At 47.7% G+C, this 57,671-nt stretch carries 56 protein-coding genes (2 of these 56 running past the window's edge); 43 read left to right on the top strand and 13 right to left on the bottom strand.

Going from position 1 to position 57,671, the window contains the following annotated elements; translation table 11 throughout:
• Both CS948_RS17075 and CS948_RS17070 read right to left on the bottom strand, forming a co-directional pair.
• A protein-coding gene (locus CS948_RS17075; protein ID WP_099293025.1) for a FecR family protein crosses the window boundary here: on the bottom strand, positions 1 to 689 show its 5' portion. The gene continues 379 nt to the left of window position 1, outside the view; 689 of the gene's 1,068 nt are visible here — the first part of the coding sequence; it begins with the start codon at positions 687 to 689; the stop codon falls past the left edge of the window.
• 85 nt (positions 690 to 774) lie between these two features.
• Positions 775 to 1,365, bottom strand: a complete 591-nt coding sequence (locus CS948_RS17070; protein WP_176555100.1) for an RNA polymerase sigma-70 factor — start codon at positions 1,363 to 1,365, stop codon at positions 775 to 777.
• Between the two features lie 504 nt (positions 1,366 to 1,869).
• Here CS948_RS17070 and ettA point away from each other — a divergent pair.
• From ettA to CS948_RS17030, 8 genes are all read left to right on the top strand, one after another.
• Positions 1,870 to 3,543, top strand: coding sequence for an energy-dependent translational throttle protein EttA (ettA, locus tag CS948_RS17065; RefSeq protein ID WP_099293021.1), 1,674 nt, complete (start codon positions 1,870 to 1,872; stop codon positions 3,541 to 3,543).
• Positions 3,544 to 3,555: 12 nt separating this feature from the next.
• Complete coding sequence (locus CS948_RS17060; RefSeq protein WP_141560976.1) at positions 3,556 to 4,374, top strand: hypothetical protein; 819 nt, start codon at positions 3,556 to 3,558, stop codon at positions 4,372 to 4,374.
• Positions 4,375 to 4,828: 454 nt separating this feature from the next.
• Positions 4,829 to 5,596, top strand: coding sequence for a polysaccharide biosynthesis/export family protein (locus CS948_RS17055; RefSeq protein WP_099293017.1), 768 nt, complete (start codon positions 4,829 to 4,831; stop codon positions 5,594 to 5,596).
• Positions 5,597 to 5,652: 56 nt separating this feature from the next.
• Positions 5,653 to 7,971: a tyrosine-protein kinase gene (locus CS948_RS17050; protein ID WP_099293015.1), complete on the top strand. Its 2,319-nt coding sequence runs from the start codon at positions 5,653 to 5,655 to the stop codon at positions 7,969 to 7,971.
• Positions 7,972 to 7,973: 2 nt separating this feature from the next.
• Positions 7,974 to 8,657 carry a tyrosine-protein phosphatase gene (locus CS948_RS17045; RefSeq protein ID WP_099293013.1) on the top strand — a complete coding sequence of 228 codons (684 nt, stop codon included), beginning with the start codon at positions 7,974 to 7,976 and terminating at the stop codon, positions 8,655 to 8,657.
• Between the two features lie 408 nt (positions 8,658 to 9,065).
• Positions 9,066 to 9,893 carry a leucine-rich repeat domain-containing protein gene (locus CS948_RS17040; protein WP_099293011.1) on the top strand — a complete coding sequence of 276 codons (828 nt, stop codon included), beginning with the start codon at positions 9,066 to 9,068 and terminating at the stop codon, positions 9,891 to 9,893.
• Between the two features lie 84 nt (positions 9,894 to 9,977).
• Complete coding sequence (locus CS948_RS17035; protein ID WP_099293009.1) at positions 9,978 to 10,166, top strand: hypothetical protein; 189 nt, start codon at positions 9,978 to 9,980, stop codon at positions 10,164 to 10,166.
• A 293-nt stretch (positions 10,167 to 10,459) separates the two neighbouring features.
• Positions 10,460 to 10,810, top strand: coding sequence for an RNA-binding protein (locus tag CS948_RS17030; RefSeq protein ID WP_099293007.1), 351 nt, complete (start codon positions 10,460 to 10,462; stop codon positions 10,808 to 10,810).
• 241 nt (positions 10,811 to 11,051) lie between these two features.
• Here CS948_RS17030 and pgl read toward each other — a convergent pair whose 3' ends face one another.
• Both pgl and CS948_RS17020 read right to left on the bottom strand, forming a co-directional pair.
• On the bottom strand, positions 11,052 to 11,753 hold the full coding sequence (gene pgl, locus CS948_RS17025) for a 6-phosphogluconolactonase (protein WP_099293005.1): 702 nt from the start codon (positions 11,751 to 11,753) through the stop codon (positions 11,052 to 11,054).
• A gap of 106 nt (positions 11,754 to 11,859) precedes the next feature.
• Positions 11,860 to 13,197 carry an MATE family efflux transporter gene (locus CS948_RS17020; RefSeq protein WP_099293003.1) on the bottom strand — a complete coding sequence of 446 codons (1,338 nt, stop codon included), beginning with the start codon at positions 13,195 to 13,197 and terminating at the stop codon, positions 11,860 to 11,862.
• 403 nt (positions 13,198 to 13,600) lie between these two features.
• Here CS948_RS17020 and CS948_RS17015 point away from each other — a divergent pair, with 403 nt between their 5' ends.
• From CS948_RS17015 to CS948_RS16920, 21 genes are all read left to right on the top strand, one after another.
• Positions 13,601 to 13,996: a hypothetical protein gene (locus CS948_RS17015; protein WP_099293001.1), complete on the top strand. Its 396-nt coding sequence runs from the start codon at positions 13,601 to 13,603 to the stop codon at positions 13,994 to 13,996.
• 189 nt (positions 13,997 to 14,185) lie between these two features.
• Positions 14,186 to 14,314: a hypothetical protein gene (locus tag CS948_RS21910; RefSeq protein WP_255302058.1), complete on the top strand. Its 129-nt coding sequence runs from the start codon at positions 14,186 to 14,188 to the stop codon at positions 14,312 to 14,314.
• A 19-nt stretch (positions 14,315 to 14,333) separates the two neighbouring features.
• On the top strand, positions 14,334 to 15,152 hold the full coding sequence (locus CS948_RS17010; RefSeq protein WP_099292999.1) for a MotA/TolQ/ExbB proton channel family protein: 819 nt from the start codon (positions 14,334 to 14,336) through the stop codon (positions 15,150 to 15,152).
• A 24-nt stretch (positions 15,153 to 15,176) separates the two neighbouring features.
• Positions 15,177 to 15,779: a biopolymer transporter ExbD gene (locus tag CS948_RS17005; RefSeq protein ID WP_099292997.1), complete on the top strand. Its 603-nt coding sequence runs from the start codon at positions 15,177 to 15,179 to the stop codon at positions 15,777 to 15,779.
• A gap of 35 nt (positions 15,780 to 15,814) precedes the next feature.
• Positions 15,815 to 16,486, top strand: a complete 672-nt coding sequence (locus tag CS948_RS17000) for a biopolymer transporter ExbD (protein WP_099292995.1) — start codon at positions 15,815 to 15,817, stop codon at positions 16,484 to 16,486.
• Positions 16,487 to 16,489: 3 nt separating this feature from the next.
• Positions 16,490 to 17,314, top strand: coding sequence for an energy transducer TonB (locus CS948_RS16995; RefSeq protein ID WP_099292993.1), 825 nt, complete (start codon positions 16,490 to 16,492; stop codon positions 17,312 to 17,314).
• A gap of 95 nt (positions 17,315 to 17,409) precedes the next feature.
• Positions 17,410 to 18,348, top strand: a complete 939-nt coding sequence (locus CS948_RS16990; protein WP_176555099.1) for a PstS family phosphate ABC transporter substrate-binding protein — start codon at positions 17,410 to 17,412, stop codon at positions 18,346 to 18,348.
• 17 nt (positions 18,349 to 18,365) lie between these two features.
• Positions 18,366 to 20,024: a tetratricopeptide repeat protein gene (locus CS948_RS16985; RefSeq protein WP_099292991.1), complete on the top strand. Its 1,659-nt coding sequence runs from the start codon at positions 18,366 to 18,368 to the stop codon at positions 20,022 to 20,024.
• Positions 20,025 to 20,184: 160 nt separating this feature from the next.
• Positions 20,185 to 20,577 carry a hypothetical protein gene (locus tag CS948_RS16980; protein ID WP_099292989.1) on the top strand — a complete coding sequence of 131 codons (393 nt, stop codon included), beginning with the start codon at positions 20,185 to 20,187 and terminating at the stop codon, positions 20,575 to 20,577.
• Between the two features lie 134 nt (positions 20,578 to 20,711).
• Positions 20,712 to 22,220 carry a F0F1 ATP synthase subunit beta gene (gene atpD / locus CS948_RS16975; RefSeq protein ID WP_099292987.1) on the top strand — a complete coding sequence of 503 codons (1,509 nt, stop codon included), beginning with the start codon at positions 20,712 to 20,714 and terminating at the stop codon, positions 22,218 to 22,220.
• A 151-nt stretch (positions 22,221 to 22,371) separates the two neighbouring features.
• A complete protein-coding gene (atpC, locus tag CS948_RS16970) occupies positions 22,372 to 22,605 on the top strand; it encodes an ATP synthase F1 subunit epsilon (protein WP_099292985.1) in 234 nt (77 codons plus the stop codon).
• Positions 22,606 to 22,612: 7 nt separating this feature from the next.
• The gene (atpB, locus tag CS948_RS16965) at positions 22,613 to 23,737 is read left to right on the top strand and encodes a F0F1 ATP synthase subunit A (protein WP_099292983.1); all 1,125 of its coding nucleotides are present in this window, start codon (positions 22,613 to 22,615) and stop codon (positions 23,735 to 23,737) included.
• A 40-nt stretch (positions 23,738 to 23,777) separates the two neighbouring features.
• A complete protein-coding gene (gene atpE, locus CS948_RS16960) occupies positions 23,778 to 24,035 on the top strand; it encodes an ATP synthase F0 subunit C (RefSeq protein WP_099292981.1) in 258 nt (85 codons plus the stop codon).
• Between the two features lie 9 nt (positions 24,036 to 24,044).
• Complete coding sequence (gene atpF / locus CS948_RS16955; protein ID WP_099292979.1) at positions 24,045 to 24,542, top strand: F0F1 ATP synthase subunit B; 498 nt, start codon at positions 24,045 to 24,047, stop codon at positions 24,540 to 24,542.
• Between the two features lie 11 nt (positions 24,543 to 24,553).
• Positions 24,554 to 25,105: an ATP synthase F1 subunit delta gene (atpH, locus tag CS948_RS16950; protein ID WP_099292977.1), complete on the top strand. Its 552-nt coding sequence runs from the start codon at positions 24,554 to 24,556 to the stop codon at positions 25,103 to 25,105.
• A gap of 101 nt (positions 25,106 to 25,206) precedes the next feature.
• Positions 25,207 to 26,784 carry a F0F1 ATP synthase subunit alpha gene (atpA, locus tag CS948_RS16945; RefSeq protein WP_099292975.1) on the top strand — a complete coding sequence of 526 codons (1,578 nt, stop codon included), beginning with the start codon at positions 25,207 to 25,209 and terminating at the stop codon, positions 26,782 to 26,784.
• A gap of 186 nt (positions 26,785 to 26,970) precedes the next feature.
• Complete coding sequence (gene atpG / locus CS948_RS16940; protein ID WP_099292973.1) at positions 26,971 to 27,843, top strand: ATP synthase F1 subunit gamma; 873 nt, start codon at positions 26,971 to 26,973, stop codon at positions 27,841 to 27,843.
• A 49-nt stretch (positions 27,844 to 27,892) separates the two neighbouring features.
• Positions 27,893 to 29,758, top strand: a complete 1,866-nt coding sequence (locus CS948_RS16935; protein ID WP_099292971.1) for an SLC13 family permease — start codon at positions 27,893 to 27,895, stop codon at positions 29,756 to 29,758.
• An 82-nt stretch (positions 29,759 to 29,840) separates the two neighbouring features.
• Complete coding sequence (locus CS948_RS16930) at positions 29,841 to 30,752, top strand: transporter (protein WP_099292969.1); 912 nt, start codon at positions 29,841 to 29,843, stop codon at positions 30,750 to 30,752.
• Positions 30,753 to 30,837: 85 nt separating this feature from the next.
• Entirely contained in the window at positions 30,838 to 31,317 is a 480-nt protein-coding gene (locus CS948_RS16925; protein ID WP_099292967.1) for a putative signal transducing protein, read from the top strand.
• A complete protein-coding gene (locus CS948_RS16920; protein WP_099292965.1) occupies positions 31,289 to 31,558 on the top strand; it encodes a hypothetical protein in 270 nt (89 codons plus the stop codon). The genes CS948_RS16925 and CS948_RS16920 overlap by 29 nt, the downstream gene beginning before the upstream one ends.
• Before the next feature lie 11 nt (positions 31,559 to 31,569).
• Here the strand turns inward: CS948_RS16920 and CS948_RS16915 are convergent, their stop codons facing one another.
• The 3 genes from CS948_RS16915 to CS948_RS16905 form a co-directional block, all read right to left on the bottom strand.
• Complete coding sequence (locus CS948_RS16915; protein ID WP_099292963.1) at positions 31,570 to 32,508, bottom strand: DMT family transporter; 939 nt, start codon at positions 32,506 to 32,508, stop codon at positions 31,570 to 31,572.
• A 65-nt stretch (positions 32,509 to 32,573) separates the two neighbouring features.
• A complete protein-coding gene (locus CS948_RS16910; RefSeq protein WP_099292961.1) occupies positions 32,574 to 33,836 on the bottom strand; it encodes a sensor histidine kinase KdpD in 1,263 nt (420 codons plus the stop codon).
• Positions 33,837 to 34,037: 201 nt separating this feature from the next.
• Positions 34,038 to 34,304, bottom strand: coding sequence for a GNAT family N-acetyltransferase (locus CS948_RS16905; protein WP_099292959.1), 267 nt, complete (start codon positions 34,302 to 34,304; stop codon positions 34,038 to 34,040).
• A 193-nt stretch (positions 34,305 to 34,497) separates the two neighbouring features.
• Between CS948_RS16905 and CS948_RS16900 the strand changes: the two genes are divergently transcribed.
• The gene (locus tag CS948_RS16900; RefSeq protein WP_099292957.1) at positions 34,498 to 36,762 is read left to right on the top strand and encodes a cation:proton antiporter; all 2,265 of its coding nucleotides are present in this window, start codon (positions 34,498 to 34,500) and stop codon (positions 36,760 to 36,762) included.
• Here CS948_RS16900 and CS948_RS16895 read toward each other — a convergent pair.
• On the bottom strand, positions 36,759 to 37,919 hold the full coding sequence (locus CS948_RS16895; protein WP_099294641.1) for a DUF6051 family protein: 1,161 nt from the start codon (positions 37,917 to 37,919) through the stop codon (positions 36,759 to 36,761). The two genes, CS948_RS16900 and CS948_RS16895, sit on opposite strands and share 4 nt — an antisense overlap.
• Before the next feature lie 181 nt (positions 37,920 to 38,100).
• Here CS948_RS16895 and CS948_RS16890 point away from each other — a divergent pair, with 181 nt between their 5' ends.
• Both CS948_RS16890 and CS948_RS16885 read left to right on the top strand, forming a co-directional pair.
• Positions 38,101 to 38,949 (top strand): LytTR family DNA-binding domain-containing protein, encoded by an 849-nt coding sequence (locus tag CS948_RS16890; protein ID WP_099292955.1) that lies wholly within the window; start codon positions 38,101 to 38,103, stop codon positions 38,947 to 38,949.
• 126 nt (positions 38,950 to 39,075) lie between these two features.
• A complete protein-coding gene (locus CS948_RS16885) occupies positions 39,076 to 39,714 on the top strand; it encodes a vancomycin high temperature exclusion protein (protein WP_099294640.1) in 639 nt (212 codons plus the stop codon).
• A 318-nt stretch (positions 39,715 to 40,032) separates the two neighbouring features.
• Here the strand turns inward: CS948_RS16885 and CS948_RS16880 are convergent, their stop codons facing one another.
• Positions 40,033 to 41,598, bottom strand: a complete 1,566-nt coding sequence (locus CS948_RS16880) for an ATP-binding protein (RefSeq protein ID WP_099292953.1) — start codon at positions 41,596 to 41,598, stop codon at positions 40,033 to 40,035.
• 478 nt (positions 41,599 to 42,076) lie between these two features.
• On the opposite strand from CS948_RS16880, the gene CS948_RS16875 reads away from it, so the two are divergent.
• Together CS948_RS16875 and CS948_RS21490 are read left to right on the top strand one after the other, a co-directional pair.
• Positions 42,077 to 42,256, top strand: a complete 180-nt coding sequence (locus CS948_RS16875) for a hypothetical protein (RefSeq protein WP_099292951.1) — start codon at positions 42,077 to 42,079, stop codon at positions 42,254 to 42,256.
• Between the two features lie 323 nt (positions 42,257 to 42,579).
• Entirely contained in the window at positions 42,580 to 42,804 is a 225-nt protein-coding gene (locus CS948_RS21490) for a hypothetical protein (RefSeq protein WP_141560975.1), read from the top strand.
• A 17-nt stretch (positions 42,805 to 42,821) separates the two neighbouring features.
• On the opposite strand, the gene CS948_RS16865 is transcribed toward CS948_RS21490, so the two are convergent.
• Positions 42,822 to 44,192, bottom strand: a complete 1,371-nt coding sequence (locus tag CS948_RS16865; RefSeq protein ID WP_099292948.1) for a hypothetical protein — start codon at positions 44,190 to 44,192, stop codon at positions 42,822 to 42,824.
• Positions 44,193 to 44,205: 13 nt separating this feature from the next.
• On the bottom strand, positions 44,206 to 45,324 hold the full coding sequence (locus CS948_RS16860) for a DUF3575 domain-containing protein (protein ID WP_099292946.1): 1,119 nt from the start codon (positions 45,322 to 45,324) through the stop codon (positions 44,206 to 44,208).
• Between the two features lie 248 nt (positions 45,325 to 45,572).
• Between CS948_RS16860 and CS948_RS16855 the strand changes: the two genes are divergently transcribed.
• From CS948_RS16855 to CS948_RS21905, 6 genes are all read left to right on the top strand, one after another.
• The gene (locus CS948_RS16855; protein WP_255302057.1) at positions 45,573 to 46,718 is read left to right on the top strand and encodes an AraC family transcriptional regulator; all 1,146 of its coding nucleotides are present in this window, start codon (positions 45,573 to 45,575) and stop codon (positions 46,716 to 46,718) included.
• A 44-nt stretch (positions 46,719 to 46,762) separates the two neighbouring features.
• On the top strand, positions 46,763 to 47,818 hold the full coding sequence (locus CS948_RS16850) for an AraC family transcriptional regulator (RefSeq protein ID WP_255302056.1): 1,056 nt from the start codon (positions 46,763 to 46,765) through the stop codon (positions 47,816 to 47,818).
• Positions 47,819 to 48,515: 697 nt separating this feature from the next.
• Positions 48,516 to 48,683 carry a hypothetical protein gene (locus tag CS948_RS21740; protein WP_176555097.1) on the top strand — a complete coding sequence of 56 codons (168 nt, stop codon included), beginning with the start codon at positions 48,516 to 48,518 and terminating at the stop codon, positions 48,681 to 48,683.
• A gap of 3 nt (positions 48,684 to 48,686) precedes the next feature.
• Positions 48,687 to 49,427: a hypothetical protein gene (locus CS948_RS16845; protein ID WP_099292944.1), complete on the top strand. Its 741-nt coding sequence runs from the start codon at positions 48,687 to 48,689 to the stop codon at positions 49,425 to 49,427.
• 25 nt (positions 49,428 to 49,452) lie between these two features.
• Positions 49,453 to 49,620, top strand: coding sequence for a hypothetical protein (locus tag CS948_RS21735; protein ID WP_176555096.1), 168 nt, complete (start codon positions 49,453 to 49,455; stop codon positions 49,618 to 49,620).
• Entirely contained in the window at positions 49,617 to 49,739 is a 123-nt protein-coding gene (locus CS948_RS21905) for a hypothetical protein (protein ID WP_255302055.1), read from the top strand. Before CS948_RS21735 ends, CS948_RS21905 begins: the two co-directional genes overlap by 4 nt.
• Positions 49,740 to 49,812: 73 nt before the next feature.
• Here the strand turns inward: CS948_RS21905 and CS948_RS16840 are convergent, their stop codons facing one another.
• Positions 49,813 to 50,973: a DUF4468 domain-containing protein gene (locus CS948_RS16840; RefSeq protein WP_099292942.1), complete on the bottom strand. Its 1,161-nt coding sequence runs from the start codon at positions 50,971 to 50,973 to the stop codon at positions 49,813 to 49,815.
• Between the two features lie 847 nt (positions 50,974 to 51,820).
• Here CS948_RS16840 and CS948_RS16835 point away from each other — a divergent pair.
• The 3 genes from CS948_RS16835 (at position 51,821) to CS948_RS16825 (ending at position 57,038) form a co-directional block, all read left to right on the top strand.
• The gene (locus CS948_RS16835) at positions 51,821 to 55,024 is read left to right on the top strand and encodes a TonB-dependent receptor (protein WP_099292940.1); all 3,204 of its coding nucleotides are present in this window, start codon (positions 51,821 to 51,823) and stop codon (positions 55,022 to 55,024) included.
• Between the two features lie 12 nt (positions 55,025 to 55,036).
• Positions 55,037 to 56,521 carry a RagB/SusD family nutrient uptake outer membrane protein gene (locus tag CS948_RS16830; RefSeq protein ID WP_227215609.1) on the top strand — a complete coding sequence of 495 codons (1,485 nt, stop codon included), beginning with the start codon at positions 55,037 to 55,039 and terminating at the stop codon, positions 56,519 to 56,521.
• A 103-nt stretch (positions 56,522 to 56,624) separates the two neighbouring features.
• Positions 56,625 to 57,038, top strand: a complete 414-nt coding sequence (locus tag CS948_RS16825) for a hypothetical protein (protein WP_099292938.1) — start codon at positions 56,625 to 56,627, stop codon at positions 57,036 to 57,038.
• Positions 57,039 to 57,314: 276 nt separating this feature from the next.
• Here the strand turns inward: CS948_RS16825 and CS948_RS16820 are convergent, their stop codons facing one another.
• A protein-coding gene (locus CS948_RS16820) for a YIP1 family protein (protein WP_099292936.1) crosses the window boundary here: on the bottom strand, positions 57,315 to 57,671 show its 3' portion. 240 nt of this gene lie beyond the right edge of the window; 357 of the gene's 597 nt are visible here — the last part of the coding sequence; the start codon falls outside the window, past its right edge — the gene reads right to left on this strand; it ends in the stop codon at positions 57,315 to 57,317.

Here is a 57,671-nt window from a genome sequence, read left to right as displayed (position 1 = left end):
CACTTCGAGTCGTCGGTATAGGCACTGACGTTGAATTTTGTTCCCAGAACGGTAATAGCCTTGTCCCCGGCGTGAACCGTGAAAGGTGCGGTTGAATCCTTTGCCACTTGGAAAAAGGCTTCTCCTTCCAGATATACTTCCCGGCTGTGGGACGAGAATTGCACGGGAAAGCGGAGCTTGGATTCCGAGTTGACATTCACGATTGAACCATCGGGGAGTTTCAAGTAGAAATCGGCACCTTTCGGTACGTATAGTTCGTTGTAACGGAGTTCAATTTCTCCGTTTAGGGAGTCGGTGTTGTTCCGGTATTGCAGTTGTCCGTTCACGCTGTTGCGGGTGAAAGACATGCCCAGTTCTTCGACCTTGATTGTTTTTTGTTGTTTGCTTAGTCTGATTTCTTCCCCGTTTGCCAATACTAATCGAACTTGGGAACATTCGTTTTTTCCCGTTTGCAGGGAGGCAGTTTTTGTTATTTTGTTTTCCGTCGTGTTGTTATGCATTAGGTATATGGTAATACCGAGCATAAGCAGGGCACATGCCGCGTATTTTATAACGCGAAGTGCTATGAAGCGGTTCGATTTGTTTATGCTTCTGCCTTTTACTTGTTTCCATGCTTTTCCCATGTTGTAGTGGTCGTCTTTCATGGAGTTGGCAGCCCTGTGTATGATGAATTTCTTATTTTTATCCATTTTGGCTATTGATTTACTATAAAGGGCATCAAGAGTCGGAAATGGGTGATTCTGAAAATGACTTTTTTTGAAAAAAATGCGTTTTTTATTTTTTAATCCTTCGACAGTATGCAATAAATACTAGCAACTGGCTGGTATTCTTGAAATAACATCGGATGATGCGATAGGCTTTCGTGATATGTGTTTTCACGGTATTGACGGAGATATTCAGTTCTTCCGCGATTTGTTTGTAGCTTTTTTCGTCGACACAACTCATTAGAAAGATATTGCGACATTGTTGCGGAAGCGAGGCAAGTGCTTTTTTCATCTTTTCTATTTCAATGACTTCTTCTTCCGTGTATTCTGTTTGTTGGAGATTTGCAATGAATTCGGCCAATAGGGGGGAATGCCGTTGTTCCATTAACTGGCGTTTTAAAACTTTTAGAGCGCCATGACGAACGGATGAATACAAGTAATGTTTTAATGAAACCTTTATGTCTATACACGAGCGATTGTTCCACAAGTACACGAATACGTCTTGAACGATATCTTCCGCTTTGTCGTGTTCGGCAACAATGCCTTGGCAATAATTGCATAAAGCTTGATAATTCCTTTTGAATAATTCTTCAAAGGCAGCCGTGTTTCCTTCGAGGACATCTTCGCTGTTTATATCATCCCAATCTGTATAATCATCCATAAACGCCGATTTCTTCATATTGTTCACCCGAAAATATTACTATTCGGGATGTGAATTTACAAATATATAATGATTTTAATATTTTGGGTAAACATTCTCTTGTTTTTTTAGTTTTAACCACAAATAATCCATCATGTGGCTAAACAGCCATATTTTGAAATGTTGCGGTTTGTTTTTGTCTAAATTATTGTTAATTATATATATTATAAATTATGATAGGGGATGTTGATGCTTTTTTTTGAAACAAATAATGAATGTGGTGTATCTTGTTGAAAATTAGTTGTTTCTTGTGTGTTGGACAGCTATTTGGTGAGGCGTTTTTTTACTTTTTCAAGTGTTGTTTTTGGAAATTTCCGGATAATAATGCAACAATTTTTATTTTGATCTCGTATAAGGTGTTAAGTATATTTTTTTAATTTGAATATATAATATACCTTTGTATCCGTTTTAAAGATAATTAGTTGTGTGTTAGAAGTGAAACATAATATAGTGTAGTTTATTGATATGGCAGACGAGAAGATTATTTTTTCCATGATGGGCGTGAGTAAGACTATACCGCCACAAAGAAAGATAATAAAGGATATTTATTTATCCTTTTTTTACGGGGCGAAGATTGGCGTAATCGGTTTGAACGGTTCGGGTAAGTCAACTTTGTTGAAGATTATCGCCGGGTTAGACCCGAATTACGAGGGTAAGGTGATTTGGTCGAAGGAACATTCTATTGGTTATTTACCCCAAGAACCTCAGCTTGACGACACGAAGACCGTGAAGGAGGTTGTGCAGGAGGGGGTGCAGCAAGTGATGGATTTGTTGAAGGAATACGAGGACGTCAACATGAAGTTTGCCGAGCCGATGAGTGACGACGAGATGGATAAGTTGATGGCTCGTCAAGGGGAACTGACCGAGTTGATTGAACACCACGGCGGTTGGGAGATCGACCAGAAGTTGGAGCGGGCTATGGACGCTTTGCGTTGTCCGGAGCCGGATGCCTTGGTGAAAAACCTGTCGGGTGGAGAAAGACGACGGGTGGCATTGTGCCGTTTGTTGTTGCAGGAACCCGATATTTTGTTGCTCGACGAGCCGACGAACCACTTGGATGCGGAGTCGGTAGAATGGTTGGAGCAGCATCTGCACCAGTATGCCGGTACTGTGATTTGTGTCACGCACGATCGTTATTTCTTGGATAACGTGGCGGGTTGGATTTTGGAGTTAGACCGGGGAGAAGGAATTCCATGGGAAGGTAACTATTCCTCTTGGTTGGAACAGAAAACGAAACGTTTGGAGCAGGAAGAGAAGCAGGCAAGCAAACGGAGAAAGACTCTGGAAAGGGAGTTGGAATGGGTGCGTATGGCGCCGAAAGCCCGTCAGGCAAAGAGTAAAGCCCGTTTGAAGGCTTACGACCGGATGATGGACGAGGATGTGAAAGAGAAAGAAGATAAACTTGAAATATTTATACCGAACGGTCCCCGCTTGGGCAACAAGGTGATCGAGGCGGCACACGTGGCTAAGGCTTACGGTGATAAAGTGCTGTTTGATGATCTGGAATTCCAGTTGCCGCCTGCCGGTATTGTCGGGGTGATCGGGCCTAACGGTGCGGGAAAGACTACTTTGTTCCGCCTGATAATGGGTGTAGAGACTCCGGATAAAGGGGATTTTGAGGTGGGACCGACGGTGAAAATCGCTTATGTGGACCAGCAGCATAAGGCTATTGATCCCGATAAAAGCGTTTATCAGGTGATTTCCGGGGGAAGCGATATGATTAATCTTGGTGGACGGGAGGTAAATGCCCGGGCTTATGTGTCCAAGTTTAATTTCTCCGGGACAGATCAGGAAAAGAAGTGCGGGGTTTTGTCCGGTGGAGAACGGAATCGCTTGCATTTGGCTTTGGCGTTGAAAGAGGATGCCAACGTGTTGTTGCTTGATGAGCCCACGAATGATATTGACGTGAACACGTTGAGGGCATTGGAGGAAGGTCTGGAAAACTTCGCGGGGTGTGCCGTGGTCGTTTCGCATGATCGTTGGTTCTTGGATCGCATTGCCACGCATATTCTGGCGTTCGAGGGCGATTCGAAGGTAGTTTATTTCGAGGGAAGTTACTCTGAATACGAGGAAAGTAAGAAGAAGCGGTTGGGGGACGTGACCCCGAAGCGTATACGATATAAAAAATTAATCGGATAAGATAACAAGACCGTGCCAAAGAAAAAAGAAAAAAAGATTGTAGATAACGGCTTTGTGCCGGGTATCTACAATTATTGCGACAGATGGTGTGAACGATGTAAATTTCAGCTTCGATGCATGAGTTACACGATGGGAAAGAAGTTGAAGGAAAAGACGAGGGTAAATTTAGGGGAGGAGATGCCTGACGACGACGAATCCGCGTTAGCCCGTCTAAAGAATATTTTTGATTCGACATTTGACGTGTTACGGGAATTGGCGGACGAGCGAGGAGTGGGAATAGAGGATATTTATTCGGCGGAGAAGGTAGACCGTGGATTCTGGGGAGAAGATTACGAGGATTTGGAGGATCAGGATGAGGAAGTGGCAAGGCAGGTGGAGAGTGAGGATATGATGAAATGTGAGCAAATCTATCATTCTTTGGCAGATAAGTGTCAAGAGGAGATTTACCAGTATTTTGAAACGGAAAAAAAGAAAGAGGGTGAGTTTCCGCGGACGCGTGAGGTGGAGGATGCTTTATTGGAGGTGAACTGGTACATGGATTTGATTCGTTCCAAGATGAAACGGGCCCTTTGCGGGTACTTCCTTTACGCGGATAAAATAAACGCCACGCAGGAAGAGGAGGATTACAACGGTTCGGCGAAAGTGACGTTATTAGCCGTTGAGATATCTTGTACGGCATGGACGGTGATACGGGATAACATATCTGACTTTGAGAGGGAGGCATCCCGTATGATTGTATTGTTGGAACAGTTAGAAAATGATATAGAGGCTTTTTTCCCTAATGCCCGTACTTTCAAGAGGCCGGGATTTGATACTTGTGATGTAGTTTGAGAGAAAATATAGTTACGTGTGCCGTTTCCATTCAAATCGGATATTAGAGTTGAGTGGGAACGGTATTATTTTTGTGAATATTTTCAAATATGTGTGTTGAATTTCTTGAAATAAAGAGCGTTTTTTGTTGTGATGTTCGTTTGTAAATGTACCGTCATAGCTTGTTTTGTTAAAAGATGTACACTTTTGGTTGATGAAAATGAATATATAAAATATGGAATATAGTTCGTAGTGTATTTAAAAAAATATATATTTGTAGCTCAATAATTGAACGATTATTAACTGTCTAAAATCACTATTCGTTATATATCCTTACTTAACTATTAGTGTTCTAGTAATCATTGAATTGTAAATAATAACTCTTGTTTTATTTGCCGCACAAATCCTCATTTGTTTAACATTCAAAAAACGTTGGTTTAATGATAGTGGAATGTTACATAAAAGAAGGAGTTATATGTTTGTGAATAAGTGGTTTGTAGTGGTAGCGAGTATGGTCGTTTGTTTTTCATGCAGTTCCAGCAAGGAGATTGTCTATTTGCAGGATGTGAAGGAAAATGAGCGACTTGAATCGGACTTCGAGTACAAGACTGTCATTCACGTTGATGATTTATTGTCAATCGTGGTTTCTTGTGATGACACGGAGGCGGCATTGCCTTTCAATACTCCTATGATTGGCTTGGGGCGGGACGTGACATCGACCAACCAACAGGTTGCTCCCGGTTATCTCGTGGATAAAGAGGGGTATATTGATTTTCCCGTGCTGGGGAAATTGCGTGTGGACGGTATTTCCCGTGTCGAGTTGTCGGAAATGCTGAAGACGAAATTAGCGATGTACTTGAAAAATCCGATAGTGACGATACATTTCCAGAATTTCAAGGTGACTGTTTTGGGCGAAGTCCGGAGTCCGGGCAGTTACAGAGTGACCAGTGAGCGAGTATCTATATTCGATGCGCTGGGCATGGCGGGGGATTTACAGATTAATGCCAAGAGAAAAAACGTGCTGATTATGCGCGAGAACGGGAAAGAGAAGACTTTTGCCCGTTTGGATTTGACTTCGGCGAATCTTGTTTATTCCCCGTTTTTTTATTTGCAGCAGAATGATGTGGTTTACGTGGAGCCTAGCAGGGGGCGTATCGCGGGAGGTAACGCGGGAACTTTTTTGCCTTACGTTTTGTCCAGTGTGTCGACCTTAGTGACGGTACTTGCGTTGATACTTAGATAGGTGAAAGGTTTTCTCCGGGTTGGTTGTATTTTTTAGTTTTAATGAAACGAGAGTGTATGAACGTGAATGGTAGTGAGGTCTATGTGCCTGAACAGGAAGAAACGATTGATTTAAGGATGTTGTTTTACAAGATTATCGCGCGGTGGCGGTGGTTTCTCGTGTCTGTGCCTTTGTGTGTGGGGGCGGTATTGATTTACTGCATGATGCAGGAACCCGTGTATAACGTGACGAGTAAAGTGATGATCAGTGACACGAAGAAAGGGGAGTTAGGCACTAGCATGATGATGAAGGAAATGGGATTTTTCCAAGGGGATAAATACGTGGAAAATGAATTGATAGAGTTGCAGTCCAAGAATTTAATGCGGGAGACGGTAGGTGATTTGGAGTTGAATATTTGTTACAGTCGTGAAAGTGTCTTGAGGGGGACAGAATTGTATAAAGATTCTCCTGTAAACGTGTTGGTTGATCGTCCCGAGTTGATAAAAGACACTTGTTTTTTCGTGACGTTGACGAGTGATACGACGATTTCGGTGACAGCCCCGGACGGGAAAGTTGTGCATGAGGGGCGTTTTTCGGAACGGATTCCGGTTGGTGATTATGCTATATCCGTGGAGAGGAGTGAGGTGTACTCCGCGGAGAAGGTGGAACGGGTACGGGTGGATTTGTATTCCTACGATTCGGCGACGAAGAATTTTTATAAGAAACTGGAGGTGGCACCTTTGGACAAGAACACGAATGCGCTTCTTTTGTCGGTTAAAGATGTCGTGCCGCAACGGGGAAAGGAGCTGATCCGGGCACTGATAGATCGTTACAACGAAAACGGGGTGGCGGACAAACAGGTTGTTTCCGCCAAGACGGTGGAGTTTATCAATGCCCGACTTGAAGTGATTAACCGGGAATTGGGCACGATAGAGGATGATGCCGAGCGTTTCAAGCGAACGAATAAGTTGACCAATCTTGCTTCTGATGCCGAGTTCGTGATGGAGCGTAAGAAATTGACGGGGACGGAATTGTTGAAGTTGCAGACCGAGTTCGATGTAGCGCGTAGCATCCGGGAGTTATTGGAAAAAAGGGAAGGGACCGAGTTCGGTTTGCTCCCCGAGAATCTGGGTATCTCGGACGAGGGGATGAATAGCGGCATATCCCGTTACAACGAAATGGTGTTGCGAAGAAATAAACTTTTGCTTAGTGCCCGGAAAGATAATCCTATCGTGACGGGATTGGATATGCAATTGCGAGAGATGAAGGAGAGTATCCGCGAGGCGGTGGGTAACGTGGAGAACGGTTTGGAAATAAAGATAAACACGTTAGAGCGGGAGAACCTTTCCGTTGACAAGCGATTGACTTCCGTGCCCGCGCAGGAAAAACAGTACCGGGCGATTGCCCGGCAGCAAGAGTTGAAAGAGAATCTTTTTCTTTTCTTGATGCAAAAGCGGGAGGAGGCGGAGATCGCTAAACTGGTGTATGTTCCGACGGCGAAGATTATCGAAGACCCCGACGCGGGAGAAGGACCGGTATCTCCCCGTAAGGCCATGTTGTTGCTGGTCGGTTTGATGCTGGGGATTGGGCTTCCCGCGGGAATCGTGTTGGTGAGGGATATGTTGGATAATAAGGTGAGGAGTATTGAAGATATCGAGAGAAATGTCAAGGTTCCTTTGTTGGGTTCATTCCCGGAGGTGACTGGGGAGAAATTAATCGCTCGGGAAGATTTCGTGCAATCGGAATCCATGCATCTGATTCGGGAAAAGCTGAATTATATGTTGCGGCAAAAGGTTTGTCCGGTGGTTATGGTTACTTCGACCATTCCCGGTGAAGGAAAGTCTTTGATCGCGGCACATTTGTCAAACGCTTACGCGAAGACGGGTAAAAAGGTGTTGTTGATGGGGTGTGATTTGCGTAATCCCAGTTTGCATAAGTTTCTGGGAGAGAATAGCACGAAAGGTTTATCCGCTTACTTGGCAGGGATAGAGGGCGACTTGGCAAGCTTGATTTGTCCGGTGGAAGAACATCTGGATGTTTTGTTCGGTGGTGCGGTACCGCCTAATCCGGTTCAATTGCTTGCCGGGGAACGGATGGGTGAATTGTTGGAAAATATGAAGCAGCGGTATGATTGTATCATACTGGATACTCCCCCGGTAGGGATGCTTGCCGAAGGGTTTGCCTTGGGCAAGTGGGCGGATGCCTGCGTGTACGTGGTGCGGGCGAATATGTTAAAAAAGGAGGCGTTAAGGTTGGTCGCCGCGATAAACGGTGAAGGACGTCTGCCCGATATGGGAATAGTGCTGAATGATTTACGTGCGGATGCGGGAGGATACGGTTACGGGTATGGCTACGGTTATGGTTACGGGTATAACAAAGAAAATGTAAACGAATAGATATGTTGTTCCTCAAGCGTCACCGGAAATTTGTTTTTGACTACAAGCGGGATGTACACTCGCACGTTTTGCCTGCTTTGGATGACGGTGTACGTACCATGGATGAAGCAATTTTGATTATTCGTCGAATGGTGGCGGCGGGTTTGTGTTGTTTGACTTGTACTCCGCATGTGGCGTTTCCTGCGTTGATGAATAGCCGCGGGGATATCGGGAGTATGTTCGTGTTATTGAAGTCGCGTCTTGTACAAGAGGGAATAGATATAGCCGTGGATATGGGAGCTGAATATCGTATGGGTGAGTTTATGTTGGGGTTATTGGAACAAAACGAGATTATTGCTTCTGCCGCGGGGGAGGTGCTGGTCGAGCATAGTTTCGTGGCTCCATCGGTACATGCGGAGGAGATTATTTTCAGACTGCGGGGTAGTGGGTACATGCCTGTGATGGCACATCCGGAGCGTTATTCTTTTTACGCGGGTAACATAGTAAAGCATTGTGAATACTTGAAGTTACTAGGGTGTAAGATTCAAGTAAACTTACTCTCGTTTGCCGGATATTACGGGAAAGAAGCACTAACGGGTGCCCGGAAATTATACGGTACGGGGTTGGTGGATTATTACGCCGGGGATATTCACAATTTGCGACAGGAGATGTTGTTGGAAAAACTAATAGGGGGAGCCTTTTTTTAATTTCTTTTTTCGAATATTACTTTTTTGAATGTTTGGGCTCCTCCTACTTCTCGTGTATCGGTCGAGGAATTTTGATTGTCTGTCGATGCTTGATTATCAGATAATAAAATATTCTCGGTTAGGAATGAAATTTTGTAATTCTTGGAAAATCTGACTATAAATAAACGATCGTTTATTTATTCGCAAAAATATTAATAATTCCGATAATCGACAATGTTAATTGGTTATTTTTTACTCCTAGTAAATAATAAGTTATAAAATTATCCATTCTCACAACACATGTTTGTTGACAATCGTAATAAACGATGGTTTATTTATTCGCTCACGGTCGGTTCGGGAGCTGGTTGCATTTATTTCTCAATGTCCAGTGAGTGTTGTTAAGATGTTGAAAATGAAAACGATAAAATAATGATGAGGAAGTGTACATTAATAACAGGGATTCTGGTATTGTTGATGATATTACGCGTGAACGCGAACGAAAGTGCAGCGGATGTTATTTCTACGGATGCCGCGGTGTTGTACACGGGTGAGGAAAGTTTTTTGATTCCGGATACGGTATTCCGGAAATTTTGTATTGAACTGGGATGTGCCGATGAAAAAGGGTACATTATTCCGGCAGAGGCCGCGAAAGTCACGTGGCTTAGTGTAGGTAGAAAAAATATCGTGTCGCTGGAAGGCATCAAGTATTTCACTTCACTGGAAAAGTTGACTTGTTATTACACTCCTCTTGCTTCGCTGGATGTATCGGGATGTAGCTCGCTAAAAGAATTGTACTGTAATCATAACGCCTCGCTTGTTTCCTTGAACGTGAACGGGTGTACGTCATTGGAGAAGTTGTATTGTTACAATACTCCGCTCGTGGAGCTGAATGTGTCGGGATGTAAGTCTTTGGTTTGCCTAAGGTGCCACGATAATACTTCCCTCGTGACGTTGTACGTGAAGGGATGTGCGGCGTTGAAAGAACTATATTGCCATAACGATCACCTCTCGGGGGTGGACTTGTCCGGGTGCACTTCGTTGAGGACTTTGTATTGTTATGGCAATTTTATTACTCGTTTGGATGCGACTGTTATGCCTGAGGGGAAGGGGTTCCGGCTTTTCTGCGGTAATCAGACCTCGGACGGTGTGACCGGACAATCTTTGGAATTGACATTGACTCCCAAGCAAAAAGAACGTTGGGATGACTACATGATATCCAACGGGAGTAATGTTCGGGTGAACGTTGCCGTGAGATGAAACATGTTTTCTCTTTTTTTCGTTTATAAGGTAGGTTATCCATGGGGTAACTCGTGAGATTTATCAACTTAAAACGGAGGTATTATGAAGGAGAAAGAGAAAAATGATCGGGAGAATGAAGGGAAGAAAGTGAATCGGCACGCGGAGAAGAATATCCCTTCCAAGCAGGACAAGAGTTGGGTAGGAGAAAACCAGATGCCACAACGACAATTTGACAAGACCGAATTAGAGAGAGAGAAAGGCGACGGTTTAAAGAGAAAATGCAAAAAATAAATCGTTTTATCGTCTTTATCAGGTTGGGCTAAAATAGGTCTGTAAAGTCGATAAAGGCTTGAATTACGGTGTTTTATCCGAAAATATTTATACTTGATTGACTTTATAGACTTTTTTTTCTTGTAGTATTGTTTGTTTGAATAATTATTGTAAATTTGCAGTGATATTTGAGTTTTGATTTGATTACAGAGTGTTTGCCTTTCATCGTATTTTAAATGTATCGTTAAGCAGACTTTCCTTAGGCAATTATTCAACCTCAAAAGCATTTATTAATTATTTTAAAGTTTGTATTAATGAACATTTACATTTCAAATCTAAGTTACGAAGTGAGTGACAGTGACTTAAAAGAATTATTCGAGGAATACGGTGAAGTTTCTTCAGCAAAAGTAATCATGGACAGAGAGACCGGACGTTCAAGAGGTTTTGGTTTCGTGGAAATGTCTGACGATGTACAAGGACAAAAAGCTATCGACGAGTTGAACCAAGCTGAATATGACGGCAAGGTAATCAGCGTGAACGTGGCTAAACCGAGAACGGACAGACCTGCCGGAAATCGCGGTGGTTTTAACCGTGGCGGTGGTGGCGGACGTGATCGTCGCAGCGGAAACGGTGGCGGCGGACGTAGCTTCGAGAGAAGATACTAATTTGTCATTGGGACAAGATATATTAATAAACGGTAGCGGAAGTTACCGTTTATTTTTTGTGGAAATAGTAGTGTTCCTCCCTGTTTCCGTTGATATTCTGTTGAGGAACTATTCAAGAAAGAATTCAATGCGGGTATAGTATCAAATCAAAAACGTTTCAAAGACGCTCGTGAACGTCTTTGAAACGTCTTTGTATCGAAGGTGAAACGTCTTTGTTCCCTTATTACCCCCTATTCTCTTCCTATATACTTACTTCTCTATCCGTGAAAACCATTACCGCGGGTGAATGGGCGAGGATATATGACGCGGGGTATTCTTTTGCCTTGCGGATGATTTGTTCCATGATTTCCTGTTTTTCTTTACCGATAACGGGAACCAGTATAGCGGAACTTTTCAAGATAACGGTTCCGGTCATGGTGATGCGTTGTTGTCCCGTGATAGGGTGTTGGGATACGGCATATACGCGACGATCCGTGAGCAAGTTCATGTCATTGGGGAATATGGAAGCCACGTGTCCGTCCGTGCCTACACCGAGGATAACACAATCGAAACGGGGTGCGGTGGAATAACCCGGAAGTTCCCATTTTACCATTTCCGAGTAGCGTTCCGCTTCAACCTTGGGTTCTTGTTCTCCCCAGATACGGTGAATATGGTTCGCGGGTATCTCCAGCGGGATAAATAGCAACTGATCGGCATGCTTGTAGTTGCTTTCGTCCTCGTCCGGCGCCACGCAACGTTCATCCACCCAGTAGAAACGAATGTTGTTCCACGGGATAATTTCTTTGTATTCTTTTACCCATAACTTGAACAGCGCTTGTGCCGTGCTACCCCCGGACAGAGCCAAGTGGAAAGGCTTTGACTTACTTTTTTTTATCACCGCGACAAGCGCTTCGCTGGTTGCACGCAACGCTTCTTCCGGTGTTTTATAAGTTTCTATTTTCATGATATATGGTTATATGTCTTAGTATAATTTATGCATTTTATACGATGCAAGTTACATTTTATTCGTGATTAAAGCAATAATTTTGCCTTGAAAGCTTGAAAAAATCTTAACGTGACATCATTTGTCGGCAGCTTTTGTTGAAACGGCGGATAAAGAGAGCCGCCGCGAACATAAGACCACCACAGAATCCGGAGAGTAGTCCGGGAGCCCCGAAGTCGAGTAAAATACCCGTGACGTAGGCGAGCGGGACGGCAACAAAGACATAGGAGATGAAAGCGTATATCATGGGGCGTTTCACGTCGGTGATACCTCTTAACGCGCCGAGAGCGGTAACCTGTAGCCCGTCGAATATTTCGAAAACCGCGACGACGTAGAAAAGGCGGCGTGCCACTTCAATCACTTCCCGGTCGGGCGTGAAGACGGCAGCGATTTGAGCCCCGAAAAGAGCGTAGATAATGGCCGCTCCCGTCATAAAGACCACGGAAAGACGAAAAGCCGCGTGAGCGTGACGGCGCATCTTGGCGAAATTATGACGCCCGAATTCGTGGCTGATAAGTATAGTGGAAGCCCCGGCAATCCCACTGGATATCATGAAGGTGAGATTAATCATGGATAACGCTATCTGGTTGGCGGCAAGGGGCACCGTGCCCAGCCAACCCATCATGACCGTGATGAGGCTGAGGGAGAGAAATTCGACGACCATTTGTCCGGCGATGGGGTAACCCACTTGCAGGAGTTGTTTTATTTTGCGTCCGCTGACATTTGTCCGGCGGAAGAACTGAAAGACGGTGGCGTGTATGGCGGAGCGGCGTGTATAAAAGAGAAATACCGCGGGCATCATGGTTCTTGATATCAAGGTTGCCAGTCCGGCTCCCGCTACCCCCAGATTCGGGGCACCGAGTTTACCGTATATGAACATGTAGTTGAGAATGATATTCATGACGTTGCATGATATCGTGATGACCATGGCCACTTTCGTGTTACCGATGCCTTCCATGTATTGTTTGAATGTCATGAAGAGGATGAAGGGAATGACCGACAGGGAGGTTAGTATGTAATAGCCTTTACTTAACGCGATCACTTCCTCGGGTTGTCCCATCATGGATAAAAAAGGCATAAGAGAGAAGAGAAAGGCGGTGAGCAAGAGTGATACCGCAGTGTTCACCAGAAGTGAGTTCTGGAAGAATCCCGCCACCCGTTCGCTGTCGTTCTGGGCATGTGCCTGTCCGACGAGGGGAGTGAGTCCCGTGGCGATACCCATCCCGACGACCATCGTGTTCATGATGATGATACCGGCAAGGGATACTGCCGCCAGTTCGGGAGCGCCGAGACGCCCGACCATGATGTTGTCCGCCATTTGCACCACCGCTTGTCCCGCCAGCGAGAGCATGATGGGGAAGGCGATACGGACGTTGTCTTTGTAATATGATGAACTGATTTTCATGCCTTTTTGTAAACGGGGGCAAAGGTACGATTTAGTTTGTAAAGTTCATAACGTCACGGGAGAATAACACGCCCGAAAACCGGGGGCGGTCGGCGGGGAAACGGTGGAGTTATTCTGAAGTTCTCCTGCAGTTCTCCTGCAGTTATTCTAACGGGGTTAGAATAACTGTAACTTATCTATTGTTTAACTCTAGGATAGAGTGCAGGTCTACACGAGGGATGGGCATCGCTTATGGAAGGGGAAATCGGGAGAAAAATAGTTGAGAAAAGTGAAACAAATGTAACCGCCCTTGTCGTATAAAAAGGTATAAGACTAAATTTTAAGTAATTTAACCTTAATATTAAGCTAAATAATTTGCGAAGATGAAATAAGTATCTATCTTTGGATATATTAAACGAGAGAAATGAAGAAGACAGTATTTCAATATTTTTCACTGTTACTTTTGCTTTTGGCAATCGGGGTAAGCGCCTTTGGAGAAACTGATTCCAAAGGGGAGAAGCCCGTGCCGACAGTTCCGGGTACGGAGCAGTCGCGGGACGATTCCAAGGTTGCCACTTCTTCCGCGGACCGACATGGTGCTTTCGAACGCACGTTGGTTTTTTCCAGTCAGCAGATCGCGAACGGAAGTAGTCGGGAGCAACAAATCTCGTTCTCTATTTATCGCAAAATCCAATTAGCGTATCACAAGTCAGAGTATGGTATTCGGGTAGAACGTTCCATTGAAAGTTTTTCCGAATTGTTGGGTATTCGTTATATACAGGGATTCTACCTGTTCGACTTGTGTAAAATCGTCATTTAGCCACACGTAAGTCAAGTATGTCCGTGCCATGTCATTGTGGTACAGGTGTTTCGTATGCCTGTATAAAATGATAAAAGAGGGTGCTATGTACTGTTGTACAGATGTTTAGTGTGAAATCGGTATTCATGTAAGGATACGGACAGGTCCTTTACACCCTATTATTTTCAATTATTTTAAAGAGATTGACTTATGGAAACTACAAGTACAAAAATGAGTGATAAGATTACAAAGTCTGCATTATTCCAAACGTTATACCCGATCGTGGTTATGCTTATCGTTTTCGGGTTGGTATTCCTTGCTTTATATTGCGCGTTATAAATATTAAAATACATTAGACATGAAAAAGACTGCAACATCTACAAAGGGGGCAAAGAGAAATTTAGGTATTTCTGCTTTCCCGATAATCATTCTGTGTTTTATTCTTGCAATGATTATTTATCATTTCGTTTATGGAAATCCGGCTAATTTTATAAACAATGACCCGAACAATCACCCGTTACCCGGAAATCTCTTGGGTACGATATATAAGGGAGGGGTAATCGTGCCGATTATACAGACTTTATTATTCACGGTCTTGACGTTGAGCGTTGAACGTATGATCGCTTTACGCAAGGCGAAAGGGAAAAAGAATCTTCAGCAATTCGTGACCAAAGTGAAAGGTCAACTGGAAAGCGGGGATATCGAAGGAGCCCGTAAAGCGTGTGATGAACAGAAAGGAACGGTGGCGAATGTTATAAAGTCATCGCTTTCTACTTACACGCAGGTCGACGGTTGTGATACTTTGACGAAAGAAGAGAAGCAACTCGCGGTGCGAAAAGACTTGGAAGAGGCTACCATGCTGGAGTTGCCTACCATGGAGCAGAATCTGGGGGTTATCGCCACGATTACCACGCTGGGAACTTTGATGGGGCTGCTCGGTACGGTTATCGGTATGATCAAGTCGTTTGCCGCCTTGTCCTCTGCCGGGGGTACGGATTCTATCGCTTTGTCGACAGGTATTTCGGAAGCGTTGGTAAATACCGCGTTCGGTATTGCCACGGGGGCTTGCGCTGTTATCGCTTACAATTTCTTTACAAGTAAGATAGACGGTATCACGCATAGTATTGATGAAATCGGTGCTTATATCGTGCAAACATTCACGGTGAAGAACAGATAGTTTGAACCTTTAAACACACGAGTTATGAGTCAGAAGATAAAGAAGAAATCGACGTTTATCGACATGACCGCCATGAGTGACGTGACGGTGCTGTTGCTAACGTTCTTCATGCTGACCTCGACGTTTATCCAAAAGGAACCGGTGAAGGTGAATCCGCCGCAGTCGGTTTCGGAGATCAAGATTCCCGATGCAAATATCGTTTCTATACTGGTGGAACCCTCGGGAAAGGTGTTTATGGGGTTGGATAAGCCACAAGACAGAATGGAAGTTTTGAAGAAAATGGGCGAAAGTTACCAGATCGAGTTTACTAATGATGAGTTGAAGAAGTTTAGTTTGTGTAACTCTTTCGGGGTTCCGATTCAAGGAATGAAGCAATTTCTCGCGTTATCGCCCGAAGATCAGGATAAAGTGTTGATGAATTACGGTATTCCTTGCGATAGCACGAATAACCAGTTTAAATCGTGGATGCAGTTTGCCCGCGAGGTGAACAAGGATTTGGTGATCGCGATCAAGGCAGACCAAAGTACACCTTATCCGCTGATAAAGGATATTATGGCGACGTTGCAGGATTTGCGGGAGAACAGGTACAACCTGATAACCTCTTTGCGAAATATGCCTAATGTATGACCGGGTTGGACGTGTTAATTTGAAACGATAAGATTATGGCAGAGATACAAGATAACGGAGGCGGAGAACGCAAGAAAGGTAAACAGAAGAAGTTTAGTATCCGCGTGGATTTTACTCCCATGGTGGATATGAATATGCTGTTGATAACTTTCTTTATGCTCTGTACTTCCATGAGTAAGCCCCAGACAATGGAAATCAGTATGCCCCGGAAGGATTTGTTGAACGAGCAGGAGCAGAACAAGGTGAAGGCTTCGAAGGCGATGACCATTTTGTTGGGAAAGGAGGGAAAGGTGTACTATTATATGGGAGAACCGGATTACGAGAATCCCGATATGGTGCAGGAAACAGACTTTTCCCCGAACGGGTTGAGAGCGATTTTGCTGGGACGCAACCAGATCGTGATGCAAAAGATCCGGGAGTTGAAACAGAAAAAGGAGAATCTGGAAATCACGAACGAGGAGTACTTGAAAGAGTCCGCCGAGATTCGGAAAGAGAAAGATTCGCCTGTAATATTGATTAAGGCGACGGATTTCGCTAACTATAAGAACCTGATTGACGTGCTTGACGAGATGCAGATATGCAATATCGGTCGTTACGCGATCATGGATGTTACACAGGGCGATTTACGCTTGTTACAGGATAAAACGCACGACGGGTACGCCGATGATTTGAAGGAGGTTATCGAGTACCGGGAGTTAAAACAGTAAGGTATGGCAAAAGATATTCATATAAATTCGATTGAATGGTGCGACCTCGTGTTTGCCGGGAAGAATAAAGATTACGGCGCTTACGAATTGCGTAAGCAGTCGTCCCGGCGGCATCTGACAGCTTATATAGTGATTATAGGCTGTGTCGTACTGGCAATGGTACTTCCTGCCTTCATTCGTTTTCTTACCCCGGTGAAGGCGGAGGAAAAGATGGTAGCGGTGACCGAGCTTTCTAATTTGAAGATGGAGTTACCGGAGGTGAAGGAAGAGAATAAGATCGTGGCGGTGAACGTGCCGCCTCCGCCTACATTGAAGACGACAATCAAGTTTACCGCTCCCGTGATCAAAAAAGACGAGGAGGTGAACGAGGCGGACGAGATGAAGACACAGGAGGAGGTGAATCAGGCGAAAGCGGCTATTTCCGTGGCGGACGTGAAGGGAAATGATGACGAGAACGGTCAGGATATTGCTGATTTGGAAGATCACAAATTGATCGTGGCGAGTGATGACGAGGTATTTCAAGTCGTGGAACAAGCCCCGGAATACCCGGGAGGTATGGCCGCCTTGATGAAATGGATCGGTAAAGAGATCCGTTACCCGTCTATTGCCCAAGAAATGAACATCGCGGGAAAGGTTATCGTGCAGTTTGTTATCGGGCGTGATGGTTCGGTGCGCGATGTGCAGGTCATTCGTTCCGTTGATCCTTCGTTGGATCAAGAAGCTATCCGAGTCGTGAAAGCGATGAAGAAATGGATTCCCGGTAGACAGCGGGGAGAAGCTGTATCCGTAAGATTCACGTTGCCGATATCATTTAAATTGCAACAATAAGCAATTGAAAATTGAAAATGGAGAATTGAAAATGAACTCCTTGCTTGGTTTTGGGCTCGATTTAAAATGGAGTGGGGAGATAAATTAATTAAGTTATGAATATTCGAATCGGCTTTTGGCTCTTGTTACTGGTGTCCCTTGGGGCTTGTAAAGGAAAGACATCAAGTGTACAGGAAACCTTGTTCAGCGGGGTGATCCGGGTTGCTGTCGATGAAACGTTATCTCCCTTGGCCGAGGAAGCTATTAACGTTTTTGAGGCGCAATATAATCAGGCGGGTGTAATACCACTTTACACGAGTGAAGTGGAAGCGATCAATTTGCTGTTACGTGATAGTGTGCGGTGGGTTTTGGCTACACGACCACTGACGGAAAACGAATTAGAGTCATTCCACAGCAAGAAGTTTTTTCCGGAGTCGGTGAAGGTAGCCACTGATGGGATAGCCTTGATCGTGAACAGGCAAAATGCCGATTCGATATTCAATTTGGCTCTGTTGCAAAAGATATTTACCGGGGAGATTACCCGTTGGGAGGAGATTGCCCCGGGGGCCCGCGCGGGAGAGATACAGGTGGTTTTCGATCACCCGAATTCAAGCACCGTGAGGTACGCGATTGATTCGATTTGCGGGGAGGGGCAGTTGTCCGAGCGTTGTCACGCGGCAGGGACGAACCGGAAGGTGATTGATTACGTGGCACGTACCCGTGGTGCTTTGGGGGTAATAGGTGTGAACTGGATCAGTGATGACAGGGATTCGCTTTGTCGCGATTTTCTCGACGAGATACAGGTGGCACGCGTGAGTCGTGCCGATCGACCGACGTACGGGAATAGTTACCAGCCTTACCAGTATTATCTCTATACCGGACAGTATCCCTTGCGACGGGATATTTATATTTTGCTGAATGATCCCCGGAGTGTTTTGCCCACGGGATTGACTTCTTTTTTCTCCGGTTCGCGGGGACAGCGTATCGTGTTGAAGGCCGGCTTGCTACCGGCAACGATGCCCGTGAATATCGTGAACGTGAGAGAACAAATCTAACCATAAATTTGAAGACGATGAATACAAAATGGATATTATACGGACTGTTCTTTTCGCTCCTTTCCATGAGCGTGAAGGCGGCAGATAACAGGGTAGGGATAGATCTCTACGAGTCGGGAATGACCGGTGCGGCAAAAGTGTTTTTTCTGGATAATCTGCCGACGCTGACGGATAATGTACGGCAGGCTGAGGCGTGTTATTACCTCGGGGAATGTTATCTGACGCTAGGGCGGAGGGATTCTGCCGGTTTTTATTACGATAAAGGCGTGGGATTGCAACCGGATTACCCGTACAATCGGGTGGGACAGGCAAGTCTGAAGTTGAATGACGATCCTTCCGGCGCGGAGGCTTTATTGAAGGATGCCCTCGGAACGAAAGGGTATAAGAAAGACGCTACCCTGCAAATCGCTATCGCGAGGGCTTACTTGCACGCCGGTGATGCCGCGAAGGCGATGGAGCACGTGAATAAGGCAAAAGAGTTGGATGACAAGAGCGGTTTGCCCTACCTCGTGGAAGGCGACATTCTGGTGATGCAGGGACATACCGGGGATGCTTGTGCCAAGTACGAGTCGGCTACTTATTTTTCTCCGGATTGTCTGGGGGCTTATTTGAAGCAGGCACAGATATATATGTCCACCAATCGTTCGCTTTCTCTCGAGAAGTTGAATAAAGTGCGCGAGATATCGCCCGATTTTTGCGGGGCTTACTGTTCCTTGGGAGAATTGCACGAGATGTCCGGAAACAGTAAGGCGGCGGCAGAGAATTATACTAAGTTTATCCGTTCGGGGTATTACGACACGGAGAATTTGCTTCGTTACGCGGGGATATTGTATTTCGACAAGCAATATGCCGGGATGTTGCCCGTGCTGGAACAAGTGTTGAATGAACGACCGGATAATTTAGTGGCGAAACGGTTGTACGCGTACTGTCTGGCGAAGCGGGAAGACGGGGAGAAGTGTTTGCAGGCTATCCGGCATTTTATAGAGTCAACCCCGGAAGAGCATCAGATTTATCAGGATTTCCTGTGTTATGCCGAGCAATTGGAGGCAAACAAGAATTACAATGATGCCGTGGTGTTTTACGAGAAGGCTTTGCAAACGGATGCCAAACATCAAGAGTTGAACAAGGAAATCGCGGATATTTTCGCGAAGACCAATCAATTGGATTCGGCCGTGGTATATTACAATCGTTATATTGATTATGCTGGAGAGGCGTCGGCGGAAGATTTATTGAAATTGGGCAAATGCTATTATAACATGGCTTGCCGGGATTCCGTTGTTGACGAACAGAAAGCGGAACTCGTGAAAGCCGATAGTTTGTTTGCCGCATTGAGTGACAAGGTGCCGAGTAGTTACGTGGGATATTTCTGGCGGGCACGCGTTAATTCGATGCTCGATCCGGAAACCTTGGAAGGGTTGGCAAAACCTTATTACGAGAAAGTGGTAGAAATAGGACTGTCGAACACGGAACGTTATAAACGGGAACTGATAGAGAGTTACAAGTATCTGGGGTATTACCATTACGTTGTTGCCGATGCTATCACGACGAAAAATAATGGAAATCCCGATTCGGCAAAAGGTGAATACGAGGAAGCAAAGGAGTTTTTCTCTAAGGTGCTGGCGTTGGATGCCAAGGACGAGATTGCTTTGAAGGCACTGGAAAGTATAAAACTTTAATAATTTTAGATTTAGTGATTTTAGATTGAGTAAAACGACTCGTGCAAGTTGCACATAGCTTTCCCCGAGGAGTGGATGCGGGTAAGTCTTTTTTTTTCCACCGTTGGGGTGTTTTGGTATGGAAATTGCACTATATCCCACAGAACAATAAAAAGGAAATATGAAGTTTTGGTTGAAAATATTGTCTGTCGTTATTATAACGTTTTGTTTCGGGATAAATGTTTTGTCCGGGGAGAACACGTTTGAAGGACGTACGGAGAACAGGACGGAGTATTTCGCTTCTACCCGGTTGGACGGGGAATTTACTTTGAGCGATTTGGCAAGAACCTACGATTTCGTTGGTGGTGCGTTTATTCTATCCGCATCAATTGATTTACCGGGCGATACGGGTATTGAAAAAGAAAAAAGAGGTGGTTTGTCTAAACTGCTCTCGTGCCATGATTCGGTCTTGAAGTCACATCACATTATTTGTCGGGAAAAATTCCGAGAATATTTATTCACAAAGCATGTCCATGGATTTTATATCTATCGGATAGGTCGTTTGGTTATTTAGCGGTATTGCCGGGATATATTCTCTCGTGCAAGGGAGAAAAAAAGCGTGTAGAAAGTTTGTTGGAAAGAAACTTTCCCGGTAAATATACGTTAAAGTTAAAAGTAAGCATTTAAAGAACGTTTAAATTATATATTATGAGACAGAATGTCGGGTACGTGACGCAAGTGATTGGTCCTGTCGTGGACGTGATTTTCGAGAATGACGGGGGAGATTTGCCACCTATTTACGAGGCGCTTGAAATCGAGCGGGACAATGGAGCCAAGTTGATTGTCGAGGTTGAACAGCACGTGGGTGAAGACACGGTGCGCTGCGTGGCAATGGATACGACGGACGGGTTGTATCGCGGGATGAAAGTGGTTGACTTGGGGCGGACGTTGACGATGCCCACGGGCGATCAGATTAAGGGACGTCTGTTGAACGTGACGGGTGATGCTATTGATTATCTGTCCCCGTTGGAATACAAAGATACGCTTTCCATTCACCGGGAAGCCCCGAAATTCGAGGATTTGTCCATACAGGAAGAATTGTTATTGACGGGTATCAAGGTGATCGATTTACTGGAACCTTATTCCAAAGGGGGGAAAATCGGTTTGTTCGGTGGTGCCGGTGTCGGTAAAACCGTGTTAATCATGGAAATGATCAATAATATAGCCAAGGGACATAACGGGTATTCCGTGTTTGCTGGAGTCGGTGAACGTACGCGTGAGGGGAATGACCTTTTGCGGGAGATGATCGAGTCGGGTGTTATTAATTACGGCGACAAGTTCAAGGAGGAAATGGCTCAAGGCAAATGGGATTTGGAAAGCGTGGACATGGATAAAGTGCGGGAATCACAGGCCACGCTCGTGTTCGGGCAGATGAACGAGCCCCCCGGGGCACGTTTGCGGGTGGCTTTGTCGGGATTGACCGTGGCGGAGATGTTCCGGGATTCGAATGAAGGCGGTAAGGAGATATTGTTCTTTATTGATAATATATTCCGTTTCACGCAAGCGGGTTCGGAAGTTTCGGCGTTGCTGGGACGTATGCCGTCGGCGGTGGGCTATCAACCCACGTTGGCATCGGAGATGGGTAAATTGCAGGAGCGCATCACTTCGACGAAAAACGGTTCGATTACATCTATTCAAGCTATTTACGTGCCGGCGGACGACTTGACTGACCCCGCTCCGGCGACGACATTCAGTTTCTTGGATGCGACCACGGTATTGAGCCGTAAGATCACAGAATTGGGTATTTATCCGGCAGTGGACCCCTTGGAATCGAATTCACGTATTCTTGACCCGGCTATCGTGGGTGAAGAACATTATCACACGGCGCAGAGGGTTATCGAATTGTTGCAGCATTATAACGAGTTACAAGATATTATTGCCATATTGGGAGTGGATGAGTTGTCGGATTCGGATAAGATTGTCGTGGCTCGTGCCAGACGGGCGCAACGTTTCTTGTCACAACCATTCCATGTGGCGGAGCAATTCACGGGTATTCCGGGTGTGATGGTTCCACTGGAGGAAACTATTCGCGGGTTCAAGATGATTTTGGATGGCGATATGGACGAGTACCCTGAACAAGCCTTTATGAACGCCGGAACGATTGACGACGTGATCAAGAAAGGAAAAGAGATGATGGAGAAAGCGAAAAGCAATTGAAAATTGAAAGTTGAAAATTGAAAATGAAATGAACGATGATAGGGGAGGTGCCCGAAGAGCGGAGGAGTTCAATTTAAAATCTAAAATCTAAAATCAAAAGCGTTCGCTCGTGCGGCTGTAATCTAAAATCATAAATCTAAAATTAATCAGGATGGTTTTAAGAATAGTATCTCCGGAAAAAGTGCTTTATAAAGGTGAAGTGCAAATGGTGAAACTACCCGGTACGGTGGGACAGTTCACGGTATTGGAGCATCACGCCCCGTTAGTGTCCACGTTGACAGCGGGAAAGCTGGTTTACCGGGGGGCGAGCGGGGAGAAGGGAATTGATATAAAAGGAGGAGTCGTGGAGGTGCGGGATAACAACGTGGTGGTATGTATAAATTGATAAACGAATGAAAGGTTATGCAAGACATATATTGACGGTATTCTTTTCGCTGACGGTGGCTTTGAACGTGTCCGCACGGGAGGTTGTTGCCGTGAATGATACACTGACAACGGAAGATGAAATTGTTGCTCGGGTGGATTCGCTGGGGCAGGAAGTCGAGGAAGAAGCGAAAGCGTTTAACCCGAAAGAAACCATTTTCGAGCACCTTGGTGATGAATACGGTTGGAATATCGTGGGGCGTGTGACTCTTCCATTGCCCGTGATTGTTAGGGGAATAGACGGAAGTTGGCACGTGTTCAGTTCCACGCGTCTGGAGAACGGGAAGGAATACGAGGGATTTTATATCGCCCGCGAGGGAACTCACGAGGGGAAGATTGTCGCCACGGACGCGACGGGAAACGTGTATCGTCCGTATGATTTCTCTATCACGAAAAACGCGTTTTCTATCATGATAAGCGCTTTGATTACCATGTTAATCGCCTTTTCGTTGGTGCGTTATTACCGGAAAAACAAATACAAAGCCCCTAGAAAGGGTGTCGGTTCAATCGAGATGGTCGTGGAGATGTTGTACAAAGAGGTTATCGTGAGCGTGTTGGGAAAAGAGGCGAGAAAATACGCGCCTTATCTACTGACATTGTTTTTCTTTATATTCATCTCTAACTTGATGGGATTGGTTGCGTTCTTCCCCGGGGGAGCAAATGTAATGGGAAATATGTCTATCACGCTTGTACTGGCAGTTTGTACCTTTGTCGTGGTGAACGTGTCGGGAACGAAGGAATACTGGAAAGAGATTTTCTGGCCGGATGTACCGTTCGCGTTGAAATGTCCGGTGCCCTTGTTGCCGATAATCGAGATTTTCGGGGTATTCACGAAACCTATCGCTCTTATGATTCGTCTTTTCGCGAATATGCTGGGAGGACACTTGATAGTACTGGTATTGATTTCGTTGATATTCATGTTCGGCGTGATGGGGCAGGTGGTTGTCGGGGTGACAACGATATTCTCGGTACTGTTTGCGGTGTTTATGAACTTGATACACGTGTTGATCGGATTTATCCAAGCGTACGTGTTTATGTTACTGTCGACGATATTTATCGGGTTAGCGAGAGTGAAGCGATTGAGTGATTTATAATAGAATAATTTGAATCAATAAATCTAAAATAAATAAGGTTATGGAAAGTTTAATTTTATTGGAAGCCGCGGTAGCCGGAATGAGTCTGGCAAAGATAGGTGCTTGTGTTGGTGCGGGTATCGCCGCTATTGGTGCCGGTATCGGTATTGGTAAGATCGGTTCTTCTGCTATGGACGCTATTGCCCGTCAGCCGGAAGAAACGAATAATATCAGGACGAATATGATTGTGATTGCCGCGTTGATAGAGGGTGTTGCCCTTTTCGCGATTATCGTTTGTTTATTAGCATTGTTTGTATAAAAAGAAGCTATGTCATTGTTTACACCGGAATTCGGATTAGTGTTTTGGATGCTAGTTGTCTTCTTGATTCTTTTCGGCATCTTGGCAAAATACGCTTGGCCTGCCATTGTCCGTATGTTGGACGAACGGGCGGATTTTATCGATAAAGGCGTGGTTTATGCTCAAGAAGCGAAGGAAGACCGGGAGAAGGCACAGGCAGATGTCAAGACGTTGCTGGCGGAAGCGCACAAGCAACAATTGGACGTGCTGCAGCAGACGGAACGACTGAAACGGGAGATGATAGCGGATGCACGCAAGGCAGCGGAGAACGAGGCGCAACGGGTGAGAGAAGCTGCCAACTTATCAATAGAGCAGGCGAAAAGAGAAGCGGAACGGCAATTACGGGTACAAGTGGCATCTTTGTCTTTGCAGATAGCAGAGAAGGTGATGCGGAAAGATCTGTCTTCCGATAAGGCTCAAATGGAGATTATCGGTAAGCTGTTGGACGAGCTTGAAAATAAAGAGTAAAGGAGGAAGGTATGGACGAAGGATTGATTGCTCGTAGATACGCGAAGGCTCTGCTTCGATACTCGCAAGAACTGGGTGCTGCCGATTTGGTTTACGAGAAGATGAAATTATTCGAGATAAACTATATCGCTCACCCCGATTTGCAAAAGGCTTTGTTGAATCCGTTGTTGTCACCCGGGGATAAGGAGATGCTTCTTTCCACGGCTATCGGAATCGAGCCGGGAGAAGCGTATATCAAGGGGATTCGTTTGTTGATAAAGAATCACCGGGAGATGTATGTAAGACAAATCTGTCTGATGTTCCAAAAACTCTACCGGGAGGCTTACGGCATCATCCGGGTGAAGATTACCACCGCGGTGGAATTGTCGAAGGAGGCTCTGGAACAAATAGAGGATTACGTGAAACGTCGCTATGCCTCGAAAAAGATAGAATTTGTCCATAAAGTTGATTCGACGATTATCGGTGGTTTCGTGTTACAGATCGGTACGGAGCAATTAGATGCCTCGTTGATGAAGGAACTGAAGGAGATAGGAGTAGGGTTAGGACTGGAAGAGAATTATTGACTCGGTAATTCCGTGATTCAATAATTGACGATTCAGCGATTATAAGAAATTTGGAAAGTCATTTTCAATTTTCAATTTTCAATTTTCAATTGTATAAATTTATGTTGAAAGCGAATGAAATATCGGATATATTAGAGATGCAGCTCAAGGAGGTGGATACTCGAATGGTTTTTGAAGAAGTGGGTAGAGTGATGGAAGTAGGTGACGGGGTTGCCCATGTCTTCGGGTTGGATAATGTTCGGGCAAACGAGTTGCTCGAATTTGAGAACGGGGTTCGGGGAGTCGCTATGAACTTGGAGGAGGACAACGTGGGTGTGATTCTGATGAATGCCGGCGACCGCGTGAAAGAGAATTACACGGTGAAGCGTACCGGGAACATCGCTTCCATCAAGGTGGGAGAAGGTTTGCTCGGGCGGGTGATTAATACTTTGGGTGATCCGATCGACGGGGTTGGTGCGATTCAGGGTGATTTAATGCAGTTGCCGTTGGAACGTAAGGCTCCGGGTGTAATCTATCGTCAACCGGTGAAAGAACCTTTGCAGACAGGTATCAAGGCTATCGACTCTATGGTGCCTATCGGACGCGGGCAGCGGGAGCTAATTATCGGTGATCGACAGACGGGGAAGACCTCTATCGCGGTGGATACGATATTGAACCAAAAAAGGTATTTTGACAAAGGTGATCCGGTTTATTGTATTTACGTGGCTATCGGGCAAAAAGCATCCTCTGTGGCTATGCTCGTGAACACGTTGCAGGAGCGGGGTGCCATGGAATACACGGTCGTGGTGGCGGCAAACGCCTCTGATTCGGCAGCCATGCGGTATTACGCACCGTTTGCCGGGGCAACTATTGGCGAGTATTTCCGGGATAGCGGACGTAATGCACTTGTGATATATGACGATCTTTCCAAGCAGGCGGTAGCTTACCGGGAGATATCTTTGATTTTGCGTCGTCCGTCAGGTCGTGAGGCTTATCCGGGTGATATTTTCTACCTGCATTCCCGTTTATTGGAAAGAGCTGCGCGTATTATTTCCAGCGATGAGATGGCACTGACGATGAATGATCTGCCGGAAAACTTGAAACCGATGGTGAAAGGGGGCGGTTCGTTGACAGCCTTACCGATTATCGAGACACAGGCGGGCGACGTATCGGCATATATTCCCACGAACGTGATCTCTATCACGGACGGTCAGATATTTCTTGAAGCCAGTTTGTTTAACGAGGGTATGCGTCCGGCAATTAACGTGGGTATTTCGGTATCCCGTGTCGGTGGTAACGCCCAGTTAAAGGCCATGAAAAAGATAGCCGGAACGCTGAAGATCGATCAGGCACAATACCGGGAACTGGAATCGTTCTCCAAATTCGGCGGTGATATGGATTCCGTGACGGAAATGGTGATAGACAAAGGGCGTAAGAACGCACAATTATTGATACAACCCCAACATTCCCCGATGCCCGTGGAGGAAGAAATTGCTGTTATATATTGCGGTACCCAAGGATTGTTACGGAATGTGGCAATAAAACATATTGCCGAATTTGAAAAAATGTTTTTGGAAATCTTGCGTTCCAGATACCAAAAGGAGATTCTTGAACCGTTGAGTAAGGGTATGCTGGATGAAAATATTTCCAAGCTACTGGAAGAAGTTGCCGGGGATGTGGCACAAACGTTTAATGATTAGAGTTCATAAAGTTTGTAAAGTTCATAAAGTTTATAAAGTAACGGGTGTCCTTCGGACAAGATTTAATGGCAGCGTGAACTGCCGTAAACAAAGCCTGCGGGTTCCAAAATCTTATGAACTTTACAACCTTACAAACCTTATGAACTTTATAAACCTTATAAACCTTATAAACCTTATAAACTGACTATGGCATCTACACGTGAATTGAAAGGAAGGATTAGTTCGGTACACTCTTCTCAGAAGATTACCGGGGCGATGAAGATGATTTCATCGGCAAGGTTGAGAAAGTCCGAAAATGCGTTGAATAACGCCCGACCTTACATGGAACAGTTACAGAATATATTGGATCATATCGCGGCGCAGACATGTGACTATCAGTCCCCGTTAAGCCAAGAGAGAACGGTGCAACGGGTGGCTGTTGTCATTTTTGCCGCTAACGAGGGATTATGCGGGGCTTTTAACCTGACACAGTACAAGAAGTTGTTGGAAACCCTGAACGAGTATAGTACTCAAGTGAAATCGCCGATACAGGTGTATCCCATAGGTAGAAAGATCGTGAACGAGGTGAAGCGGACGGCAGGGGTGGAAACGATGGAAATACCCGAGTTCTTCGAGGCAAAACAGTATGCTGACGGGTGTACGGCCTTGGCGGACGAGTTGATCCGACGTTTTATGGCAAAAGAAATTGATCGGGTAGACGTGATATACTCTCATTACAAGAGTATGGGCACGCAGATCGTCACCCGCGTGCAGTTGCTCCCGTGGGTGCCGCGGGAAACAAATGTTCTCTCCGGAAAGGAACAGAACACAGTTTATATCTACGAGCCTAATTGTGAAGAGATTCTGGAAACGGTGTACCCTTTGGTAATTCATTCCATCATGTATCGCTATTTGTTGGAAAACCAAACTTCGGAACAGGCATCCCGGATACTCTCCATGCAAATGGCAAATGATAATGCTATCAAGCTGTTGAAAGGTCTGCAACTGGAATATAATAAACTCCGGCAACAGAACATCACGGCAGAATTAATGGACATAGTGGGAGGCTCGCTAGAGTAATTTTAAATATTAATATTAAAGAAACATAATGATACAAACTTGATAAAACATGACTGTAACCCTGATTATTTTAGCTTTATCCGCGTTCTTTTTTGTAAATGGTAAGATAAGATCTGATGTCGTTGCGCTTTGTGCTTTAGTTCTTTTGATTCTGTTCAATATATTGACACCGGAAGAGGCTCTTTCCGGTTTCTCCAATTCAATCGTGATCATGATGATCGGGTTATTTGTCGTCGGGGGTGCGATATTTCAGACCGGATTGGCTAAGATGATCAGTAGTAAGATATTGAAACTCGCGGGGGATAGCGAGTTAAAACTTTTTATCCTCATTATGCTGGTGACTGCCGCTATCGGTGCTTTCGTGAGTAATACCGGAACCGTGGCGCTCATGCTTCCTATCGTCGTGAGTATGGCGGTAAGTGCCAAAGTGAGTCCCAGTCGTTATTTGATGCCGTTGGCGTTTGCCAGTAGCATGGGAGGTATGGCAACCTTGATTGGTACACCGCCGAACTTGGTGATTCAAAACGCCTTATTAGGAGCCGGATACGAGGGGTTATCCTTTTTCTCTTTTACCCCCGTGGGTATTATTTGCGTATTCGTGGGTATTATCGTGTTGATTCCGTTAAGTAAGATATTTCTTGTAAAGAAAGATGAGAAAAAGATAGAGAAAAAAGCGAGAAATAAATCGGTTAAAGATTTAGCTTACGAGTATCAGATCGCGCAAAACCTGTTTCGGGTAGGGGTGAAGAAAAACTCTTTGTTTTGTGGCAAGACGTTGGTCGAATTGAATATCACGGGAAAATATAACTTGACTATTCTGGAAATACGGCGAGAATCCAACACGCAAAATCCTTTCATGAAAACCATAGACCAGAGATTGGCGGGTCCGGATACGGCGTTGCAGGAGGGGGATGTCCTCTATGTGCTGGGACAATTCGCGCAAGTGGAAGTATTGGTCGGGGAGAATCATTTGGATTTGTTGGATACGCATACCGCCGAAGTTTCCGATAAACATGTCAAACAAGATGTGAACTTCGGGGAGATGGGGATTGCCGAGGTGTTATTGATGCCGAATTCGCAGTTGATAAACCGGGCTGTCAAAGATTCCGGTTTCCGGGAGAAATACCGTGTCAATGTCTTGGGTATCCAACGGGGCGGGAAATACATATTACAGGATTTGAAAGACGAGAAAATGCACTCCGGTGATGCCTTGCTGGTTCAAGGTACGTGGCAGGATATTGCTCGTTTGAACGAGATGCAGTCCGAGTGGGTGGTGGTGGGTCAGCCGCTGGCAGAAGCTGCCAAGGTTACGCTGGACCACAAAGCACCTGTCGCGGCGGCAATCATGCTTCTGATGATTGTGGCTATGGTTTTCGATTCTATCCCGATTCCACCCGTGGCGGCGGTAATCGTGGCAGCCTTGTTAATGGTATTGACCGGATGTCTTCGTAACGTGGAGGATGCCTATAAAACGATAAACTGGGAGAGTATCGTGTTGATAGCAGCCATGTTGCCCATGTCGCTTGCCTTGGAGAAGACGGGGGCTTCGTCCGTGATTTCTTCCGGATTAGTGAATTCTTTAGGTGGTTTCGGTCCTGTTATCCTTTTGGCGGGTATTTATTTCACCACATCATTGTTGACCATGTTTATCAGTAACACGGCAACGGCAGTGCTTTTAGCCCCTATTGCCATGCAGGCAGCCATAAACACGGGGGTGAGCCCTTATCCGTTCCTCTTTGCCGTCACGGTTGCCGCGAGCATGTGTTTTGCTTCCCCGTTCTCCACGCCGCCTAATGCTTTGGTGATGTCTGCCGGGAAATACACGTTTATGGATTACGTGAAAGTGGGATTACCGCTTCAGATTATCATGGGAATCGTCATGATATTCATATTGCCTTTGTTATTTCCATTTTAGTGTGAAAGGGGTAGAAATTTATGATTTTTTGATTGATAATTGCTAAATTCATTGTTCCTTTGCAGGGTAAAAACCGATAGACGTGCTGGAACGATTAAGATCATGGATGTTGCCGTTGGCTATGTTGGGTGGGGGTATATTTTACTCCTTCTTTAATTTGTTTGCTTTTCTGACACCTTATTTGATTTCCGTGATGTTGCTGATCACTTGTTGTCGCTTGTCGATACGGGAGATGCGGTTTACCCGTTTGCATGCATGGATGTTGATGGTACAAGTTTTCGGCAGCGTGATCGTGTATGGTGTCCTATGCTATTTCGATCGGGTGTTGGCGGAGGCGATGATGATATGCGTGTTGGCTCCCACGGCGGTTGCGGCGGCGGTGATCACGGGGATGCTTGGTGGAAGCGTGCCTTGTCTGGCAACCTACACGCTGGCAAGCAATCTTTGCGTGGCAATCGTGGCTCCGGTCATGTTCTCGTTGGTTGGGGTGCGGGACGGGGTGTCGTTCGGTCAGTCGGTTTGGTATATTTGCACTCAGGTGGGACCTTTGTTGCTTTTACCTCTTGCCGGGGCTTGGGTGTTGGAGTATTTTGTTCCTTCCGTGCACAAAATATTGCGTGCCCGCCAGAGTATTTCGTTTTACCTGTGGAGTTTGAGTCTGACGATCGTGACGGGGAGAACGGTGTTTTTTATCATGCAGCAGGATAGTAAGGACTACGGGGCGGAGATTCTGATGGCTATCGCTGCTCTGGTGCTTTGCATCGCGCAATTCGCTCTCGGGCGTCGGATCGGGAAAAAATATGGTGAAAGGATCGCGGGAGGACAAGGACTCGGGCAAAAAAACACGATTCTCGCTATCTGGATGGCACAGGTGTACCTGTCGCCTCTCTCTTCCATAGGTCCGGCGGCGTATGTTCTGTGGCAAAATAGTATTAATGCTTTTCAGTTATATCGTAAGAGAAATACAGCGGGTGGCGTGAAAGACGAACGATGATAATTAGTGAAAGGTTTGGAATTCTCCTAAAATTATAATAAATTGCAATCATAATATCGCGAATCAGCGATAAATACATGATATCATGAATAATTGGACTATAATAAAGACTTTCGTTTATCCACAAGATGCTTATATGGCAAAGGCATACCTAGAGTCGGCAGGAGTAGATACATTATTGCAGGACGAGCTGACAGCTCAAGTAAATAATTTCTATTCTAATGCGATTGGTGGTGTGAAGTTGTGGGTGCGGGACGAACATTTGTCGGAAGGGGTGAAGTTGTTGCAAGAGGGGGGATATATTACTTCGGTCGATTTGGTGCAAGAAGATGAGGTATGGATTGTTGAAGCGGATAAAACCACGGATAGGACGTGTTGTCCCTTTTGTGGCTCTTCTAATATTGGTGTAAAGAAATCTCCCGACGTGATCATGATTGTGATATACTTCTTGTTGTCGGCGTTGTTCCCGATATTCAAGTCGGTGAATAAATGCTTTGATTGTGATAAGGTGTGGAAATTTAAAAAGAAAAGAAATCATGGAAGAAGTGGAAATCCCGGAAATTGACAGAGAAGGTTTGGAAGAAGAAGCAAAGGCTATATTCCCGAACGAGGAAAAAAGAAAATTGTACGTGGATATCTTGGTGAAGAGTGTGGAGGAAGCCAAGGCATTAACTAATCTTGTGTCCTTGATGGTAGAGTACCCGGAGATCGTGACTAACGCTGACTCCCGACGGAAAATGCACGAGGCGCTTGAGGCGCATCGCGAGAAAATGGGCGAACTTGAAAAGAAGGTGAAGAAATTGTGACATTTAGAGTTTTAACTTTGAACTCTAAGCTCTTTTACTTGCTTCTTCGTTTTCTTGTTAATAAGAATAAATCCAATGACGATCAGTACGAGGGCGATCGGGTCGTGCCAAGAGAATTTCTGTAAGCCGATAGCGATAGAAACGATAGCCCCCGTGATAGGGAGTAAATATATATATGCGCTTTCCACGAATGGAGTAATGTACACCAAGGCTTTTAGGCTCAGGAAGTAAGCGAGCATCGTGGAGAACACGAGCGTGAATCCCAGTTCCAACCAGATGTGTGTCGGTGCGACGGACGTGAATATTGGGGCGTTCAAGACTTGATGAATACCGAACGGAAACGTGATAATCATGGCGGCCAGACTCATCCACCGCATAACGATGACGGAATTGAACTTTTGTGTATAAGGTTTTATTAAAATCAGGTACAAGGCGTTAAACACGGAAGATACGAAGATAAGAACGTCACCCGTGACCGAATCCTTGACCGCTCCGGCATGGGGAGTTATGGATACATACACTGTCCCGGCAAGACCGAGTATGATACCGATTGCCTTATACCAGTTAAAAGAGGCATGTAACAGAAGCACGGCAAGACCGATCACGATGATCGGCTGGGTGGTACGGATCACGAAAGCATCCACTGGACCGGTCATGTTCAATCCGTTGATATAAAGTAATAAATTCCCACCGATGCCGAGTACACCCCCGAGCATCATCATTAGAATATCTTTTCTTGTCGGTTTCGCTTGTCCTTTTGTCGGAAGAAACAACGAGATCAGCCAGAATCCTGCGGCCATCATGGTACAGCGGAGTAACACGAGCCCGTGGGGTCCTATCCACGAGGGCATAAGGATCTTCATGAAGTTCGTGTTGAAACTGTATATGATGATTGTAGACAAGACCATAAGATGCCCTATGATCTCTTTTGGCTTACCGGTTGTTTCCATTCTTTTTTATTTTCCGAAATAAACGGAAACCGGAAGAAGAAAGTTACAAGACAAAGGTTTATAAATTATTTGCACAAGTCAAGAGCTGCGTCTCCGGCGGGAATCGGGTCCCGCTTGATGGAAAAGTGGAAACGTGTTCCCCGTCCCTCGGATGAGGTGAACTGTATCGTTCCGCCCATAGCCTCGATGTATGCTTTACAGATTGATAATCCAAGTCCCGTACCTTCCGTGAAGGTATTCGCTTTGTAGAACCTCTCGAAAAGATTGGCATGAATCTTCGAGGGCATCCCTTTTCCGGTATCCTCTACCACGAAGTCGATCGTGTTTTGCTCCTTGTTGAGGGAATAACTCAGGCGGATATGTCCCCTATTCGTGAACTTCTGGGCATTCGATAAAAGGTTTACGATCACTTGGTACAACTTCTGCTGGTCGGTGTAGACGAGCAGGTTCGGGGTGTCACCTTCCAAATATAACTCCACGTTCGGGTGCGTGTTGTTCATGCGCATTAACAGAATATCTTGACAAAATTCGTGCAGGCAGAACGTGGTCATTTGAAGCTCTATCTTGTGCGCATCGATTCTTGCCAGTCGCAACACGTCGTTTGCCATATGCGACAACTGGTCGGAATGTTCGTAGATAAGATTCATGTACTCGTTGCGCTGGTTCTCGGTCAGCGTCTTGTCGGTGCTGACCAGATTTGCCCACCCCAATATACAATTCAACTGATCGTTAATATCGTTACCCAGTTTCTCCAGAAACGAGAATTTCGATTTCTCTATACGTCCCGTCTTGTCCAGCGCATCCTGCAATCTGATCTGGGCTTGTTTCAGTTCCGTGATATCATGAATAGTGATCAACATTTCCGGGCGACAGTTCATATCCATGTACGATCCTGACACGGAAACATTGCACTTTATTGACTTCTTCTCCGATACGCGCAGGCTGACAACGGCTTCTAAATTCGAGAAGTCCTTCCTCATGCGGAATGCTTCCGTGATCGCTTGCCGGATGGGGCAGGTCTGACAAAGTTCCCCGTTCCCGCATCCTTTCTCGAAAGAGTTGACACACTGGAGTAATTCACCTACTCTTTTTTTTCGGTTATCGTCCCGTGTATCAGTCACGGTGTAATAATTTGTTTTCTCCACGATAAAATCCTTGTCGATAACTAGGATATACGCTTTAATATGTTGCAGGATAAAATCAAATAACGCTCCCGATGCCTCGATCTCTTGCCCTCTTTTACTGCTCATCGTCCTTGCTCTCATGTACAAGCAGAAGAGTAATAAAATAACGCCGCTTAATATTGTAATGATAATACAACTATTCATACTACACGCTTCTAAATTCACCACAAAGTTTGTTATAATTTACCGATGTTCCAAAGTATAGATTTAAAATTTCTATCTTTTTAAGAAAATCGTTTCCGTGAAACAGTCCCTTGGTAGCTTGATTTTCGAATTGGCATATTGATAATCACCTTGATCCTGTATAGAAACCAAGCCGGGATAAGTATTGTTACCAGACGAATTTTAGAGCAAATCCTCGTATTCCTTGTGTCGTGCCACGTAAGCGCGAGCGAAAGGACACGTGATAATTACTTTCAACTTCTTTTCTCTGGCATAATCCAGCGCCTGCTTTACCAGCGCCGAGCCGTAACCTTTGCTTTGCAAGGGCTTCGGGACGAATGTATGTACTATGTTGATCCCCCCGTCAAAGGGTTTGTATTCCACAACGGCCGTTTTGCCGTTATCTTGAATTTCGAACAGATGCATCTGTTCATTGTGCTTGATTTCCATATCCGAGTGTTTTGAGTTTATATCTATTGGAGTATACGATATACTTTCCAACACAGTTTCAGTTTTATTAAAAAATAACGAATACCTTCATTTTCAATTCTCCATTATTTTGAAACGTCTTTTCCTCTTTCATCGTATTAATTTTATGAATATATTTGTATTCTTCATCAATTTAACCATTAAATAGTAAATAATGTCTCATTTACCGACTTTGATAACCGACCTCGCGCTCATTCTTGTATCGGCGGGGATTATTACCCTTTTGTTTAAATGGCTCAAACAACCCCTTGTGTTGGGGTATATCGTGGCGGGACTTCTCGCGGGCCCTTACGTGCATGTTTTTCCCACGGTGGGGGATATCGAGAATATTAATATCTGGGCGGAAATCGGGGTAGTATTCCTGCTTTTCGCGCTAGGACTGGAGTTTAGTTTCAAGAAGTTGGTGAACGTGGGTTCGACAGCGTTTATCACGGCGATCACGGAGGTGGTCACGATGCTGATTATCGGTTATCTCGTGGGCTATATGCTGGGGTGGTCAACGATGAACAGCATTTTCCTCGGGGGGATGTTATCAATGTCTTCCACGACGATTATCATCAAGGCATTTGACGATCTGGGTTTACGTAGCCAGCGATTCACGGGGATTGTGTTCGGGACGCTCGTCGTCGAAGATCTGGTGGCAATATTGATGATGGTGTTGCTTTCCACCATGGCGGTCAGCCAGCAATTCGCGGGAGAGGAACTCATCATGAGCGTCTTTAAAGTAATCTTCTTCCTTGTCCTCTGGTTCCTGATCGGGATATTTATCATTCCTTTGATATTGAAAAAAGTCAAGAAGTTGATGAACGACGAGACATTATTGGTCGTCGCTCTCGGTCTGTGCCTCGGTATGGTGGTGCTGGCAACGGAAACGGGATTCTCTGCCGCTCTCGGGGCTTTTATCATGGGTTCCATACTGGCGGAAACGGTGGAGGCGGAGCGTATCGAGCATATTATCAAACCGGTGAAAGACTTGTTCGGGGCTATCTTTTTCGTTTCCGTGGGAATGTTGGTCGATCCGGCGATACTCGTGGAATACGCGTGGCCGGTAGCGATCATCACGCTGGTGACCATTGTCGGTAAAGCTTGCTTCTCGACGTTCGGCGTCCTCTTGTCGGGACAAACGCTGAAGACTTCCGTTAAATCCGGGTTCAGCCTTGCGCAGATCGGGGAATTTGCCTTTATCATCGCCTCGTTGGGCGTGTCGCTGAAAGTTCTCGACGATTACGTTTACCCGATCATTGTTGCCGTTTCCGTGATCACGACTTTCACGACGCCTTATTTTATCCGGCTCGCGGATCCTTTTGCTGACTGGTTGTACCGGGTGTTGCCCGATCGTACCTGCAACTTCCTCGATCGCTATTCTTCCGGTGCGAAGACAATCAATCACGAGAGCGATTGGAAAAAACTGTTGAAAAGCTTTCTTGGGCGCCTCTCGATATTCAGTATATTACTGACCGCTGTCTTCTTGCTTTCTACACACGGGATATACCCGTTGATGACAGATCAATTCCCCGACTCGCCCGTGCTCGACAACGTGGTTACCGTCGTGTTGACACTGGTACTGATGGCGCCGTTTCTTATCGCGCTCGTGTCAAACAAGTACAATTCGCGCGAATTATTCATGAGTCTTTGGAATGATAGTAAATACAACCGGGGACGGCTGGTGTCGATGGTGCTTTTCCGGGTATTCGTGGCGACGTTTTTCGTGTCACTCGTGTTGATCAGGTATTTCCATATCCAGTACGGTATCGTGATTATCATTGCCCTTGGGATACTGGCGTTATTCCTTGTTTTTCGGCGTGACTTGAATCAGTATGCCAGATTGGAGAAACGTTTTCTGTTGAATCTGAACCAGCGGGAGGAAGCGGCTCGCCGTCGTAATCCCCTACGTGCAAGTTTCAAGCGGAAATTGAGTGACAAAGATATTCACCTCACTGCTATTACCGTGTCGCCCAATTCCCCCTATGCCGGACTTTCCCTCGGGGAAATCTCTTTCCGAAAGACTTTCGGTGTCAGCGTGGTGGAAATTATTCGGGGCGACCACAAGATCAATATCCCCGATAACACGGAACGTGTTTACCCGCAAGATCGCCTCGTTGTCGTGGGAAGCGACGAGCAAATCCAACGTTTTTCCGCGGAGGTGGAACGAATGCAGGAGGAAAACCGTGACGGTATTCACGAGGAAGAGGTCACCTTGCAATCCTTCACCGTGGAACCCGATTTTCCTTTTCTTGAGCAGACTCTGGCGGAATCACACGTCGGCAATCGCTACAACTGCGTGATCGTGGGAGTCGAACGGGACGATAATGCCATCATGAACCCGAACGGTCACACGATCTTCAAGGAAGGTGATCTCGTGTGGGTTGTCGGTGAACGCGACAATATCCGGGATATGATAGCGGGGAAAGAGAGTTAAAGGAAGTTCGCCGCTCGACTGAAAACTCCTTCAAAGGCTTGGTGCAACATTTCCGGCGTGGCTCCCGTGTTTGTCGGGAAGGGGTTCTGGTGCGAGTACTCGTAGGGGAAATCCAGTTGTTCCAGAATCTTTCCGGCGTTTTTCGCGCCGAGGGCTTCCACTACACCCCGCGTAGGCATAACGGTATCTTTCGCGAGGCTGATAATCCGGATACGGTTTTGAGCCTGTTCAAAGAATGATTCCCGGTAATCCTGCATGATTTCGGGGCGAATCATGGCTTTGAACGCTTTTTCCATGAAATCTTCCTCGTAAAGCACGGGTAACATACGGTGTGCTTCGCCCGGTACGAGAAAATCATTCATAAAATAATCTTTCACCTTTCTGTATGCTTCCCGATCCATGATATCCCGTGCGCTTCCGTCCATTCGGCTGAATATCGAACCGCCGCAAAACAGGAACAGGCGGCAGTCGTCCAGCAGTCGGTCGGGATTGGCTAACATCAGTATTTGCGAGAGGAAAGCACCGATCGAGTAAGCAAAAATGTTTACCGGGGTATCCCGCTTGAACAGGGGGTGCTGTCCCGTCTTGATCTCCGTGAGCAATTGCCATAGGTTGAACATGGATTCCTTACCCGAGATAAAGAAACGGAGCGGGGCATCCGACAGGCGGTAACTCAGCGCGACGTTCACGAACGTAGAGTTGTCGAGATGTTCCACTTCTTGCTTCCGTCGTGTTACCCACGACATCAGTGCCCGCGGGTTATACCATGTGCCCGGCGTGCGGTTCATGTGAAAAGCGATAGGGAAAAGAATGACGGCTTTACCCGTGGCGAGTGCAAGGTATTCCGCCCACGTCAGGTACTTGTCCCAGTTCCGTTCGTTCAGCCCGTGCAGCAGCAGGATGGCTTTGTCAATTTTCTTTGTCCCGCGAGGGGTGAAGACTGTGTACGAGAAACTTTTATTCTCTTGGATGTTATTGTCCGGAACGGGACAAAATTCACAGGGGGGTATCAATTGCTGGAATTGCTCGATCTCCTTCACCCCGGTGTTCTGGATGAAATGATACGGGCGTATTTCCAACGGTCTGTCGTCTATTTCTACCTTTTTATCGTAAGAGAAAATAGCTTTTAATTGTTTGGTTCTGGTGATGATTTCCATGGTGTTGTGTTTATAGCTTAATGCAAAAAAACGACACAATTCCGGGTTTTCAAAATCAAAGGTATGTACCCCGGGGGAAAGGGACGAAAAACGATATTCAGGGATAAAATTCAGGTATGAGGGGTAAATTTTATGACGGGAAAAGTGTATCTTTGTTTGAAATTTACAAAAAAAGAGAGAGATGAACGCGTTGACACGTAAAATACCCACGTTTCATTACGAGAAATCGAACTTGCTACGTTTAGTGTTATTCACGGCTGTATTTGACTTGATTTTTATCAATCTCTATAAGCCGTTTAGTTCCCTGACGTGGTATCCCGTGTCGGAGTTCAAGTTTTTTCTTTTCTCCAGTCTTGTCATTCTCACGGGGGTATTGGTGGTCGCGGTGAGTCGTCTTATCATGTATTATTACACGAAACGTCACGCGCTCAATTACCTGCAATATGCCGGTTGGATTGCAGCCGAGGTCTTTTTCATGTCGCTTTTTTATACTACCTATTCCATGTATCTGCGACCGGAGCGCGAGGTGATGGAAATATTCGCGGAATCGACCGAGAACACTTTTCTTGTTTTGCTTTTGCCTTACGCTATGTTGATGCTTTATTTCTCGTGGCGGGACAAGGTACAAAAGTTGCGGATGATAGAGAATGATAAAAACGACACGGGAGGAACTTCCGCGGTGATCTCGTTTCTTGACGCGAACGGAGAGTTGCGTTTGTCCGTGAAACGCGGAAATTTATTGTATATCGAGTCTGCGGATAATTACGTGCGTGTCTGGTATTTGAACAAGGGTGTTGTCACGAGTTTCATGCTACGGAACACGTTGAAAGCCATGGAAGAAACTTTCGAGGGAACGAATATCCTGCGTTGCCATCGTTCTTACATGGTCAATTTCGAGCAGGTGAAAGTGATTCGCAGGGAGAAAGACGGTATTTATCTGGAATTTGGCGTCGAGAAAGTACCCGATATCCCGATTTCTAAAACGTATAGCGAGAAAGTGACACATTGGTTCATGTGTTATTCATCATAATTCGTTGGAAAGTCGTATCTTTGTAGAGGAGAAGTTAAGATTATGACACCTAAGGGGAGAAAAGATTTAACAGTTTCGGACGGAAGCGTGAAGCGGAAATTGGGGTCACGGAAATGGAGAAAAATCGTGAAACGGGTTTTCGTGTATGGTATCGTTTTGCCACTTTCGCTTTGTTGTATGGGGATACTCTTTTGTAATTACCGGATAACGTGTTATGCCAAAGGTCGGGTATTCACGGACACGGCATCAATCCCTTGTAACAAGGTGGGATTATTGCTTGGGACTTCCCCCCGGTTAAAGGGTGGGCGGAGTAACCCGTATTTCGACAACCGCATCAACGCGGCAGTGGCGTTATATAACGCGGGAAAGGTAAAATATATACTGATCAGTGGGGATAACCGCCGGCACAACTACAATGAACCTCAAGCCATGAAAGATTCGCTGTTGAGAAGAGGTGTTCCGAAAGAGGTGCTTGTGTTGGATTTCGCGGGACTGCGTACGCTCGATTCCGTGGTGCGTTCCAAGGAGATATTCGGGCAGGATAGTATCACCGTGATTTCCCAGCAATTTCATAACGAACGGGCTATATTTCTGGCTCATCATTATGAAATGGAAGCGATCGGGTACAATGCCGAAGATGTCGGAACCCAAGAAGGTTTCAAGACACAAGTACGCGAATTGTTTGCCCGGGTAAAGGTGTATGTCGATTTCTTCACGAACAAGCAACCCCGCCATTTAGGAGAGAAGATCGAGATTCCGGAATAAGTTTATAAAGTTCATAAACCCGAAGCGACAGGTTCTATTCGCCTTCGGCGAGTTACAGGTTGCAAGTTGCATTTGCCACAAGCGGCAAGTTACAAGTTACTTTTCTAGAGTTCTAGTTTGTATTCCAGCTCCTCCTCTGTTTATAGAGGAAACCGGCGAGTAAGCGAGGGCAATAGGGAAGCTTGCTTCCTGATTGCCGAGCGTGAGCTGGTTCGAGACCGGCTTCCGGGCTCACTTGGACGCGAAGCGAACGGAGGAGTTTAATCTAAAATCATCAATCAAGCAATCGTAAATCACCAAATCAATAAGATTACTGAATCAACAAGTCCACTTCCCGATATTACGTTCTTCCGCGTTGAATTCCACGCCCACCTTGACGGTTTTCCGGCTGTCGGCGGAGTAGGGGATGAGGTATCCCCGATCGTCGATTTGGGCGAGGGCTTCCTCGGCGGAGCCGTCGAGTTTGAACTCGAAGACATATATGTATAGCGAGGTTTTCACCACGGCGTCCGCCCGTCCTCGGGCACTGCGTACCTCGGCGTCGGTGAATTGTCCCATTAACTTGAATACAAGGTAGAACACCACTTGATAATGCCGTTCCGTCTTGGCGTTTAACTCGTAAGGAAAATCGGCGAAGAACGCCCGCAGTCGTGTCATGAAGGCGTTGACATCCCCTTTTTCCAGTTCCTGCACGAATTTGCCGATATAAAAATCCGTTTCGCTTCCCGGTATGGCGGAGTAAAACGGGGCGACAAAATTCAGGAACCCGTACTTCACCTCCTCGTTGGGGAACCCGAGAGTGTACGTCTGGAAACGCTTGTCATATCCCTTTATCGTCAGGTAACCGCTCTGGTAGATCATCGGCACGGGATTCTTCACGTCGGCACGGTCGTCGGTGAGCGACGAGGCGGTTACCTCGATGCCGTCCAGTTCCTGCAAGTCGAAATCCGTCTGCTGCAGCATGCGTGCCAGAAACGTCGGCGTACCCGTTGCGAACCAGTAGTTCTGGAACAAACGTTTCTCCATCACGCTCAACAGGCTGAACGGGTTGAACACGTTCGGCACGTCACCGCTACTGAAATGATAGCCGTCATAGCGGCGGGTTAATTCCTCTATCATCTCCTCGCGTGTCCCCCCGTGGTATGCCACCAACCGGTCTATTTCCGGCGCGAAGTTCGCCTCTATCTCGGAGAGTGTCAACCCGCAAAGCGTGGCATAATCCAAGTCGAGGCTGATATCGGAGAGTTGGTTGAGATTGCTGAATATCCCCATCTGCGCGAACTTCGTCACCCCCGTGATGAAGATGAAACGCAACCACGGGTCGGCGGTTTTTAACACTGAATAAAATGCCGTCAGTATCGAGCGGTATTGTTCCTGCAACTCAGGGTTATCGAAGCTGTTGAGCAGCGGCTTGTCGTACTCGTCTATGAGCACCACTACCCCCCGCCCCGTCCGGGCGTGTGCCGCCTTGATTACCTCCAAGAAACGAATGGAACGCGTCGGTCCCGGTATACTGACCCCGTACTCCCGTTCCCATTCCCCGAGGCGGTATTCCAGCATCTTGTCGAGTTCCTCCACGGTCTGGTATTGCCCTGCGTTCAGGTCGAGATGCAGCACGGCGTGAGTCGCCCATTCCGTCTCCAGCCGCTCGACGGCAAGCCCCTCGAAAAGCTCGCGCTTGCCTAGGAAGTACGCTTCCAGCGTCGAGAGCAAAAGACTCTTCCCGAAGCGCCGCGGGCGGCTCAGGAAATAGGGGGTTGGCGTACTGGCAAGGCGGTACACCAGTTCCGTCTTGTCCACGTACACGAAACCTTCCCGGCGGAGTTTCTCGAAACTCTGTATGCCGATAGGCATCTTCCGGAGATGGGATAACGTTTGGTTCATGGTCTTTTTTTTTACCTTCGGCAAGTTGCAGGTTATATTCGCCTTCGGCGAGTTACAGGTTGCAAGTTACATTTGCCTTCGGCAGGTTACAAGTTCAATTTGTTTTATTCGTTATCACAAAGGTAGGGATAACAATTGAAAATTGAAAGTTGAAAATTGAAAATGTTCTATTCGCCTTCGGCGAGTTGCAGGTTGCAAGTTGTATTTGCCTTCGGCAGGTTGCAAGTTACTTTTCTCGCGTTCTAGTTTGTATTCCAGCTCCTCCTCTGTTTATAGAGGAAACCGGCGAGTAAGCGAGGGCAATAGGGAAGCTTGCTTCCCTATTGCCGAGCATGAGCTTGTTCGAGACCGGCTTCCGGGCTCACTTGGACGCAAAGTTGACGGAGGAGTTTAATCTAAAATCTAAAATCTAAAATCATAAATCATAAATCATAAATCACCGAATCGTCAGGCTCATCGAATCGGTCGTTACTTCCAAATGTTGGCTTTCCGAAAATTCCGTTCTCTCGGGGTTGCAGAAGAAGGGGTAGAGGTGGATTTTCCGGGGTTGCTTGTCGTTGAGGACGATGGAGATGCCGCAACTGGCGCGGGTGACGCCGCTGTCGGCGACGAGCATGGGTTTGCCGGGTTTGTTGTCGAAGAGGACGCCGACGAGTAGCGGGTCGTGGGGAGAGCAATGGGGGGAGCGGCGGGAGTGGCGGGTCGTGGGGAGAGCAATGGGGGGAGCGGCGGTTGTCCTGCCACGTGATGGTGATGGTGTTGCCGTCGGCGCGAGCCTCGAGGTTCCACGGCAGGCTTCTCGGCCCGAAGCTGAAACGGAAGAGGTGGAAACACGCCACGACGCGTCCTATCAACTTGTCGTGGTTCATGTGGAACATGAGGTTGTCGCCCGTGCGTCCTGCCCAGTAGAGGGTGGCGGCGGTTGCCCATGCCGGGTAGTCCGCCATCGTCCGGGCGAAAGCGGCGCCGAACTTCCTTGCCTTGCCGAAAACCTCGTTCGTGCGTTCCTGCTCGGGATGCTTGGGTCCGGTATGCTTCCGGTTGTGCTTCGGTCGGAGTACCCAGTTGCCCAGTCGTTTGAAACCGATGATGTTGCGTAAGTTTACCCGCCGGATGGAGAAAAAGTCAAAGATCGTTTTCATGGTGTGTGGTTTATTTGTTACTAACTCGAGATTGGTTTCAGCCTGTGCCGGATTTGTCCGGTAGTCGTGTACCTTGTTGCTTTATTCCTCCACGGGTTCGTGCCAATGCACTCGGATTTCGGGGAGGGAGTCCATCACCATCAGCCCCGCCGAGGCGGTCAGCTCATCCACCGGAACCCCCGCCAGCAGTGCCACCATGCCTTGCCCGGCGGCGCGGCTCAGCCGCGAGAGGTAGTAGTGCGTGATGTCGGCGGTGTATATTCCGTCCTTGGCATACGTCGGGGAGGCATCCGTCAGGATGGCGTCCACCGGTTTCCCCTCCGCGTCGGTCACCGCGGCCTTCACGCGGTTGTCGCCATCCGTTTCGTAGAGGCGCACGGCGGCAGGCAGCGGGTAAGGCGTATTGGTCATCTCCTCTTTGACTTCCTCTTCCTCTTCCCCTTCCACGGGCGGTGTCGTGTACCATCCCGGCTGCCGGACATGCCACCGGATTTCCACCTTCGCCGGTGTGCGTCCCTCCGTTTGTCCCGGAAGCGCGTCCGGCAATTCCATCCGCACCATGTACCCGCCCGTGCCGCACACCACTGCCTGCCCGTCGGGGTATCCCTGTCGGGCGGCATCGGCAAACGGCAGGGCGTCCGTCTGCTGTTGGAGTACGCTATAAAGCGTCCCCGCCGGGTCGTTGACCGTGCTCATAAACATATACGGGGCATCCTCCGCCGCGCCCGTGACAAAGGAGCAGCTCCGGGCAGTGCCGCCGCCATCGTGCCAGTGGAGGGTGATGCCCATGCCGCCTGCCGACGGGTCGAGGGTGGAGATACAGGTGTTCGACGGGTCGGCCATCACGACCAGCCCTTTCAAATATTCCCGGAACTTGGCGGCATCCCCCATCACGCTGCTCCCGGCAGCGAGCATGGCGAGCATCTCCCGCCCGAGGGCGTCGGCGTTGTTGAGCCGGAAACGCAGAACGGGCGGCACTCTCCCCGCTCCGGGCCAAAACGTGAACGAACCCAAAGGTTCAGCCTCGTGCGGGACAGTGGCGTTATTGAAGACCGGGGCGGACGGGGGAAGTTCCCGCAGGCGGTAGAGGTGGATTTGCTGCATATAGGTCGTATCTCCCCACACCGTCCCGCCGTGGCGGGCGAAAAAGGTGATCGAATCGTACACGTGGTCTGCCCGCACCTCCCCGCCGGAAGGAGGCGAGAGGGTGAAATAGGGTGTCGCGAGCGTCACCCCCGTGATATCGTCCGTCCGTCCCAACAGCAGCATCCGGGGGGAAGAGGTCGCGAAGGAGTCGCGCTTTACGGTCAGTGCCGGAAGTTCCTCCGTCACGACGGTGACCTTCACGGGAGGCTCCGGGTCGTGAATCGGGTCTTTCACGTCGCAAGCGGCGAGCAACAGGATTGCCGCCGGGACGAGAAGTGATGTAATCGTAATTTTCATATCTTTCATTCGTGTATTTGTTCTACTTGTTCCTTCCGGTAGTCCACACGAGGCTGATTCCTGCTTGTGTCGGTCCCCAGAAATTCTTTGTTTTCCCTCTTTCCTTGTACCGTCGTGTTCCTTCAACTGCGTCGAACGTGTCGTGGTCGAAGCGCGTGTAGCCCAGTCCGAGATTGAAGTCGATGGAGAAGCAGCGCGAGAGATAGAGCTGGTAGCCCGTTGTCACGCCCGCGCTCCACGTCGTGCCTTGGTAGCCGGTGTCTTTCGACAGGAAGCTGCCTATCGGGTACTTGTATATATTGTACTCGCCGTAGCTGCCCGATACTCCCGCGTAGAAGCGTTTGCCGTCGAGCAGGTACCACCTTGCTTCGGGGTTGAGCAGCCATACCTTCTGCACCTTGCCGCGGTCGCCGTTCCACCGCGCGAGGCTGCCGTCGAGCCGTATGCCGACATGGCGGTTCACGCGCCACTCCGCTCCCAGTGCGGGAAGCAGCAGGGCGTCGTGCAGCAGGTTCGTCCGTATGGCGAAGCGGTACAGGCGTGCCGGGGATTCCGGTTCCGCTGGTGGCGCGGGTGCAACTGCCTTCGCGGGTGCGTTTTCTGTTATCGTTTCTTCGACCGTCACCGTTTTCTTTTCTGTCGGTTTTTTCTCCGCGGCGGCGGGTGGAGCCTCTTCCTTGGGTTTCTCCGCGGCGGGCGGGGTTACCGCTTTTGCCGGGACGCAGAGGGTCATGATTACCGCGTCCCGGTTGCCGTCGCGGGCGACGGCGCGGTTAGTGGTTATGAAGTTCTCTTCCTTGAGTCCCCGGCGCGTGATGAGTTCCGACTTCACGCGGTTGGCGCGGACGCGTGCCATGTCGAGGTTTTCCCGTTCGGAGGGGAGGGAGGCACAGTAGCTGTCCACGGCGAGAGGCATGCTGCCGTCGGCTATCCGCACGCGGTATTCGTCCACGAGCGAGAGCAGGCGGCGGAGTTCCGCCTCGTTGCCCCGGAGGAAAAACATATCGTTGCCCGGCAGGAAGCGGAAAGTGACGACGGAATCTGCCGCCACTCTGTCCGCCCCCCGGGCGGGCGGTGTACCGGAAACCGGCATGCCCGCTATCAAAAAGAGTAGGATCTTAGTTAGTCGAGAAAGTTTCATAAAGCTGTTATTTATATATAAGTATTTTGTCGATTTACCGGAATGGCACCGCGTGCGGTGATTCGTGAATGTAAAACTAGGTAAAAATGAAATCCGCCGGGAGACAATTCAACAAAATATTGCTTGCCAAATCGTAATAGGGGTATTTTTTTCACTTGCCAAATCGTAATTCCGTGCAAAAAGGTAAAAAACGTACTATTTCGGGCTATGATAGTCGTTTTTTGACAAAAACGCGATATATTTGAAGCATGGATGTGTCTGCTGCCTACCCGATAGCCATGACGGTGCTCGTGCCCGTTTTCTCGGCGGTGTCCTGCGGGATACTCGCTCTTTTTTCCCTGCCGGACAGTTTGACGCCGGGGGAGAAAAAGTTGAAACGGGTGCTTCTGGTCTATCTTTCCCTGTCGGCACTCGGTTGGTACACGTTTTTTTGTTACGAGTTCCAGCCGGGACTGTTTGTCCTGCTGAACACGGTTTGCCTTTTGGGCTTCGTGCTCCCGTCGATATTCTTTTACCGCGTGATCCGTTACCTTACGCGACTGGGGTTGCCGGAGCGTTTCCCGCCGTGGCATTACCTTGCGCCCGGGGTGTTGGCGGGGGTGATGCTGGGGTGGTCGCTGTTCGTGCCCGGCGAGGTGCAGCTGGAAATCGTCACGGGCAAGGCGCTGGTGACGCCGCCGGGATACGGGGCGTACACCCGCTTTTTCACGATAAAGCCCTTGGCGCGGGTGATTTTCGGGTTGGTGTATTACGCATTGACGATCGGGGTACTGGTACGTTATTATAAAAAGATGAGCGAGCGGGACACGCTGGCGCGTGCGCCGGCACGGTGGGTGATTTTCCTCGTGGCGATCTCCGTGGCGTCGTTGCTCTCGTCGCTGTTGCCTACCTTTATGCCGCGCGGTAAAATACTTTATTCCATCTGGACGAGCGTGGTGACGTTGAGCATCGCCGCGCAACACGTGTTGCTGACCTACCACGTGATACGGCGCGAGTACGTGCTTTACGCCGTGCCCGAACCGGAGGGAAAAGTGCCGGGGGACGCGGCTGAAAAGACGCCGCGCAGGCAACATTCCGGCAGTATGTCGCGGTTGAGGCTGGAAACGTATTTCGTGAAGGAGAAACCTTACCTGAACCCGGGTTACAAGATAACGGATCTGGTGGAGGCGCTGGACGTGAACCGGACGGTAATATCGGCGTTTATCAACCGCGAGTACGGGATGAATTTCAACCGCTACCTGAACCACTGGCGGTTGCGGGAGGTGGAACGGCTCCGCTCGCTGCCCGGCAACGAGGGCAAGAGCGAGAGCGCGTTGGTCAAACAAGCGGGATTCGGCGAGTACAGGCAGTACACCCGCGCCCTTGTCGCCGGGCGGGAAGGAGGGGAGCCATGATCGGGCGGGAGCTTGTCGAGGCGTTCGCTTTCACGGCGCCCGTCGTGTGCGCGCTGGTGTGCATGGTGATGGTGCTGCTGGACGCGCGGACACGGGGGCGAAGCCGGGAAGACCGCCAATTGCGCCTGTTTCTGGCGCTGGCGTATTTCGTTACCTCGCTGGGGTGGATGGGGTTGGTGTTTTACACGATTTATCCCCGTGTCTTCATCTATTATCACTCGGTGTTCCTGCTGACGCTGATGCTGGACCAAGTGCTGTTCTACCGTTTCGTCGCCATTCTCACGGGCACGGGAGAGTACCGGCGGTTCGGCCGCCTGCATCTGACGATACCGCTCGGCATTGTGGCGGTTTCGGTGATTTTTGACTTCGCCGTACCCGTTAGCCTGCAGGCGGCGGTGGTCTACGGCGACGACGCGTCGGGGACGTGGTTCCGGGTGATGTATGCCGTGACAACGCTCGTGTTCGTCGTTTACAATACCGTTTATCCCGCGTTGAGCTTGAGGAATATACGCCGTTACAAGCGATGTGTCGTGAATTACTCGTCAGACGCACGTCGGTCGTCGCTCGGTTGGCTGGCGCTGATGCAGGCGTTGATACTGGTTTGCGTTCCGGTGCCGTTGGCGGGATTGTTATTTCGCGTTCCGGTTTTCGCCACCAATTATTTCGTGTGGCTGGGTGCGCTGCCGACCTTCGTGTTTTACTTGATATTGTGCTATAACCTGCTCGATGATAATTACGTTATTATCAGGCAGGATGCCGGGGAAGAGGAGTACCCGCCCGACAAATCGATACCTCCCGGCCGAGCGCGTTTCACGCGTTACATGCGGGAGAAAAAGCCTTATCTTAATCCCAAGTTGCGTATTACCGACCTCGCCGCCGGAATGCACACGAACCGCAGTTATCTCTCGGCGTTTATAAACAAGGAGTTCGGCATGAACTTTTGCCGTTTGATCAACCGCTATCGCCTCGCGCATCTCGAACGCCTCCGCTTTTCCCCCGACAACGCGGGCAAGAGTAAAATGGAACTGGTGATTATGGCGGGATTCAGTAATTACAGGAGTTATCTGCGGGTGAAGGAGGAGGAGAGGCTTGTTAATTAAGTGATTTATGATTTTAGATTTTAGATCGAACTCCTCCGTCTGCTTCGCGTCCAAGTGAGCCCGGAAGCCGGTCTCGAACCAGCTCACGCTCGGCAATCAGGAAGCAAGCTTCCCTATTGCCCTCGCTTACTCGCGGGTTTCCTCTATAAACAGAGGATGAGCTGGAATACAGTCATGAACGCTAGAAAAATAACTTGTAACTTGCCGAAGGCAAATGCAACTTGCAACCTGCAACTCGCCGAAGGTGAATAATCTAATATTAGACTATATCCCTCCGGCAAACATTTAACTGCCGAGCTATCGGATTAACTAAATATATTGTCGTTATGTCGTTATTATAACCTGCCTATAGCAGGTTATGAGCAGGTTTTGAGCAGGTGATGGGCAGGTTATGAAGGTTCCTAGCCCTTTGGTGGCGCGGGTTTCGGGAGGGTAAAACGGAAAAAAAGGTGTAAGTGATTATAAAACAGAATGGTGTGATTTGTATTTATTTTAGGTAATATTGGATTAAAATTAAATAAGTATTATAAAAATAATTTAAAAACAAATGAATATTTTCTTTGTTTTGTAATCTAATTGTTTTAATATTGCATTACGATATCGTTTGAAAAAAGAAGGAAGACCCCAACGAGGCACCCCGGGGATCGGGTGTGACCGGTAGAACTAACACGACGTTTCATTATAAAAAAGAGAAAGTATGTATATGAAGAAATTGTTTCCTTGCTTGAAGAACATCCCTTGTTCCGGCAACGGCGTGTGGATCAGGCTCCCGGACGGCAGTATCGGGAAGTGGAACCTGTCGAAGGCAAACGCGACCTGCAACTCGCCGAAGGCGAAAAAAGAATTACGAACTAAAAAGAATTGAATTATGGCAAAAGGTAAATCAACCCTGTTTTGGGAATTGCGCCAGAGTATCGGTCAACACCGTTTCACCACGAGTTGGGACGGCGAGATAATCTCGGCGATGAAAGGTAAAAAGAACCCTGTTTACTCGAGCAAGGAGAAGCAGGAGGCACGTGACTTGCGTATAGCGGGTTACGGCGGTTGCGGGAAACTTACCCGCCCGTTGCTGGAAACGTTGCGGGTGAGCTTTCGCGAGCGCAAGAAGCGGGAATCGCCGATGAACGCTTTCATGCAGGCGAACGTGAAGACGCTCTGCACGGCGTCCCGCGACGCGTTGACGAAGAAAATCGTGCTGGAGTACGATTTCGGCGGGATGCAGGTGAGTGACGGCTCTCTGGACACGGCGAACGTGACGGCGACGGTGGACATGGACACGAACAAGGTGGCTTTCGTGCAGGTGGACGAGGTGATCCCCGGCGGGTTGGCGCGGGAGAACGACCGGGTGTACGCCTGCATGTTCACGGCGGGCGCGGAGGATCACAAGTCGATGCGCAGCCTGCGAGTGGATTTGCGTGACCGCGGCGAGGCGGGCTCGACATCGGCACTGATCCCGGCGGGCTGGAACAAGGCGGCGCTGTTCATCTACGCTTACGCCGTGTCCGCCGATGGCAAGTACTCGTCGCCCTCGACGCGGCTGTACCCGCCCCCCACGGCGGAGGAGCTCACGCTCGCCGAGGCGGTGGAGGCGTACGAGGCGGCAATCTAGAGGTGTAGAAGAGACAGTCCGCGAGGTGACCGCCACGCCCGAGGAGCGCGAGGCTATCACGCGGGCGAAAGCGGGCGTGAAGAAAGCAACCGCCGCCGCCGAGAAGGAAGCGGTGAAAGCGAAAAAGTCAGCTTTCGAGATAAAACTGGCGGGATTGGAGGCGGCAACGAGACAATTGAAAATTGAAAGTTGAAAATTGAAAATGATTTGTTCGCCTTCGGCGAGTTGCAAGTTGTTGAATCTAAAACAAACCGGAAAAGAAGCCGGGATACTGCCGAAGGTGGCGGTATCCCGGCTTTCCCGCTTCAGTAGCACTTTCATTTTCAATTTTCAATTAACTTGCCGCTCGCGGCAAATACAACCTGAAACTTGCCTTTGGCAAGTTTCATTTCACCCATACATTCAAGATCTCGCCGATAAACATCTTGTGCATGGCTTTACCCGACCATTGTTTTTTGAGTTCGGGATCGGAGATGCCGTCGATGTTGATGGTCTGGGAAATCATTTTGCGACACTCGATAATCATCCATGCTTCCGAGAACGCTTTGCTGCCGGAAGGGGTGGTGACAGGGGTTAGTCCGGCTCCCTTTACTTTATCGGCATCCTTGCCGGAGTTGTGCCCGCAATAGTTCAGCGCTTCGCGGTACGTTTCGGTGTAGAACGTGAGCGTGTAGGTGTCGCCGTTATCCATCAGGTCATACGTGTAGCGTGCCGGGGAGATGAAACAGAAAGCCACGGGTTTGTTGTACAAGTATCCCAGTCCGCCCCAGCTTGCCGTCATGGGGTTGAATTTCTCGTTGTTCCCGCCCGTGATCAGCATCCAGTCTTCGGAAAGCATTTTGATGATGTTTCCGGGAATCTTGTCGGGAGCGATCCGCTTGTAACCTTGCAGGGCTTCACCCGACACGGGAGCGATGTTCTCCACCGCTTGGGCGGGAGGGGCTACTGCCGGGGGCGTGGGTACGTTTTGTGCTGCCGCGGGTTGCACGCCGAGGCTCTTTTCCGCACCCTCGAACAAGTTTTCCGCGAGATCGACAGTTTTGATACGGAATTTGGCAATTCGTTTGATCAGTTTTGTCCGGTCCTTGTTCATGGCTTGCTCATCGGTGATCCAATCTTCCGCCGCCAGACGGTCTTTGCTGTCTTCCGGGTAGAGATAATGGATGTTCGTGATTTCCATGACGCATTTGCCGGGAGAGCAAACGAAGTTCACCCGATAGTTGGTTTTTGCCCGGTCGAGAGAGAACGTTTTGTCGGCGAACACGAGATATTCGCTGCCGTAGCAAGCGATTTGCCCTTCTTCCTTGTTCGAGTACGCGACTTGTCCCCAGTTACCTTTATCCGTTTTAAACCGGGAATTTGCCCATGCCGACACGGCATCGAAGATTTGATCTTTGGACAAATTAGGGGCTTTGATTTCTTTCTTGAACATCACTTTACCGTCCACCACGGGAACGGCGCCGATCATGTATTTGCTGTCAACTTCTTCCTGCGCGAAAGCGAACGCGGGTAAGAGGCAAAAAATAAGTAAAAGACGCTTCATCATAGTATGTCAGATTTAATAAATATTTCAGTACGGGTATTGCCCCGTCAAATCGGGGGAAAACAATAGAAGCCGCTCTCAAAGTTAAAGAAATATTTTGTATTCCGGCGGGAGAAAGGGAATATTTAAGATTTATGATTTAAGATTTTAGATTGAAGATTGAAAAGATTCCCGAAGCAAGGCGGTATTCGAGCTCCTCCTCTGTTTATAGAGGAGGTGGCACGGAGTGCCGGAGGAGTTTATTGATTAAGTGATTCAATGATTGTCGATTCAATGATTAACGAAGCGTCGCTCGTGCGACCGGAATCATTCAATGTAAAATCGCTAAATCTACAATTAATAAACTCCCTCCCCCCTTCGGGGTATTGAGCCCGGAAACCGGTCTCGAACTGGCTCTCGTTCGACAGACAACGAGCAAGCTCTCTGTCTGTTCTCTCTTACTCGCCAGTTTCCCTCTATAAACAGAGGGAGAGCTGGAATACAGTCTTTAACGCTAGAAAAGCAACTTGTAACTTGCCGCTTGCGGCAAATGCAACCTGCAACCTGCAACTCGCCGAAGGCGAATATAACCTGCAACTCGCCGAAGGCGAAAACCGAAGTGTGGTATTTTTCCACAAAGTGCGGACGGGGATTCCTCATTTTCCACGTTTGTCCGTTCGGGTATGTTGTTGAGGTAAAGTCGATTGTTGCTTTTTGTTGTTTTCGGTATATTCTTTGAAAAATATTCAGGTATGGTTACTGTTTTCCGTGTGCATGAAGGTTAATAAAGTCGGGAGAAGTAGTTGGATTGACGGAAAAGGAGGAACAATGAATTTATGGAATAATTGATAAATAGAATATTGAAGATCGTATGGAAAAAGTTAAATTTACATTAGCCAATTCGTTTTTATGGATCTTTCTTTTCTCGGCTTTGCCTTTGACCTTATGTGCCCAAGACGATAAGGCCAAGGAATCGCAACGTACCATAAAAGGACGGGTTCTTGACGAGAACAGGGAACCCATGGCAGGAGTGCTCGTTTTGATTAAAGGAACTACAAGAGGTTCCGCCACGGATGACGAAGGGCAGTACACCTTGAATCTGATGCAACAGGATAGTTTGCTTGAATTCAGTTTCTTGGGATATGAAACAAGGACAATAAAATTGTCCTCTTCCCAGAAGACGGTGAACGTGACGTTGCGTCCTACCCGGATACGGATGGACGAAATCGTGGTCGTCGGGTTCGGGACACAGGCACGGGAAAAAGTAACCTCCGCTATCACTAAACTGCCCCCTTCGGCTTTGGAGAACGTGCCTTATACCAATCTCGCTTCGGCATTGCAAGGCAACGTTTCCGGGGTACAGGTGCAGAGTACGTCCGGGCAACCCGGCGCGGCGCCGAGGGTGATTGTCCGGGGTGGTACTTCGATCAATAACATGAACGGGGCGGCACCTATTTATATCGTGGACGGGATCATTCGTACCGATCTTGCCGACTTGAACAGTAATGATATCGAGTCGCTTCAAGTATTGAAGGATGCCGCTTCCACCGCTATCTATGGGGCAAGAGCTTCCAACGGTGTGGTGATCGTCACCACGAAAAGCGGAAAGCCGGGCAAGATACAGGCTAATTATTCGTTCGGGTTGACAGTTTCCGAACCCGGGGAAAAATATGATCTGGCTTCCGGGCGGGAGTATATCGAGATGAACCGGAAAAGTATGCAGTACGCTTCCCGCTACAACGCCAGTGCTTTGGACCGTCTTAATTCGGCTCTCGGTTTCGGTACGGGAAACGATTTGACGAATAACACGGCTTACACGACGCAATACTTGACGGAAGCCAATAAACACAAGTTGAACGAGGGGTGGGAGAGTATGCCGGACCCGATTGATCCCTCGAAGACGATTATATTCAAGGATACGGATTTTCAGGATTTGATTTACCGTACGGCTTACACGTACTCGCATAACCTGACCGTTTCGGGTGGAAGCGATAAAGCTACGTTTTATGCCGGGTTAGGGTACATGGATAGCGAGGGAACGGTGATCACGACCAAGTACCGCCGTCTTTCTTTCAGCTTGAACGGCAGTCTTAAATTGCGGGACAATCTGAACGTGTCGGGGCGGATGATGTACACCACTTCAAGTAATAACGAGGTATATAATCTCGAGCAGATTTTTTACCGGGCGGCATCTTTGCCCCATACTGCGAAATACACGTACGAGGACGGAACGCTGGCACCGGGACAAAATCGCAGTATCGGTAATCCCGTTTACCATTTGAACAATGACAAGCGAAAGAACAGTAAGGATAACCTTTCTCTTTCACTTGCCGCGGACTGGGAATTTCTCCCCGGTTTCAGGTTTACCCCCCAGTTGTCCATGTACAAGTACACCACGGACGGTTATTCCTTCATCCCGTCTTATTGGAACGGTTCCATGACATTTAACGATTCACGGGAAGCGAAAGGATATTACACGAAAACGTTGCAGGGACAAATGGATTTGGTGTTAGGGTATAATAAGCTGTTTGCCGACGCGCATAACGTGGACGTGAAAGCCGGGTTCTCCTATTTCGGGAGGGAGAAATCGACGTTGAATGCCGAGGGGCAAGGAGCGGCGACCGATTTGATTCCCACGTTGAACGCTTCCGCTTCGGCAAAAAGCGTGAAAGGGGATGAAAGCACGCAGGCGATAGCCGGATTCTTTGCCCGCGTGAATTACGATTACAAGGACAGGTACCTGATTTCGCTGAGTGCCCGTTTCGATGGAGCGTCCAACTTGGGTGACGACCACAAGTGGGGATTTTTCCCCGGTGTATCCGTCGGTTGGAACGTGCATAACGAGAAATTCTGGGAGCCGTTGAGTTTTATCCAGTTGAAATTAAGAGGTAGTTACGGGGTGACGGGAAATATCAGCGGACTGGATGATTTTCAGGCACGGGGTACGTATGCCGTGGGAAAAATCTACGATGGAACTTCTGCCATCCAGAACACGGTCATCCCGAACTCGGAACTGAAATGGGAACAGTCCAAGACTTTTGACGTCGGTGCCGATATCGGGCTGTTCAACCAACGGGTGGGGATACTGTTTGATTACTATCGCCGGGTGACGGATAACTTGATCACTCAACTTTCATTGCCGCCTTCTACCGGGTTTGCCAATATTTACACGAACTTGGGACGCTTGGAAAACAAGGGATTCGAGTTGGAAGTGAACGCTAATATCCTTCCGGGATGGAGTGCCGTGCAATGGACTATGGCAGCCACGGTCACGAACACGAAACACAAGATATTGAAGTTGCCGGAGAATGGGGCCGAGAATAACCGTATCGGCGGGGAATACGTGTGGGTACCTTCCCGGGGTGAATACGCTTGGGTAGGCGGTTTGCAGGAAGGCGGACGTGTCGGTGATATTTACGGTCACGTGATTGAAGGTGTGTACGCTACTGACGCGGAGGCTCAGGCAGATCCGACCGTGAATACCATGATTCCGGGTAATGACAAGACTAAATACGGCGGTTACTCCATATTCCGGGATGTGGACGGTGACGGACAGATTGATTCCAAGGATAAAGTATATTTGGGAAACTACTATCCCAAGTGGACGGGAGGATTCTCTAGCAAACTCTCGTTCCGTAGATTTACCTTCTCGTTCCGTTTCGACTACACGCTGGGACACAAGATATATAATTATGCAGCCCGCTTTATGAACAATAACTCGCAAGGCGACGGGAATCTCACGAAAAACATGGCGGTAAATTCATGGAAAGAACAAGGGGACGATGCTTCAATGCCTTGTTATATCTGGAATAGTGCTTATAATCACCCGGAGAGAGCTAATATTTACGTGGAGAAGGGGGATTTCCTTTGTTTGCGCGAGATATCTTTGAGTTACGAGTTCCCGAGAAGGTGGCTGCGGAAAGTGGGACTTGCCGGAGTACGTATGCACGTGACGGGGAATAACCTTCACTATTTCACGAATTATTCGGGATTGAACCCGGAAGAGGGCGGACAAGATAACGGGCGTTATCCTATTCCGAAAAACATTATTACAGGAGTATCTATCACATTTTAAATGAATCGAGCCATGTGTAAATTGAAAAGACAAATAATTCATATAGCCATGGGAGTGAGTATGGGACTTGCCATGGGGGCGTGTGACATACTGGATGTTGATCCCACGAGTGTTATCACGGCTGACTCTTTCTGGAAAACCGAATCGGACGCGGAGGGCGGATTGGCGGGAATGTACGTGTTCCTGCGGGATAATACGACGGATAATATGTTTATCTGGGGAGAGATGCGAAGCGAAACGCTGGAATCGGAGGCTATCGTGGGGGATAATTACAAGAAATACAGGGATAATGACTTGAGTGCAAGTTTCGGACCCACGTGGGAAAAATTCTATGCCACGGTGAACGCGGCAAATTTGCTTCTGACAAAGGTACCGGAAATTCCTTTCACTGACGAGTCCAAACGTAACCTGATACTGGCGCAAGCGCATGCCATGCGGGCATTCGTGTATTTCACCATGGTGAAGATATGGGGCGGAGTGCCCCTGCGGACGGAAGCAATGGAGGGATACGATCCCGCGAAAGTGCAGAAAGCAAGGGCAACCGAGGAGGAGTTGTTTACCTTTATCAAGGATGATATTGAAGATGCTTTGGGATTATTTCCCTCGACGGCTTTCGAAACAGGCAGAAACCATTGGTCTAAAGCGGCAACTTACGCGTTGAAAGCGGATGTTTATCTTTGGACGGCACGCCGTAAGAACGGTGGCGAAACCGATTACCGCACGGCCTTGGGAGCCTGCGAGGAAGTGCAGAAAATCGCCGGAATCCGTCTTCTGCCGGAGTTTAAAGACGTGTTCGCTTACGAGAATAAAGGGAATGACGAAATCTTGATGGCTGTCAATTACAAGTTGAACGAGGCGGATAATAATTATTTTGACATGATGCATATTTCTCCGGCTACTATTTCTCCTGATATTGAACCGGAGATACTGGAAATTATCGGTGCCGGGGGCGGATTGATGGAACAATCACCGTCCAAACATTTGCGGGAACAGTATGCACCGGACGATAGCCGGAAAGACGCTACTTTTCTTGAAATATACAAGACGGTAGAGGGTGAGCGGAAGTATTACGGGACCATGGCTATGAAAGGACGAGGGACGGTGGTTTCGGGAGTCCGCTATTTCGTGGACGATATTATCCTTTACCGTTATGCCGATGTGTTACTGATGAAAGCGGAGGCGAAGAACGGGTTGGGCGAAGACCCGACCGACGAGATGAAAGAAGTCCGGGAACGTGCCTACGGCGAGAAGTACGCCGACCACGCGTTCGTGAACGGTACTCCCGCGGAAAACGATGCTGCCATTTTGCAGGAACGGTTGTTGGAATTTGCTTTTGAATGTAAGCGTTGGTGGGATTTGGTACGTTTCGATAAAGCCTTCGAATTGGTACCCTCTCTCGTGGGACGTGACAATCCGGATTTGCTTTATTTCCCTATTCCCAACAGTGTGTTGAGTCTTGAACCGCTTGTTGAACCTAATCCGGGTTGGCCGATGTAATAGAAAAAGGTTCTGCCTTTGACGAATAGGTCGGAAGTTCTTTTGAACTTTCGACCTATTTTCATACTTTAGCGCATTGAAATAAAAGAAAAAAGATGTAATCATGAATAATGAGTTGCTTGAAAGATTAAAGACCGAATACGGGGAAGAGGACGATGTGATCCAATTGTACGAGGAATGGGGCGAAACGCCCTATTTACAAGAGATATTTCAAATTCTGGATCGACAAAATTCCGATTGGACTCTGGAACGGGAATTGGGTAGTTGGGCAGCTGAATTTATACTGGATATATTGCAGGAACACGAGGAAGAATTGGAAAATTTATCCGTGGAAGATCGTGGGAAATTATTCGAGGATGAGATTGACGAACGCTATGCCGATTTCAAAAGTTGTCACCAATTCGCTCGTGTAAACAATCTTTCTATACAATTTGAGGAAGACGAGGATACCGATTGTCAAGACTTGGATGAGTATATTGCCGAGGACGGAGAGGAAATAGGTTTTCCCCGGTATTAAACTCCCTCCCCCCTCCGGGGTATTGAGTCCGAAACGGACTCGAACTGGCTCTCGTTCGACAGACAACGAGCAAGCTCTCTGTCATTTCTCTCTTACTCGCCAGTTTCCCTCTATAAACAGAGGGAGAGCTGAATTACTCACCGTCTTCGGGATGAGTCACCAGCTCCTCCTCTGTTTATAGAGGAGGTGGCAGCGAAGCTGACGGAGGAGTTTTTAGAAAAAATGACTTTTGCCTCCCTCATCGAAACCGTAATAATAAGATAAACTAAGGTGTGATTACGAATTATAGCATAAGTTGATTAACACCCGGCAGATCAAATCACCCCCTATAATAGCGATAGCGTAGAGTATTCCCAGACGATAGCCTTTCAAGTTGCACGACACCCGTAGCGCGTGAAACATCCATATCAGTACCCAAACAAAGAAAATCAGGGAAAATAAAGAGAACCATACGCCTTTTATAAATTCCGGTTGTGCAAGTAATTCCTGTATGGATAGAGCGTTCGGGTTGAGTTGTGTCATAAACCGGAGCGAAGGTATAAAGTAGAAAAGGTTCATGATAATAAAAGGCAATTGAGCGAATGCCACAGTTCCCAAGACATCGACAATACGGATGCGGGAGCGAGAAAGTAA

This window comes from Butyricimonas sp. Marseille-P3923 (genome assembly GCF_900184685.1).
Taxonomy (GTDB): domain Bacteria; phylum Bacteroidota; class Bacteroidia; order Bacteroidales; family Marinifilaceae; genus Butyricimonas; species Butyricimonas muris.
Note: the sequence above shows the minus strand (reverse complement) of the source record. Positions and strands in the feature narration are given on the sequence as shown.

What these genes read in the sequence shown, in the direction of transcription:
- CS948_RS17070 (WP_176555100.1), bottom strand. Translation starts at nt 1,365, where the DNA reads ATGGATGATTATACAGATTGGGATGATATAAACAGCGAAGATGTCCTC.
- ettA (WP_099293021.1), top strand. Translation starts at nt 1,870, where the DNA reads ATGGCAGACGAGAAGATTATTTTTTCCATGATGGGCGTGAGTAAGACT.
- CS948_RS17055 (WP_099293017.1), top strand. Translation starts at nt 4,829, where the DNA reads ATGTTTGTGAATAAGTGGTTTGTAGTGGTAGCGAGTATGGTCGTTTGT.
- CS948_RS17050 (WP_099293015.1), top strand. Translation starts at nt 5,653, where the DNA reads ATGAACGTGAATGGTAGTGAGGTCTATGTGCCTGAACAGGAAGAAACG.
- CS948_RS17045 (WP_099293013.1), top strand. Translation starts at nt 7,974, where the DNA reads ATGTTGTTCCTCAAGCGTCACCGGAAATTTGTTTTTGACTACAAGCGG.
- CS948_RS17040 (WP_099293011.1), top strand. Translation starts at nt 9,066, where the DNA reads ATGATGAGGAAGTGTACATTAATAACAGGGATTCTGGTATTGTTGATG.
- CS948_RS17035 (WP_099293009.1), top strand. Translation starts at nt 9,978, where the DNA reads ATGAAGGAGAAAGAGAAAAATGATCGGGAGAATGAAGGGAAGAAAGTG.
- CS948_RS17030 (WP_099293007.1), top strand. Translation starts at nt 10,460, where the DNA reads ATGAACATTTACATTTCAAATCTAAGTTACGAAGTGAGTGACAGTGAC.
- pgl (WP_099293005.1), bottom strand. Translation starts at nt 11,753, where the DNA reads ATGAAAATAGAAACTTATAAAACACCGGAAGAAGCGTTGCGTGCAACC.
- CS948_RS17020 (WP_099293003.1), bottom strand. Translation starts at nt 13,197, where the DNA reads ATGAAAATCAGTTCATCATATTACAAAGACAACGTCCGTATCGCCTTC.
- CS948_RS17015 (WP_099293001.1), top strand. Translation starts at nt 13,601, where the DNA reads ATGAAGAAGACAGTATTTCAATATTTTTCACTGTTACTTTTGCTTTTG.
- CS948_RS21910 (WP_255302058.1), top strand. Translation starts at nt 14,186, where the DNA reads ATGGAAACTACAAGTACAAAAATGAGTGATAAGATTACAAAGTCTGCA.
- CS948_RS17010 (WP_099292999.1), top strand. Translation starts at nt 14,334, where the DNA reads ATGAAAAAGACTGCAACATCTACAAAGGGGGCAAAGAGAAATTTAGGT.
- CS948_RS17005 (WP_099292997.1), top strand. Translation starts at nt 15,177, where the DNA reads ATGAGTCAGAAGATAAAGAAGAAATCGACGTTTATCGACATGACCGCC.
- CS948_RS17000 (WP_099292995.1), top strand. Translation starts at nt 15,815, where the DNA reads ATGGCAGAGATACAAGATAACGGAGGCGGAGAACGCAAGAAAGGTAAA.
- CS948_RS16995 (WP_099292993.1), top strand. Translation starts at nt 16,490, where the DNA reads ATGGCAAAAGATATTCATATAAATTCGATTGAATGGTGCGACCTCGTG.
- CS948_RS16990 (WP_176555099.1), top strand. Translation starts at nt 17,410, where the DNA reads ATGAATATTCGAATCGGCTTTTGGCTCTTGTTACTGGTGTCCCTTGGG.
- CS948_RS16985 (WP_099292991.1), top strand. Translation starts at nt 18,366, where the DNA reads ATGAATACAAAATGGATATTATACGGACTGTTCTTTTCGCTCCTTTCC.
- CS948_RS16980 (WP_099292989.1), top strand. Translation starts at nt 20,185, where the DNA reads ATGAAGTTTTGGTTGAAAATATTGTCTGTCGTTATTATAACGTTTTGT.
- atpD (WP_099292987.1), top strand. Translation starts at nt 20,712, where the DNA reads ATGAGACAGAATGTCGGGTACGTGACGCAAGTGATTGGTCCTGTCGTG.
- atpC (WP_099292985.1), top strand. Translation starts at nt 22,372, where the DNA reads ATGGTTTTAAGAATAGTATCTCCGGAAAAAGTGCTTTATAAAGGTGAA.
- atpB (WP_099292983.1), top strand. Translation starts at nt 22,613, where the DNA reads ATGAAAGGTTATGCAAGACATATATTGACGGTATTCTTTTCGCTGACG.
- atpE (WP_099292981.1), top strand. Translation starts at nt 23,778, where the DNA reads ATGGAAAGTTTAATTTTATTGGAAGCCGCGGTAGCCGGAATGAGTCTG.
- atpF (WP_099292979.1), top strand. Translation starts at nt 24,045, where the DNA reads ATGTCATTGTTTACACCGGAATTCGGATTAGTGTTTTGGATGCTAGTT.
- atpH (WP_099292977.1), top strand. Translation starts at nt 24,554, where the DNA reads ATGGACGAAGGATTGATTGCTCGTAGATACGCGAAGGCTCTGCTTCGA.
- atpA (WP_099292975.1), top strand. Translation starts at nt 25,207, where the DNA reads ATGTTGAAAGCGAATGAAATATCGGATATATTAGAGATGCAGCTCAAG.
- atpG (WP_099292973.1), top strand. Translation starts at nt 26,971, where the DNA reads ATGGCATCTACACGTGAATTGAAAGGAAGGATTAGTTCGGTACACTCT.
- CS948_RS16935 (WP_099292971.1), top strand. Translation starts at nt 27,893, where the DNA reads ATGACTGTAACCCTGATTATTTTAGCTTTATCCGCGTTCTTTTTTGTA.
- CS948_RS16925 (WP_099292967.1), top strand. Translation starts at nt 30,838, where the DNA reads ATGAATAATTGGACTATAATAAAGACTTTCGTTTATCCACAAGATGCT.
- CS948_RS16920 (WP_099292965.1), top strand. Translation starts at nt 31,289, where the DNA reads ATGGAAGAAGTGGAAATCCCGGAAATTGACAGAGAAGGTTTGGAAGAA.
- CS948_RS16915 (WP_099292963.1), bottom strand. Translation starts at nt 32,508, where the DNA reads ATGGAAACAACCGGTAAGCCAAAAGAGATCATAGGGCATCTTATGGTC.
- CS948_RS16910 (WP_099292961.1), bottom strand. Translation starts at nt 33,836, where the DNA reads ATGAATAGTTGTATTATCATTACAATATTAAGCGGCGTTATTTTATTA.
- CS948_RS16905 (WP_099292959.1), bottom strand. Translation starts at nt 34,304, where the DNA reads ATGGAAATCAAGCACAATGAACAGATGCATCTGTTCGAAATTCAAGAT.
- CS948_RS16900 (WP_099292957.1), top strand. Translation starts at nt 34,498, where the DNA reads ATGTCTCATTTACCGACTTTGATAACCGACCTCGCGCTCATTCTTGTA.
- CS948_RS16895 (WP_099294641.1), bottom strand. Translation starts at nt 37,919, where the DNA reads ATGGAAATCATCACCAGAACCAAACAATTAAAAGCTATTTTCTCTTAC.
- CS948_RS16890 (WP_099292955.1), top strand. Translation starts at nt 38,101, where the DNA reads ATGAACGCGTTGACACGTAAAATACCCACGTTTCATTACGAGAAATCG.
- CS948_RS16880 (WP_099292953.1), bottom strand. Translation starts at nt 41,598, where the DNA reads ATGAACCAAACGTTATCCCATCTCCGGAAGATGCCTATCGGCATACAG.
- CS948_RS16875 (WP_099292951.1), top strand. Translation starts at nt 42,077, where the DNA reads ATGTTGGCTTTCCGAAAATTCCGTTCTCTCGGGGTTGCAGAAGAAGGG.
- CS948_RS16865 (WP_099292948.1), bottom strand. Translation starts at nt 44,192, where the DNA reads ATGAAAGATATGAAAATTACGATTACATCACTTCTCGTCCCGGCGGCA.
- CS948_RS16860 (WP_099292946.1), bottom strand. Translation starts at nt 45,324, where the DNA reads ATGAAACTTTCTCGACTAACTAAGATCCTACTCTTTTTGATAGCGGGC.
- CS948_RS16855 (WP_255302057.1), top strand. Translation starts at nt 45,573, where the DNA reads ATGGATGTGTCTGCTGCCTACCCGATAGCCATGACGGTGCTCGTGCCC.
- CS948_RS21740 (WP_176555097.1), top strand. Translation starts at nt 48,516, where the DNA reads ATGTATATGAAGAAATTGTTTCCTTGCTTGAAGAACATCCCTTGTTCC.
- CS948_RS16845 (WP_099292944.1), top strand. Translation starts at nt 48,687, where the DNA reads ATGGCAAAAGGTAAATCAACCCTGTTTTGGGAATTGCGCCAGAGTATC.
- CS948_RS16840 (WP_099292942.1), bottom strand. Translation starts at nt 50,973, where the DNA reads ATGATGAAGCGTCTTTTACTTATTTTTTGCCTCTTACCCGCGTTCGCT.
- CS948_RS16835 (WP_099292940.1), top strand. Translation starts at nt 51,821, where the DNA reads ATGGAAAAAGTTAAATTTACATTAGCCAATTCGTTTTTATGGATCTTT.
- CS948_RS16830 (WP_227215609.1), top strand. Translation starts at nt 55,037, where the DNA reads ATGTGTAAATTGAAAAGACAAATAATTCATATAGCCATGGGAGTGAGT.
- CS948_RS16825 (WP_099292938.1), top strand. Translation starts at nt 56,625, where the DNA reads ATGAATAATGAGTTGCTTGAAAGATTAAAGACCGAATACGGGGAAGAG.